Below are 57671 nucleotides of genomic sequence, written 5' to 3'. Positions count from 1 at the left end.
AGCAGAAGATCATGACCTTTATGCCGGTTATGTTTACCTTCTTCTTCTTGTTCTTCCCATCAGGTCTCGTTCTGTACTGGTTGGTGTCGAACATCGTAACGCTTATCCAGCAAACTCTGATCTACAAAGGATTAGAGAAAAAAGGCTTACACAGCAAGTAACCTTTTAGGAAATGATTGAGAAAGGCGGCCAAAAGGTCGCCTTTTTGTTTTTGGCTGATTACAATTCAGCTAATTAATTGTGATGGCTCCCTAGGTATCTTCCCTATAGCCCAGCTCAAAAGGCAAAATTATGACTACAGATACGATTGTCGCTCAAGCGACCGCGCCTGGTCGTGGCGGTGTCGGTATTATTCGAGTTTCTGGCCCTAAAGCCAACCAAGTGGCGTTAGAAGTCACTGGCAAAACACTAAAGCCCCGCTACGCAGAGTACCTGCCGTTTAAGTCAGAAGATGGCACTGTGCTTGATCAGGGCATCGCACTGTACTTCCCTAACCCACACTCATTTACAGGTGAAGACGTACTTGAGCTGCAAGGCCATGGCGGCCCTGTCGTGATGGATATGCTGATAAAACGCATTCTAGGTATAGATGGTATTCGAGCTGCTCGCCCTGGTGAGTTCTCTGAACGCGCATTTCTGAACGATAAACTCGACCTCGCTCAAGCCGAGGCGATCGCAGACCTCATTGATGCCAGTTCTGAAGAAGCAGCAAAATCGGCACTGCAATCCTTACAGGGCGCATTTTCAGGCCGCATTAATACCTTAGTTGAGTCGCTGATTCATTTGCGTATCTATGTTGAAGCAGCCATCGACTTCCCTGAAGAAGAGATCGACTTTTTGGCCGACGGTAAAGTGGCTGGTGACCTACAAGCCATCATCGACAACCTAGATGCGGTGCGCAAAGAAGCTAACCAAGGCGCTATTATGCGTGAAGGGATGAAAGTCGTGATTGCGGGTCGTCCAAATGCGGGCAAATCAAGCCTACTGAACGCGCTATCGGGTAAAGAATCTGCAATCGTAACCGACATCGCAGGAACCACGCGTGATGTACTGCGTGAGCATATCCATATTGATGGCATGCCACTACACATCATTGATACAGCAGGTTTGCGTGATGCTTCCGATGAAGTAGAGAAAATCGGTATCGAACGCGCGTGGGATGAAATAGCCCAAGCAGACCGCGTGTTGTTCATGGTGGATGGCACGACAACCGATGCCACCGATCCGAAAGATATCTGGCCAGATTTTGTGGATCGCCTACCAGACAACATTGGCATAACTGTGATCCGTAATAAAGCGGATCAAACGGGTGAAGATATGGGGATCTGCCACGTCAATAACCCTACTCTTATCCGTTTGTCAGCGAAGACTGGTGCAGGGGTTGAAGCTCTGCGCGATCATCTCAAGGAGTGTATGGGCTTCTCTGGCAACAGTGAAGGTGGGTTTATGGCTCGTCGTCGTCATCTCGATGCATTAGAACGTGCCGCACAGCACCTTCAAATAGGCCAGGAGCAGCTTGAAGGCTATATGGCAGGTGAAATATTGGCTGAAGAGCTACGCATCACCCAACAACACCTCAATGAGATTACCGGTGAGTTCAGTTCTGACGACTTACTGGGACGAATCTTCTCTTCATTCTGTATCGGGAAGTAAATAATCGAACGCGCGGTGCTGAGCTTAACTCACACCGCGTTTCTTTTTGTACGGCAAGCCATCCATGAGCTTTAGCCGTCGCATTCAATAAGGAAGAAGTATGATCCACATTATTACAGGCAGCACGTTAGGTGGCGCAGAATACGTAGGGGATCACCTGAGTGATCTACTCAACGAGAATGGATTTGAAACAACGATCCACAACCAGCCTTCCCTCAGTGATATCGAAAATCAAGGTACGTGGTTGGTGATCACCTCTACACATGGAGCTGGTGAGTATCCTGATAATATCCAACCTTTTATCGCAGCATTACAAAATACACCGCCAAAAATGACTGATGTAAAATTTGCGGTGATTGCGATTGGTGACTCTAGCTACGATACGTTCTGTGCCGCTGGTCAACACGCTTATGATTTATTAGAGGATATTGGTGCAACCCCTCTCGCAGATTGCTTTAAAATCGATGTACTGAGCCATGATGTGCCAGAAGACGCCGCAGAGATGTGGTTAAAAGAGAATATCGAACGTTTTTAAACTCACGACTTTCCCTTCAACAGAGTCGAAATTCGGCTCTGTTTTCTCCCATGTGAATAACTCCCACCAAATTATTTTGTTTAACCGCTCAAAAACCAACCAAACAGACTGTGGATAACTACAATAAGATCCAGTGATTTTCCTTTAGTTATCCCAATAACAACTTTGATCAATTTTACCCCCTGTGTATAACCACCACTTTTGATCCCAGGTAATCCTCGATCTGATCCAATCATGATCACAAGATATGATCCAAAGAAGATCCATGATCTTGTTGATCATTTTTAGGTTATCCACAGAAACGGTCGATCCTAATAGTAGATCTAATAAAAGATCATATATATAGATCTTATATATATTTATCTTGAAGCTTAAAACGGATAAAACGAGAAAACGTTTTTCTCTCTGGCATAAAGCAGGTAAAATACGGCTCCTTTATCTGTCCATTAAATCCCTTTGAATACCTGAGGTCAGTTCATGCTTTATCACGAAAACTTTGACGTCATTGTTGTCGGTGGCGGACACGCAGGAACGGAAGCCGCGCTCGCATCTGCACGCACAGGACAAAAAACGCTTCTCCTTACCCATAACATCGATACATTAGGCCAGATGTCTTGTAATCCGGCGATCGGTGGTATTGGTAAAGGTCACTTAGTAAAAGAAGTAGATGCTATGGGCGGTTTGATGGCTGAAGCCATCGACCATGCAGGTATTCAGTTTCGTACACTAAATGCCTCCAAAGGTCCTGCAGTACGAGCAACTCGAGCTCAAGCCGATCGCGCTCTGTACAAAGCGTACGTTCGTAATGCATTAGAAAATGCGCCTAACTTAACGTTGTTCCAGCAATCAGTTGATGATCTGATTGTTGAACAAGATCGCGCAGTTGGTGTGGTAACTCAAATGGGACTTCGCTTCCATGCGAAAGCCGTTGTGCTAACCGTGGGTACCTTCCTTGGTGGTAAGATCCACATAGGTATGGAAAGCTCGTCTGGTGGTCGTGCCGGGGATCCACCATCGATCGCATTAGCGGATCGACTGCGTGAACTGCCGTTCCGTGTGGATCGTTTAAAAACAGGTACTCCACCGCGCATTGATGCTCGTACTGTTGATTTTTCAGTGCTAGAAGCTCAGCACGGTGATAACCCAACGCCTGTATTCTCGTTCATGGGCAAACGTGAACAGCATCCGCGTCAGATTCCATGTTTCATCACCCACACCAATGAACAAACTCACGATGTGATCCGTAGTAACTTGGATCGCAGTCCAATGTACGCAGGTGTGATTGAAGGTATTGGTCCGCGTTACTGTCCGTCTATTGAAGACAAAGTGATGCGTTTCGCTGACAAAAACAGCCACCAAATCTTCATTGAGCCAGAAGGCCTAACCACGCACGAGTTATACCCTAATGGTATCTCGACCAGCTTGCCATTTGATGTGCAAGTACAAATCGTGCGCTCAATGAAAGGGTTTGAAAATGCACACATCGTTCGCCCAGGTTATGCGATTGAATACGATTTCTTCGATCCACGTGATTTGAAGCAAACGTACGAGACGAAGTTCATCCATGGTTTGTTCTTTGCTGGCCAGATTAATGGTACGACTGGCTACGAAGAAGCCGCAGCGCAAGGCTTGATGGCCGGTCTAAACGCAAGCTTGTTTAGCCAAGACAAAGAAGGCTGGAGCCCACGTCGTGACCAAGCTTACATGGGCGTGTTGATTGATGACTTATCGACCATGGGTACCAAAGAGCCGTACCGAATGTTCACTTCTCGTGCGGAATACCGCCTGCTACTTCGTGAAGATAACGCCGATTTACGTTTAACGGAAAAAGCGCGCGAGCTAGGCTTGATTGATGATGTTCGTTGGGCTCGCTTTAACGAGAAAATCAACAATATGGAAACGGAGCGTCAGCGTTTGAAAGCAACGTGGATGAATCCGAAGTCAGAGGGTGTTGATGAGCTGAACAAGCTGCTGAAAACCCCAATGGCCCGTGAAGCGAGTGGTGAGGATCTTCTGCGTCGTCCAGAGATCACTTATTCGCAACTGACGCAACTTGAAGCGTTTGCTCCTGCACTTGAAGATCAGCAAGCGGCTGAGCAAGTTGAAATTCAAGTGAAATACGATGGTTACATCAAGCGTCAGCAGGAAGAGATCGAAAAATCACTGCGTCACGAAAATACCAAGTTACCTGCTGATTTGGATTACCGCGATGTAAAAGGTTTATCAAACGAAGTCGTTGCTAAACTGAGCGAGGCCAAACCAGAGAGCATCGGTATTGCATCACGCATTTCTGGTATTACGCCTGCTGCAATTTCTATTCTACTTGTTCACTTGAAAAAGCATGGTTTGCTGAAGAAAGGTGAGGAAGAATAATGAGCGCATTGCGAACAAAGCTGGATTCACTGATCGCGAAAACCGATTTGGAAGTGTCAGAACAGCAACGAGAGCAGTTAGTTGGTTATGTCGAACTGCTCGACAAATGGAACAAAGCGTACAATTTAACATCGGTACGTGATCCGCTTGATATGTTAGTGAAACATATTCTTGATAGTATCGTTGTAAGCGCACACCTGCCCGGTGAGCGCTTCATTGATGTTGGTACTGGTCCGGGGTTACCGGGCATCCCTTTGGCAATCATGAACCCTGAGAAAACCTTCTTTTTGCTCGACAGTCTTGGCAAACGCATCCGTTTTATCAAGCAAGTTGTGCACACATTAGGGCTGAAAAACGTGACACCAATTCAAAGTCGTGTCGAAGAATTCCAACCTGAAGAAAAATTTGATGGCGTTTTGAGTCGAGCTTTTGCTTCAATGATAGACATGGTGGAATGGTGCCACCATTTGCCGAAACAAGAGCACGGGGTGTTTCTAGCGCTGAAAGGACAGCACCCTAAAGATGAAATGGGTCAGCTTCCTGAATGGTGCAGTGTGACAGAGATCATATCTTTGGCTGTTCCTGAGTTGGAAGGTGATCGTCATCTAGTAATCTTATCGCGCAAGGAAAATTAGCGAGGTAATCGTGGGTAAAATTGTAGCAATCGCCAACCAGAAAGGTGGGGTCGGCAAAACAACAACGTGCATTAACTTAGCGGCTTCGATGGCGGCAACAAAGCGCAAGGTTTTGGTGATCGATCTCGACCCGCAAGGCAATGCTACGATGGCCAGTGGCGTGGATAAGTATATGGTCGACGCCACCGCATACGATCTTTTGGTTGAAGATACACCGTTCGATCAAGTCGTTTGTACCCAAACAACAGGGAAGTATGATTTGATCGCGGCGAACGGAGACGTGACCGCGGCAGAAATCAAATTGATGGAAGTTTTCGCTCGTGAAGTGCGTCTAAAAAATGCATTGTCGTCAGTTCGCGATAACTATGATTTCATCTTTATTGATTGTCCTCCTTCTCTAAACCTTCTTACAATCAATGCGATGGCGGCAGCTGACTCTGTGCTGGTGCCGATGCAATGTGAATACTTTGCGTTAGAAGGTTTAACTGCTCTTATGGATACAATCAGCAAGTTAGCGGCCGTGGTCAATGAGAACCTCAAAATTGAGGGCTTACTACGTACCATGTACGACCCACGCAACCGCTTATCGAATGAAGTATCCGATCAACTTAAAAAACACTTTGGGAATAAAGTTTACCGTACTGTCATTCCACGTAATGTTCGTTTGGCTGAAGCGCCAAGTCACGGTAAGCCTGCAATGTACTACGATAAGTACTCCGCAGGTGCCAAAGCGTATCTTGCTCTAGCGGGCGAAATGCTCCGCCGCGAAGAAATCCCAGTTTAACTCTAACCTAAGGAATTCAATCCCATGTCTAAGCGTGGTCTCGGAAAAGGACTGGATGCGTTATTGTCGACCAGTTCGTTTGCTCGTGAAAAACAGCATATTGCATCGCATAGCCAAGAATTATCGGCAGACGGTGAGTTAACCGATTTAGCGATTGGTCAATTGCAGCCGGGCGTATACCAACCGCGTAAAGATATGGCGCCTGAAGCGCTAGAAGAACTAGCGGCTTCGATTCAATCACAAGGCATTATTCAACCAATCGTGGTTCGCCAGGTCGAAAATGGTCAGTTTGAGATCATCGCAGGTGAGCGCCGCTGGCGTGCTGCAAGGCAGGCGGGTTTAAAACGCGTGCCGTGTTTGGTGAAAAAAGTTGAAGATCGTGCCGCCATCGCCATGGCGTTGATTGAAAACATTCAACGTGAAGACTTGAATGTGATTGAGGAAGCCCAAGCGCTTGAGCGTCTACAAGATGAATTCACGCTGACACATCAGCAAGTGGCCGATGTGATTGGTAAATCAAGAACGACGGTGAGTAACCTATTACGTCTGAATCAGTTGGAAGTTGATGTAAAAGGTCTGGTTGCAGATAAAAAATTGGAAATGGGTCATGCTCGAGCTCTGTTAGCGTTAGAAGGCGAACAGCAAGTCGAAGTAGCTCAACAAGTGGCTAAGAAGCAAATGACTGTTCGCCAAACCGAACAGTTAGTAAAAAAGTGCTTAGCCCCACAAAATGAGCAAAAAGGGCAACAAGAGGATACCGAAGCCGAGCAAATGTCGCATAAATTGAGTCAGCTGCTTGATGCAAAAGTTTCTCTTACCCGTTCTGCAAACGGAAAAGCGAAATTGACGATAAGTCTTGATGAGCCTCACAAATTGGACCAACTAATTGCCAAGCTTGAGGCCTAGATGAGATAATTGATTTAGGTCAATTAATCTAATTAATCGAATTTTGTGCGAAAGTTGTCGTTTTGTAAACAAAACTGTAAGTTTTTGATGCAATCGAATTGCTTTACGTTGAACTGAACGTATAATTTTCGCCAATTTCCCAGCACAGAGAGTTAAGTGCGAAGTGGATATTACTAGAGGTACGAATACATGGTAGCTGCGTTAGCTAGACCAGGACGAGAGCTCGCAAGGCAATTGTTAATGATCCAGTCTGGCGCGGTTATTTTTGTGGCAGCAGGAATGGCGGTAGCCATAAATCCTGACTGGGGATTTTCAGCGCTGATTGGCGGAGGCATTTTTGTTGTTGCCAATGCAGTATTCGCGCTGTGTGCTTTCATGTTTAGTGGAGCTCGCGCTGCCAAGCGCATCGCTGCTTCCTTCTATACGGGTGAAGTACTGAAAATTCTCATCACGGTTGCACTGTTCTATGTTGCCTACATGTATATGCAGGTGGAACTTGTTCCCCTCAAACTAACCTATTTGCTGGTACTAGGTATTAATATCTGTGCACCAGTGCTATTCATTAACAACAAAAAATAGGATGAGTTATGGCTGCGCCAGGTGAAGCGCTAACATCGTCCGGTTACATTGCCCACCACCTTTCTAACCTATCGCTATACAAGTTGGGTTTAGTAGGGTCGGAGACAAGTTTCTGGAACGTACATATCGATAGCCTGTTTTTTTCTTGGTTTACTGGTTTAATCTTCCTCGGAATTTTTTACAAAGTAGCAAAGAGAACAACAGCGGGTGTACCGGGTAAGCTTCAGTGTGCTGTAGAAATGATCGTTGAATTTGTCGCCGATAACGTCAAAGACACGTTCCATGGACGCAACCCACTGATCGCGCCTTTAGCACTGACTATCTTTTGTTGGGTATTTTTGATGAACGTGATGGACTTAGTTCCTATCGACTTCTTACCATACCCAGCAGAGCATTGGCTAGGTATTCCTTACCTTAAGGTTGTACCGTCTGCTGATGTGAATATCACCATGGCTATGGCTCTAGGCGTTTTTGCATTGATGATTTACTACAGCATCAAAGTAAAAGGTCTAGGTGGATTCGCAAAAGAACTTGCACTACATCCATTCAATCACCCACTGATGATTCCGTTTAACCTACTAATTGAAGTGGTATCGCTATTAGCGAAACCTCTATCACTTGGTATGCGTCTATTCGGTAACATGTTCGCGGGTGAGGTTGTATTCATTCTTTGTGCGGCAATGCTACCATGGTACTTACAATGGATGGGTTCACTACCGTGGGCAATCTTCCATATCTTGGTTATTACGATTCAAGCCTTCGTATTCATGATGTTGACAATTGTTTACCTGTCAATGGCACACGAAGATCCTGATCATTAATTTTTTTAAAGCTTTTTATTTGGGCACTAAGCCAACAACTATAAATTGGAGATAGTAATGGAAACTTTACTGAGCTTTTCTGCAATCGCCGTAGGTATTATCGTCGGTCTTGCTTCTCTTGGTACAGCGATTGGTTTCGCACTGCTAGGTGGTAAATTCCTAGAAGGTGCTGCACGTCAACCAGAAATGGCTCCTATGCTACAAGTTAAGATGTTCATCATCGCGGGTCTACTTGATGCGGTTCCAATGATCGGTATCGTAATCGCGCTACTATTCACTTTCGCAAACCCATTCGTTGGTCAACTAGGTTAATCACCTTTAACTCGGGATGGGCGATTATCGCTTGTCACTGATTAACACTAAGTCCAAATAGAGGGGTAGCTGTTGTGAACATAAACGCAACTCTGCTAGGTCAAGCAATCTCGTTCGCACTATTTGTGTGGTTCTGCATGAAGTATGTATGGCCACCATTGATGCAAGCGATCGAAGAGCGTCAGAAGAAAATTGCTGATGGTCTTCAAGCAGCAGAACGTGCTGCGAAAGACTTGGATCTAGCACAAGCCAACGCTTCTGATCAATTGAAAGAAGCGAAGCGCACAGCAACTGAGATCATCGAACAAGCGAACAAGCGTAAGTCTCAAATTCTTGATGAAGCTCGCGAGGAAGCTCAGGCAGAACGCCAGAAAATCCTAGCGCAAGCAGAAGCAGAACTTGAAGCTGAACGCAATCGTGCACGCGATGAGCTGCGCAAACAAGTTGCTACTCTGGCTGTAGCTGGTGCTGAGAAAATCCTTGAGCGTTCTATCGATAAAGATGCGCAAAAAGATATTCTCGACAACATTACTGCAAAACTTTAAGTCTGGGGGCGCATATGTCTGATTTGACTACTATCGCACGCCCCTATGCTAAAGCAGCCTTCGACTTTGCTTTAGAGAAAGACCAGTTGGACCAATGGGGCCAAATGTTATCTTTTGCTGCTGAAGTGGCCAAAAACGAACAAATGAACGAACTACTAACGGGTTCGGTTTCTGCTGACAAAATGGCAGAAATTTTTGTTGCAGTTTGCGGCGAACAAGTTGATGCGCACGGTCAAAACCTTTTGAAGGTAATGGCTGAGAATGGTCGTTTAGCGGCCCTTCCTGATGTTTGCACGGAGTTTTTTACTCTGAAAAAAGAACATGAGAAAGAAATTGATGTTGAAGTAATTTCAGCAACAGAGCTTTCTGATGAACAACTTGCAAACATTGGCAGCAAACTTGAAAAGCGTCTTGAACGCAAAGTGAAGCTGAATTGCAGTGTAGATGAGACCCTACTTGGTGGGGTTATTATTCGAGCCGGAGACCTAGTCATCGATGACTCAGCGCGTGGTCGTTTGAACCGCCTGAGCGATGCATTGCAGTCTTAATGGGGATTGGAGCATGCAACTTAATTCCACGGAAATTAGCGATCTGATCAAACAACGTATCGAATCTTTCGAAGTTGTTAGTGAAGCTCGCAACGAGGGTACTATCGTATCGGTAAGCGATGGTATCATCCGCATCCACGGCCTAGCGGACGTGATGCAAGGTGAAATGATTGAATTACCGGGTGGCCGTTATGCACTGGCACTTAACCTTGAGCGTGACTCGGTTGGTGCGGTTGTAATGGGCCCATATGCTGACCTTAAGGAAGGCATGAAAGTTACAGGTACTGGCCGCATTCTTGAAGTGCCAGTTGGTCCAGAACTACTAGGCCGCGTAGTAAATACGCTGGGTGAGCCTATCGATGGTAAAGGTCCAATCGAAGCGAAAATGACTTCGCCTGTAGAAGTGATCGCACCAGGTGTAATCGACCGTAAATCGGTAGACCAACCTGTGCAAACTGGTTATAAGTCAGTTGACTCAATGATCCCAATCGGTCGTGGTCAGCGTGAGCTTATCATCGGTGACCGTCAGATTGGTAAAACAGCACTGGCGATCGACGCGATCATCAACCAGAAAGACTCTGGTATTTTCTCTATCTACGTAGCAATCGGTCAGAAAGCATCGACTATCGCTAACGTTGTTCGCAAACTAGAAGAGCACGGCGCACTACAAAATACTATCGTTGTAGTTGCATCAGCTTCTGAATCTGCAGCGCTTCAATACCTAGCGCCTTACGCAGGTTGTGCGATGGGTGAATACTTCCGCGATCGCGGTGAAGACGCACTGATTGTTTACGATGATCTATCTAAGCAAGCGGTAGCTTACCGTCAGATCTCTCTACTACTTAAACGTCCACCAGGCCGTGAGGCATTCCCAGGTGACGTATTCTACTTACACTCGCGTCTACTAGAGCGTGCAGCTCGTGTAAACGAAGAGTACGTAGAGCGTTTCACTAACGGTGAAGTGAAAGGTAAGACTGGTTCTTTGACTGCTCTTCCTATCATCGAAACTCAAGCAGGTGACGTTTCAGCATTCGTACCGACTAACGTAATCTCGATTACCGATGGTCAGATCTTCCTACAAACTGAGCTATTCAACGCTGGTGTTCGTCCTGCTGTTGACCCTGGTATCTCAGTATCTCGTGTAGGTGGTTCAGCTCAGACGAAAATCATCAAGAAACTATCAGGTGGTATCCGTACAGCACTAGCTGCATACCGTGAACTAGCGGCATTTGCTCAGTTCTCTTCTGACCTTGATGACGCAACGAAGAAACAGCTAGACCATGGTCAAAAAGTTACAGAACTAATGAAGCAGAAGCAGTACGCTCCAATGTCTGTATTTGACCAAGCTCTAACTATCTTCGCGGCAGAGCGCGGTTACCTTGATGATGTAGAACTTAACAAAGTTCTAGATTTCGAGGCGGCTCTACTATCGTACGCTCGCGGTCAATACGCTGAACTAGCAGCTGAGATCGACAAGTCTGGCGCTTACAACGATGAAATCGAAGCTCAGTTGAAGAAACTGACTGACGACTTCAAAGCAACCCAAACTTGGTAATTAGGTCGGTGGCAGTTTCTGCCACCAACTAACGGAGAGTAACGATGGCCGGCGCAAAAGAGATACGTAATAAAATCGGTAGTGTTAAAAGCACTCAGAAAATTACGAAAGCGATGGAAATGGTAGCAGCTTCAAAAATGCGTCGTTCTCAAGATGCAATGGAAGCTTCTCGTCCATACGCTGAAACAATGCGTAAAGTGATCGGTCATGTGGCTAACGCAAACCTAGAGTACCGTCATCCGTACCTAGAAGAGCGTGAAGCTAAACGTGTTGGTTACATCATCGTTTCGACAGACCGTGGTCTGTGTGGTGGTTTGAACATTAACGTGTTCAAAAAAGCCGTTACAGACATGCAAGCATGGAGAGAGAAAGGTGCTGAGATTGAGCTAGCCGTTGTTGGCTCAAAAGCAACAGCTTTCTTTAAACATGGTGGCGCAAAAGTTGCGGCACAGGTTTCTGGTCTTGGAGATAATCCAAGCCTACAAGACCTAATCGGCTCTGTTGGCGTAATGCTGAAGAAATACGATGAAGGTGAACTGGACCGTCTATATGTAGTATTCAACAAGTTTGTTAATACTATGGTTCAGCAACCAACGATCGATCAATTGCTACCTTTGCCTAAATCGGACAGCGAAGAGATGCAGCGTGAGCATTCATGGGACTACATCTATGAGCCTGAACCAAAACCTCTACTGGATACGCTATTAGTGCGTTACGTAGAGTCTCAGGTATACCAAGGTGTGGTTGAGAACCTTGCTTGTGAGCAAGCGGCTCGAATGATTGCGATGAAGGCTGCAACGGATAACGCAACCAGTTTGATTGACGATTTGGAACTTGTGTACAACAAAGCCCGTCAGGCTGCGATTACACAAGAACTATCAGAAATCGTTGGTGGTGCAGCTGCGGTTTAAGCTTAGGTAAAACGAAATAGTTTAGAGGATTAACGATGGCTACAGGTAAGATCGTACAGATCATCGGTGCGGTAGTCGACGTAGAGTTCCCACAGAGCAATGTACCTAGTGTATATGACGCTCTAAACGTAACGGACTCAAAAGAGCGTCTAGTTCTTGAAGTTCAACAACAGCTAGGCGGTGGCGTAGTTCGTTGTATCGTAATGGGTAGCTCTGATGGTTTACGTCGTGGAGTTGAAGTGGTTAACACTGGCGCTCCAATTTCAGTACCAGTAGGTACTAAAACTCTAGGTCGTATCATGAACGTCCTAGGTGACGCGATTGACGAGCGTGGTGAAGTGGGTGCGGAAGAGGTTTACTCTATCCACCGTAGTGCACCAAGCTACGAAGAGCAATCAAACGAAATTGCACTTCTAGAAACGGGCGTTAAAGTAATCGACCTAATTTGTCCATTCGCTAAGGGTGGTAAAATCGGTCTATTCGGTGGTGCAGGTGTAGGTAAGACCGTTAACATGATGGAACTTATCAACAACATCGCACTACAGCACTCAGGTCTATCAGTATTTGCTGGTGTTGGTGAGCGTACTCGTGAAGGTAACGATTTCTACTACGAGATGCAGGAAGCGGGCGTTGTAAACGTTGAGAAGCCTGAAGAATCAAAAGTAGCGATGGTTTACGGTCAGATGAACGAGCCACCAGGTAACCGTCTACGTGTTGCACTGACTGGTCTAACAATGGCAGAGCGTTTCCGTGACGAAGGTCGTGACGTACTACTGTTCATTGATAACATCTACCGTTACACACTTGCAGGTACAGAGGTATCAGCACTACTAGGTCGTATGCCTTCTGCGGTAGGTTACCAGCCAACTCTTGCAGAAGAGATGGGTGTACTTCAGGAGCGTATCACGTCAACGAAATCAGGTTCTATCACGTCTGTACAGGCGGTATACGTACCAGCGGATGACTTGACTGACCCGTCTCCAGCAACAACGTTCGCGCACTTGGATGCAACGGTTGTACTTAACCGTAACATCGCTGCAATGGGTCTATACCCTGCGATCGACCCGCTAGATTCAACATCTCGTATGCTTGATCCACTAGTAGTTGGTCAAGATCACTACGAAGTTGCTCGTGGTGTTCAGCAGACTCTTCAGCGCTACAAAGAGCTGAAAGATATCATTGCTATCCTAGGTATGGACGAGCTATCTGAAGAAGATAAGCAAGTTGTATCTCGTGCACGTAAGATTGAGCGTTTCCTAACTCAGCCTTACCACGTAGCAGAAGTATTTACAGGTGACCCTGGTATTTACGTACCTCTAAAAGAGACTCTACGTGGCTTTAAAGGTCTACTAGCTGGTGAATACGACGACATTCCTGAGCAGGCATTTATGTACTGCGGTAGCATCGACGATGCTATTGAGAATGCGAAGAAGCTATAAGGCTAACTAGGAGGCGATATGGCAGCAATAACCTTTCACCTAGACGTAGTAAGCGCTGAGAAGAAAATCTTCTCTGGTCGTGTTGAAACGTTTCAGGTGACCGGTAGCGAAGGTGAACTTGGTATTTTCCATGGTCACACACCGCTGCTGACCGCTATCAAGCCTGGTATGGTGCGTATTGTGAAACAGCACGGCCACGAAGAAATTATTTATGTTTCTGGTGGTATGGTAGAGATTCAGCCTGGTACAGCGACTGTACTAGCTGATACAGCTATCCGTGGTGAAGAGCTAGACGCAGCGAAGGCAGAAGAAGCCAAACGCCGCGCTGAGGAGCAAATCCAGAATCAGCATGGTGACATGGACTTCGCACAAGCGGCCAGTGAACTGGCTAAAGCCATTGCTCAGCTACGAGTTATCGAGCTGACAAAAAAACGTCGCTAAGCTCAATTAGCAACGTTGCATGAAAAAAGGCGGCCAATTGGTCGCCTTTTTGATTAATTTTAGTTGGAAATTTACCTTACTCCATTAACTATTTTAAAAGAGCTGTTTAAAATAACGGCCAATTAACATAAAACGTCAATAGGTTATCAATGAAATTCAGTGCTGTGATTCTTGCAGCGGGTAAAGGTACCCGTATGCATTCGAACATGCCTAAGGTGCTACACACTTTGGCAGGTAAGCCAATGGCAAAACATGTGATTGATACATGTACAGGTCTAGGTGCACAAAATATCCACTTGGTCTTTGGCCACGGTGGTGATCAAATGCAAACCACTCTTGCAGAAGAGCCTGTAAATTGGGTGCTTCAAGCGGAGCAGTTAGGGACAGGTCATGCGGTTGATCAAGCGTCTCCGAAGTTTGAAGACGATGAAAAAGTACTGGTGCTTTACGGTGATGTTCCACTGATTTCAGCTGAAACGATTGAAAACCTATTAGATGCACAGCCAACAGGCGGTATTGCACTACTAACAGTGATTCTAGATAACCCGACAGGCTACGGTCGTATTATCCGTAAGAATGGTCCTGTTGTGGCGATCGTTGAGCAAAAAGATGCAACAGAAGAACAAAAACAAATTAAAGAGATCAATACTGGCGTGATGGTTGCGACTGGTGGGGATCTTAAGCGTTGGTTGTCTGGCTTAAACAACAACAACGCACAAGGCGAATACTACCTAACTGACGTTATTGCAGCTGCACACGATGAAGGTCGTGCCGTTGAGGCAGTACACCCAGTCAATGCCATTGAGGTGGAAGGGGTCAATGACCGCGCACAGCTTGCTCGTCTAGAGCGTGCTTTCCAGTCAATGCAAGCTCAGAAGCTACTAGAGCAAGGTGTCATGCTACGCGATCCAGCACGCTTTGATTTGCGTGGTGAGTTACAGTGCGGTATGGACTGTGAAATCGACGTGAATGTTATCGTCGAAGGTAAAGTTTCACTGGGTGATAACGTGGTTATCGGTGCGGGTTGTGTACTGAAAGATTGTGAAATCGACGACAACACCATCGTTCGCCCTTACAGTGTGATTGAAGGTGCAACGGTTGGTGAAGAATGTACGGTTGGTCCATTTACTCGCCTTCGTCCTGGTGCTGAAATGCGTAACGATTCCCATGTGGGTAACTTCGTTGAAGTGAAAAATGCGCGCATCGGAGAAGGTTCAAAAGCGAACCACCTAACTTACTTAGGTGATGCAGAGATCGGTCAACGTACTAACATCGGCGCAGGTACTATCACTTGTAACTACGATGGTGCGAACAAGTTTAAAACCATCATCGGTAATGATGTATTTGTTGGTTCTGATAGCCAGCTGGTGGCGCCTGTCACTATCGCTGATGGCGCAACCATCGGTGCAGGCACGACACTAACAAAAGATGTTGAAGAAGGTGAGTTAGTAATTACTCGCGTCAAAGAGCGCAAAATTACTGGCTGGCAGCGTCCCGTAAAACAGAAATAAGCATTACCTGCACTCTGTCGCTATATTGTCAAAGCCGCTCAACAAGAGCGGCTTTGTTGTTTCTAGCTCAGGCTTCATCGTTAGTAGCTAGGAATAGCAATACGTTTTTCGAGCCAACGAACGGCTTGAGATACAAATAGGATGAGCAACAAGTACTCCAAAACGAGGAAGGTATAAATCTCTAAGGGTAAGTACTCATTCACCACCAGCTCATTAGCACGGCGAGTGAGATCGCTTAAACCAATCACGCTGACTAAAGAACTCATCTTGAGAATGTAGACAAATTGATTGCCCAGTGGAGGGAGGATTTGTCGAAATGCTTGGGGAAGAATTACCAAGCGCATCTTTTGCCAATAGCTTAAGCCCAAAGATTCAGCCGCTTCATGCTGGCCACGGCTGATAGCTTGTATTCCACCGCGAAATACTTCCGCCATAAACGCGCTCTCAGCGATAGTCAGTGCAATAACACCCGCCCAAAAGTGATTGAGTGAGACATCCAATAGCGTAGGCATGCCGTAATACACCCAAAGTAGTAAGACTAAAACTGGCACTGAACGGATCACCTCGACATAAATACGGTTTATCCACTTCAGAGAGGCTGAGTCCGACAGAGCGGGTAACGCAACGATCAGACCCAAGCTCATCGCAAATAACATACTGAGGAGTGATACCTGAATGGTGTCATTAAACCCAGCGATTAAAAACTTTAGATTGGTGAGCCCTTGATCCGTCGAAGGGTCAAGTACATACCAGCCCCATTGATAATCTGAACAACCAGTGAGTAATAGCAGTGAAAACAGCCATAGAGTTCGAAACGTCACATTTACTCCCTGAATTAACTAAAAAACTTCCTTTGTTGCTGCTATGTTATCAGTAGAGCTCTAATAAAGGTTAATTATTAAACCGTATAAGGTCATTATTTTTAAGGGAATAAAAATGAGAAAGATTTTACTAGTGCTAGGAATGTGTTTGCTTGCTGCGACTCAAGTCGCTCACGCTGAAAGCCGTCTTCAATCCATTTTAGACAATGGCGTACTCCGAGTTGGAACGACGGGAGATTGGAATCCGATGACGATGAAAGACCCCGCGACAAACAGTTATCGTGGCTTCGATATCGATGTAACAACAGAACTTGCTAAAGATCTCGGTGTAAAAGTGGAGTATGTGCCCACGGATTGGAAGACGCTAGTTAATGGCATTACCGCCAACAAATACGATATTACTGGCAGCGCATCTCTGAACATGTCTCGCGCGAAAGTAGCTGGATATAGCCAGCCATATTTCTACCTTTCCTTTGTACCTGTGGTACAAAAGAAAGATCTCGCCAAATTCTCTGATTGGGCGGATTTTAATAAACCAGAAGTAAAAGTCGCGGCGACGTTAGGTACGGTACAAGAAAAAATGGTGAAAGAGTTCTTCCCGTCTGCTCAGCATATTGTTATTGAAGCGCCAGCGCGCGACTTCCAAGAACTACTAGCTCGCAGGGCCGATGTATCGGTGACGTCCAATGTGGAAGCAGCGACGTTGGTGGATAAGTTTAAACAGTTGGCGATAGTGCCAGTGACCGCACCGCGTAAACCAACCCCAATTGCTATGTTGTTGCCGCAAGACGATCAAGTATGGATTAATTACATCAATCACTGGGTAGAGTTGAAAAAGACTCAAGGCTTTTTTAAGCAGACTGCCAAGAAATGGGGGTTGAAAAGCTTATAAACAGAAAGAGCCGCATTGCGCGGCTCTTTTTATTATCTGAACGATTAAAGTTCGTCTTCACTCACGACTCGGGCGTTGTCAGGAGTCGTAAAGTGCTTGGATAATTCGCGATTCGACAGAATGTATCCCATCCACAGCCCACCCATACAGATGATGATTGCGATGCCAGTAACCATCTGAGCTTGGCTTGCCATTGCGGCTACCAATGCACTTGAGAAGCTACTTACACAGATTTGCAGGCTGTTTTGCAGACCTGCTGCTGTTGCAGGGCTCTGTTGTGCGCTGGCCAGTGCACGGTTTACCACGATTGGGTACAGCGCGCCGTTAGCAACGGCAATCAAACAGAATGGCGCAAGAATAGGCCAAATCGATGACAGATCCCACTGTGAAGCAATGAAAATCATTAATGCCGCGACACTAAATAGGCCAATCAGTTGGCGCAGAACCTTTTCATCACCAAATTTTCGAACGCCTACTTTACCTAAGTAGCCACCAGCCATAAACGCGATGGTTTGTGGGATAAAGCTCAAACCAATATCTTTTGCTTCGTAGCCCAGTTGCGCCATGATTTCTGGCATCCCAGTTAGGTAAGCAAAGAATGCAGCTGAAGCCGTCGCAAACATAAACACGTTGCCAAGGTATTTTTTAGAACTCAGCAGCGCTTTGATGTCGGCAGACATACTGGTTTGTTTGATTTCTGCTTTCTCGTCTTTTTGTGCCATGGTCGCAAAGACCAAAAAGACACCAACCAGTGTTAGCGTAATAAAGATACTGTGCCAGCCGAAGTTATCTGCCAACACAACCCCTAATTGAGGTGCTAGTGCTGGTGATAGCGCGACGAGTGGCATGATTGTCGCAAAAATTTGTTGGCTACTGCTTGAGTAGCGTTTAATGACCATAGCCTGCCAGATCACGGCTGGTGCACACACACCGATAGCTTGGATAAAGCGCAGTGTGAGTAGTTGCCATACTTGATCACAGAAAGCCAAACCGAATGACGCGATAGTAAATAGCACCAACCCGGCTGCGAGTGTATTACGATGGCCAAATTTATCGGATGCCAATCCCCACATTAGTTGGCCAATCGCCATACCAACGAGGAATACCGTTAAAGAGAGAGCAATTTGCTCAGGGCCTGTTGCAAAGTCGATTTCCATCGCTTTGAATGCTGGCAGATACATATCCGTAGCAACGAAGCCAAGCATCGATAATGCTGCCAGGTAAATGAGCTGTAGTTTTGAGATTTTCATGATTCAACCAGTCAAATTATTTAATCATTTTTTTATCAACATCAGTTGGCGCCAACCCTGATTTATTTACCTTATTATTCTATTTTTCGATTTTGAGAAAATAAAACGCTAAAATTGTTGGTTATCAATCAAATTTTTTGAAAGGTTAAATCATGTTCTCTAAAGCGTCTTTGGAAATGCTGGATACGGTTGCCCGTTTAGGCAGTTTCACCGCTGCGGCTGAGGTATTGCATAAAGTCCCCTCAGCCATCAGCTATGGAGTAAGGCAGGTCGAGCAAGATTTAGATGTGGTGCTGTTTCGACGTTTACCAAGGAAAGTCGAGCTAACTCCAGCGGGTGAACTTTTTATGGCCGAGGCGCGCTCTTTGCTGCGTCAAATGGAAGAGGTGAAAGCACAAACGCGGCGAGCGGCTCAAGGATGGAAAAGCACGTTAAAGCTGACCTTAGATAACGTGGTGAAGTTAGAAAAACTCAAACCTTTGGTGGAAGATTTCTATCGCGAGTTTGAATTTGCTGAATTGCAGATCAATATGGAGGTCTTCAATGGTTCTTGGGAAGCCATAGCACAAGGTCGAGCCGACATTGTCGTTGGCGCGACATCTGCGGTTCCCGTTGGGGGAGATTTTGAAGTCAAAGATATGGGCGTATTAGATTGGGCATTTGTAATGTCACCCGCTCATCCTTGCGTTCGACAACAAGTGCTTACTGAAGCGTTTGTGAGTCAATTTCCGGCGATCTGTCTTGATGATACTTCGAATGTGCTGCCAAAACGCCATACTGGCCATTATCCGCAACAGCGCCGATTATTATTGCCCAATTGGTATAGTGCGATTGAATGTTTAAAAAATGGGGTGGGCGTGGGTTACATGCCACGTCATATTGCAACACCCTTAATCAATGATGGTGTGCTGGTGGAGAAGGTCATGCCGGATGATAAACCGCTCAGTCACTGCTGCTTAGTATGGCGCAAAGATGATAATCATAAATTGATCCAGTGGATGGTGGACTATCTTGGGTCGCCTAATCAGCTACATAAAGATTGGTTACAGTCATAAAAAACACCTCGCATTAGCGAGGTGTTTTCATTGATATGTTTAAAATGTGGCGTTTTATGACAAGAAAAACTTATACGATGGGTTGTCTGTCTCGTCTTTGCATTGATAGCCAAGTTCACGTAAATGTGCAGAAAACTGAGCTAAATCGCTTTCATCTAACTCGAAACCACATAAAACGCGTCCGTAGTCAGCGCCGTGGTTACGGTAGTTGAACAAGCTGATATTCCAATGAGTACCGAGTGTGCTTAAGAACTTAAGTAGCGCCCCAGGATACTCTGGGAATTCAAAGCTGTAGAGGCGCTCTTTAAGCGGCTTAGACGGCTTACCACCAATCATGTAGCGCACGTGCAGCTTCGCCATTTCATCATCAGACAAATCAACCACTGGGTAGCCACCATCACGTAAGTCGCGAATGATATGTTCTAGCTCTTCCTGACCGCCTTGCAAACGCACACCGACAAAGATATTTGCCAATGAGTCATCGTTGTAGCGGTAGTTAAACTCTGTCACGGCACGGCCGCCAATGAGATTACAGAACTCAAAGAAAGCACCTTGACGCTCAGGGATGGTGACGGCAAGCAGACCTTCACGTTTTTCACCAAGCTCGCAGCGTTCAGAAACATAACGCAGACCGTGGAAGTTGGTGTTTGCGCCAGACAATACCGTACCTAGGTTTTTGTCTTTCAGCTTGTTCTGTTCAGCAAACTTCTTCAAGCCCGCCAGAGCAAGCGCGCCAGAAGGCTCTGCAATCGCACGGGTGTCTTCAAAGATGTCTTTTACTGCTGCGCAGATTTCATCGCTAGAGACTGCAATATGGCCATCAATGTACTTTTGGCATAGACGAAACGTCTCTTCACCAATGCGTTTTACTGCAACGCCATCGGCAAACATGCTGACCTGGTCTAATACTACTGGTTCACCTGCATCCAATGCCGCTTTGAGGCATGAAGAATCTTCTGGCTCGACCGCAATCACTTTGATTTCTGGCATGAGCTGCTTCACGAGTACTGCAACACCCGCAGCCAAACCGCCACCACCGACAGGAACGAAGATGTAGTCAAGGTGACCATTTTGTTGCAGCATTTCCATGCCGATGGTGCCTTGACCAGCAATCACCAGTGGATGATCGAACGGTGGGACAAAGGTGTACCCGTTTAACTCGGATAGACGCTCTGCCTCGGCTTTGGCCTCATCAAAGTTACTGCCGTGCAGCACCACATTGCCACCAAAGCTGCGTACCGCATCGACTTTGATGTCTGGTGTGGTTTTTGGCATCACGATAGTGGTCTTAATGCCAAGCTTAGTACCAGAAAGCGCCATGCCTTGTGCGTGGTTACCTGCCGATGCTGCAATGACACCAGCGGCTTTTTGTGCTTCAGATAAACTCGCCACCATGTTGTATGCACCGCGCAATTTGAACGAGTGTACGGGTTGGCGATCTTCACGCTTGATTTGCACATTGTTGCCAATACGAGCAGCAAGGCGAGGCATCTCTTGCAAAGGTGTGACAGTCGCGACTTCATACACAGGAGCACGCAAGATCTGGCGCAGATAATCTGCGCCAGTTTGGTTCACTTGTTTTTCGGGTTGAGCTTCCATCATTGCTAGCCCTCTAGCTTCGACTTGTCTCGTACTGCACCCTTGTCAGCACTGGTTGCCATACTCGCGTACGCTTTGAGTGCAAATGAAACTTCACGTTGGCGGTCAACTGGTTTCCAGCCTAGTTCGTCTTGTTTTGCACGGCGCTCAGCAAGTTCTTGTTCAGACACTTGGAGTGAAATTGAACGGTTTGGAATATCAATTGCGATCATATCGCCTTCTTTTACCAGACCAATTGCACCGCCGTTTGCTGCTTCAGGAGAGGCGTGACCGATTGACAGACCTGATGTGCCGCCAGAGAAACGGCCGTCAGTCAGAAGTGCACACTCTTTGCCAAGGCCCATCGATTTTAGATAAGTGGTTGGGTAAAGCATTTCTTGCATGCCCGGACCACCTTTAGGGCCTTCGTAACGGATAATTACCACGTCGCCAGCTTTTACTTTGCCACCCAAGATGCCTTCTACGGCGTCTTCTTGGCTTTCAAATACTACGGCTGGGCCAGTGAATTTATGAATGCTCTCATCCACACCAGCAGTCTTAACGATACAACCATCTAATGCGATATTGCCTGATAGAACGGCTAGGCCACCTTCTTGGCTGAAAGCATTGTCTTTGGCACGAATACAACCTTCAGCGCGATCATCATCAAGTCGATCCCAGCGACAATCTTGTGAGAATGCTTGTGTAGTACGAATACCTGCAGGACCTGCGCGGTAGAACTTGAGTACTTCTTCGTCTTCAGTTTGGATGATGTCGTATTTCGCCAGCTGCTCTTTCATCGAAAGGCCAAGCACGGTGCGCGCATCATTGTGTAGAAGACCTGCACGGTCAAGCTCACCAAGGATAGCCATTACACCACCAGCGCGGTGCACGTCTTCCATGTGATATTTCTGGGTAGATGGTGCCACTTTACATAGGTGTGGTACTTGGCGTGATAGGCGATCGATATCTTCCATATCGAAATCCACTTCACCTTCTTGCGCCGCGGCAAGTAGGTGCAAAATGGTGTTGGTTGAGCCACCCATTGCAATATCCAGTGCCATTGCGTTTTCGAAGGCATCAAACGTAGCGATGTTGCGAGGCAGTGCTGATTCGTCATCTTGCTCGTAGTAACGACGAGTCAGTTCAACGATGCGACGACCTGCATTAAGGAACAGCTGTTCACGGTCTGCGTGCGTCGCCAGCATAGAACCGTTGCCCGGCTGAGAAAGACCCAGGGCTTCTGTTAGACAGTTCATCGAGTTTGCGGTGAACATGCCTGAACACGATCCACACGTTGGACATGCGCTACGTTCGATCTGCTCACTTTGCTCATCAGACACTTTTGGATCCGCGCCTTGGATCATCGCATCTACAAGGTCTAGTTTGATGATCTGATCAGAAAGCTTGGTTTTACCCGCTTCCATTGGACCACCAGAAACAAAGATAACCGGGATGTTGAGACGCATAGATGCCATCAACATTCCCGGAGTGATTTTGTCACAGTTAGAGATACATACCATGGCATCGGCACAGTGCGCGTTGACCATGTACTCCACAGAGTCTGCGATCAGTTCGCGTGAAGGCAGTGAGTACAGCATGCCGCCGTGACCCATTGCGATACCATCATCAACCGCGATGGTGTTGAATTCTTTCGCAATACCGCCAGCTTTTTCGATTTCGCGTGCTACAAGCTGACCCATGTCTTTCAGGTGTACGTGACCCGGAACAAATTGAGTAAACGAGTTTACAACGGCGATGATTGGTTTACCGAAGTCTTCTTCTTTCACACCCGTTGCACGCCACAGTGCTCGTGCACCCGCCATGTTACGACCATGTGTGGTGGTAGCTGATCTATATTTTGGCATTTCCTAATCCTTCTTACTTCTGTTCTGGGTACACATAGTCTAACCAGCCCCACTTATCTTCCGTGGTGCCGTCAAATAGGCCAAAGTAGGCTGCTTGTAGTTCTTTAGTGATAGGGCCGCGCTTACCAGTGCCCACTTCAATCTTGTCGATGGTTGCCACTGGTACAATCTCAGCCGCAGTACCTGTCATGAAGACTTCATCGGCAAGGTAAAGGGCTTCACGAGCAATGTTCGCTTCACGGACTTCGTGGCCTTTATCGCGTGCAATTGTCATGATCGAGTCGCGAGTGATGCCCGGTAGAATCGCGCTAGTTGCTGGTGGTGTGGTGATTACGCCATCTTTGATAACGAAGATGTTTTCACCAGCCCCTTCCGATAGGTAACCATCTACGCTTAGCGCAATACCTTCGTCGTAACCGTGACGACGCGCTTCACCACCAACCAGTAGTGAAGATAGGTAGTTACCGCCTGCTTTAGCTGCAGTTGGGATGGTGTTTGGCGCAGCGCGGTTCCAGCTTGAAATCATCGCATCGACACCTTTTTCTAGCGCTTCTTCGCCTAAGTAAGAGCCCCAAGGAAATGCTGCAATGATTAGATCCATCTCAGTGCCAACTGGTGGACATACGCCTAAGCCAACATTACCGACAAAACCCAATGGACGAATGTAAGCGCTGTCGAGTTTGTTTTGGCGCAGTGTTTCGCGGGTCGCTTCCATGATTTCTTCTACAGAAAAAGGGATCGGAAAGCGGTAAATCTTGGCAGAATCTTTTAGACGTTGTGCATGCTCACGGTGACGGAAGACAATTGGGCCTTTTGGTGTGTTGTAACAGCGCACGCCTTCAAACACGGATGTACCATAGTGCATTGCGTGAGTCAGAACGTGAACGTTCGCCTCTGCCCATGGAACCATCTCACCATTAAACCAAATGAAATCTGCAGTTTTCGTTGCCATTTGTTGCCTTCCTTATGCACTTACGTGTTGTTGTAAGTTGTGATTTGGCAGTTCATCGTTGCGGATTTTTAGCACCTCAACCTTACGAACGTCCCACAACTTCTCTATTTGATTGATCAAAAACGAGATTGGTCGATCGCTGTCGACGATGATCTCGACGCTGGCTACTTTGCTTTCGTGGTTTTGCGTAGCAGCGACTTGTTTGATCACGAAACCTCGGTGACGAATCACACGTAGAACGCGCTCCAACAGTACCGGTTTGTCATCGGCTTTGATGTCGAGTAAATATCTGTCCATGCGATTGTCTCCTATGTATTTTCCAACATATCACTGTTTGATGCGCCAGGTGGCACCAATGGCCACACGTTTTCTTCTTCATCAATCAAAACGTGAAGCATGTAAGAAGTTTCACTCGCTAGCATCTCTTTGAGAGCAGGTTCGACTTCTTCTTTCTTGGTGATGGTTTTGCCCGGGATATCGAATGCTTTTGCTAACATCACGAAATCTGGGTTGTCATCAAGAATGGTTTCACTGTGGCGACCGTCAAAGAACAATGACTGCCATTGGCGAACCATGCCAAGACGTTGGTTATTAAGAAGGACAATCTTCACTGGAATCTGACGACGCTTCAGCGTGCCCAATTCCTGAACGTTCATCATAAATGAACCGTCACCTGTAATAAGGATAGACTGATCATCAGGACGTGCGACTGCAGCGCCCATCGCTGCTGGCAAGCCAAAGCCCATGGTGCCAAGGCCAGCAGAAGTGATAAAATTTTGTGGTTCGCGTGGCTGGATATGTTGCGCTGCCCACATCTGATGCTGACCGACGTCGGTCGAGACAATTGAGCTATCTGGCATCATGTCAGACAGTTGTTTAAGCAATAGCGGTGCGTAGATTAACTCGCCTGGGTGGTCGTAACGCCACTTAAAGCCGCTGCGCAGACTTTCACTGTGATGAACCCACGGTGAGATATCTTGAGTCAGCTCTAGCTGAGGAAGAATGGTGTTGATGTCGCCACGTAATGGTGCGTTGGCGTGGCGCAGTTTATGAATCTCCGCAGCATCAATGTCGATGTGAATCACTTTCGCATTTGGTGCAAACGTATCGAGCTTACCCGTCACACGGTCATCAAAACGCGCGCCAACCACGATCAATAGATCGGCTTCTTGAACCACTAGGTTGGCGGCTTTGGTGCCATGCATACCCAACATACCAAGATAGTGAGGATCATGGCGTTCAATGGTACCGAGGCCTTTTAATGTGCTAACTGCAGGCATTGGGTTTAAGCGAAGAAATTCGCGTACTGCATCGGTTGCTTTCGCAAGTTGCACGCCACCACCAACATACAACACTGGGCGAGTAGATGCTGCCAGCACATCTTGCGCACGTTTGATATCTTCAGCGCTGACATCTTCGATTGCTGGTGCTATGTATGGAGGAAGAAGGTCTGTAGGTGCTTGAGCGAGTTGAACGTCTTTGGCGATATCGACAATGACAGGACCCGGACGACCGGTTTTTGCGACCTCAAAGGCTTCGGCAAGTGTCGGAGCTAGATCTTCAATTTCGGTCACGAGATAGCTGTGCTTAGTACAGGCTAGGGACATTCCGATCACATCCATTTCTTGGAATGCATCGGTACCGATATGAGAGCTAGCAACCTGGCCTGTGATGGCAACTAGAGGTACGGAGTCAAGGAAAGCGTCGGCAAGGCCGGTAACAAGGTTAGTGGCTCCTGGGCCAGAAGTTGCCATGCACACAGCAACGTCTTGAGTGGAGCGAGCCATCCCGATAGCTGCCATAGCGGCCCCTTGCTCGTGACGGCATAGGATGTGTTCCACCCCACCGTCATACAAAGCATCATAGATTGGCATGATGGCCCCGCCGGGGTAGCCAAAAACGGTTTCGATGCCTTGCTGTCTTAAAGCGGCTACGACAAGTTGTGCACCAGTCATCGTAAACCTCCTTTGCTACGTTGTGGCTCGTAGCGATTGCCATATTTATTGCACTTCATGTGCACTCCCATTCTTCCCGTTAAACTGTCCGAGGGTTAGACAGATGACAACTTGTAGTTGTAAAAAAACCCCCGGACTTTTCAGTGCGGGGGTTTTTTGTAATTTGTGGTTACCTTTCGCCCACAATACCCCGCGCGGTGCCAATAATGACCACGATAATCAGGGCTAGCAGTGCGTTGATATGAGCGAAAAGGTTCATCTGTCTGTCGTTCTTTTTTCGTTAAAAAATGTTGTGTAATGTTCTACGAAATTGTTTGCGTCATTAGTGGTATCACACAATTCCGCTGCATGACAAGCAAAAAGTCATTCTTTTTTCACATTAACTCTCAATTGGGACGCGGTATATAACATAACCAACTAGATAAAACATTTGTTTACAGAGTGTTCAAAAAAATTGAGGAACGTATGGGGCTGGCAATCATTCATAGTCGAGCAAGCGTCGGGGTGCAAGCGCCATCGGTTAGTGTAGAAGTTCATATCAGCAACGGCATGCCAGGGTTTACCTTAGTAGGCTTGCCAGAGACAACGGTAAAAGAGTCCAAAGATCGCGTACGCAGTGCGATCATTAATTCTAACTTTCAATTTCCTGCTAAGCGGATCACCGTGAACTTGGCTCCGGCAGATCTACCCAAGGAGGGAGGGCGTTTTGATCTTCCTATTGCATTGGGAATTTTGGCCGCTTCGGAGCAAATCGCGACAGATAAGCTCAAAAACTACGAATTTGTTGGTGAGTTAGCGTTATCTGGTGGTCTGAGACCTGTAAAAGGTGTGCTGCCTGCTGCGCTGGAAGCCAGTAAGATTCAACGTCATTTGGTCGTCCCACATGTGAATGGCGATCAGGCGGCGCTGGTGGGGAAGGAACAACATAAATCGGCCCAATCATTACTGGAAGTATGTGCCGAGCTTTGTGGTCAACATCGACTGAATCTTTTTCAAACGCCTAAGCGAAAAACGATCGAAAAACATGGTCGAGACTTACAAGATATTATTGGCCAACAACAAGGTAAGCGAGCACTGGAGATTGCTGCCGCTGGAAACCACAACTTACTACTTTTGGAACCTAAAAGACCTATTAATAAATTCTTCAATATTGAACACTAATCTTAATGAGTTCTTGTTACTACGGAGAGTTAATCATGGTAATGAAACTAGTTGATATACAAGTCAAAGATCTACGCCAACCCATCACTCTAGACTATCTAACAAAGCGATATCCTGACTGCTTTGATGAAGAGCAGAGATGGAAGTTGAACTATGACGAGCCTCTGGCACTCCACGCAGATGTAGAATTTGACGCTGAATACAACAGGAAAAGTTCAATGCCAGCAAACGGTGACTGGAGAGGTGCGGACGTACCTAATGTTATGCGTTGGTTTTTAAATCAACTGGAGAAAACAGGATACCCAGTAGATAACCTTGTGGTCATTAGTTATACACGATACATACGGCTAAACTCAAAGTACAAGCTGAGCATCGATATGAAGACTTTTCACACGAGAGAACCATAAGTCCAAAAGAACACATAGGCTCAAAAACATTCGTTTTTAGACCATCTAAGATGAACTAAACTTGATCTGTTTTAAAAGTAGGGTGTTGATTGATTTAAGCCTAGCCTATAAAATAACCCTACTTTTAAGTCTTAAGGAGTAAGGTAAGGTGAGTTGCAGAACGTACTTCTACTGCCGTGTATCCAAAACTGAACAGACCACAGAAAACCAAGTGCAAGCTTTTAAAGACAGAGGCTATGAAGTCGATGAAGCATTTGTAGTGGAAGAGACTGTTTCAGGAGCCGTATGCGCAATGGAGCGTAAAGGCTTTAAGACGATGGTAGAGCATAAGCTAATGAAAGGAGACACATTAGTTGTCTTAAAGCTTGACCGTTTAGGGCGTGACAACATTGATGTGCAGCAGACAATAAAACTTCTGTGTGAGAAAGGTGTTAATGTTCATAGCCTAGACTTACCAACAAAAGACCTAACGACTTCTGAAGGTAAGCTTATGTTGAGAATGTTCACGGCTTTTGCTGAGTTTGAGCGAGACCGAATCAGAGAAAGAACAATTGAAGGGCAGGCTAGAGCTAGATCCCAAGGAAAAACGATAGGACGTCCCGTTAAGGCTACACCTCAAAGAGTAGCTGAAATGCGCTCTCAAGGACTTTCTATTTCGAAAACAGCAGAAAAGCTTAATGTTTCTATTTCGACAGTTAAGAGGCTAACAGCAGAAGCTAAGAAGCTTTAGACCTCTCTGAGATTGCTTTGCTATTAAAAAATGAAACAACAAGCACACATAAAAAATTCAATTAATTTTTTTTACCGTTATTTGGTTATTTTCCACTCACAATTTCAGCCAAAAATAAAACACACTTTGTGTGTACGTAATTAGGCGGTGCAATCGCAGGAAAAACCATATCGTCCAACCCCTCCCCGCCTACCCATGATTATCAGAAGGTAGAGTGTTTGTGAGGTTCAATCATACTAACCAACCACAGATAGAGTTATACCAGTAGTAAACGATGATGAAACAGTGCACTTTAGAGCAAATTGACCCTAGACAGCTTGTTCTCGATGAAAGGTTTCAAAGCAGACAAACACAGTTGATAGCTAAAAGAGCAGACAGAGCAGCCTCAGAAAACAGTAGACAAAGGCAACTCAGAAACATTCTTACCAGTTTAGAGAATGGTAATGGCATTAGGGAACCAATAGAAGCCTATGATATTTACGGTGAGTTGTATGTAGTGAGTGGTTTCCACCGCACGGAGGCATGCCACAAGTTCCTTAAAGACAACCCAAGCCAAAACCTTTTAGTCCCCGTAAAAATTTATCGAGGCTATACAGAAGCAGAGGCTTATTTGGATTCTCTTACTAAGAACGTAGAACACGGTACAGCCTTAGATCAGTCTGAGATATGGCAAAATAAGTTTAAGCAGTCTTTGATGCAGGGGGAAAACCTAGAGCCACTTTCAAAGCGCAAAACCGCCAAGTTATTTGATTGCAGTGAATCCCAAGGGTTACATATTTTGAACGCTCAGAAAGCCTGTATCGAGGTTGGTTTACCTAATGTGAAAGAGTGGTCGAGTGATTATCAAAAGGCGGCAGAAAAGCTTAGAAAAAAGCTATTAAAGAGGTTTGAGGTAACACCTGACGATTTCGATAAGGACGGGTTCCCAATTATCAGTAGGTTATCAAAAGCCTATAAAGGTGAAAGGTTTGATGCTGATTTATCTGAAGAAGAGTTAGAGCTACAAGAAATCATTTATCAAGAAAGTGCCCTCAAAGAGTTAATCCAAAGAAACCCTATGGCCTTTAGAAAGGCATTAAATACTTTAGATAAAAGAGCATTAGGGATTGTCGTAAAGCGTAGTTGGGACGAAAACGAAGTCATTCTAAAGTATGGTGAGGGTGACGTTAATGAATACGAGAAATTCGAAAAAGCCACGGTGAAAACCTAGCATTTACAGCAGAAAACCCACAGAGAGGTCTTAGCGGTAGCCGCAAGCTAGTGTAAATCTTTGGGAAGACGCTAGGGTGGTCACTTGTGACCGCTAAGATCTCTAGGTGGTCACCAAAGGGTTAGATATATATGTTATTTAAACAAAAAATATTAAAAATCATATAGTTAGTAATATTTTGTTTTTTGGTCAATCGATGAGTCTAGATTAGAGTTTGTGTCAACAGTACTCAAACACCCTTTCAGATAATGCTTATTATTCTTTGCTACCTAAGAATAGATTTTAACTCAACACAAACAACTGCTAACTGGTAGAGGTTATGAGTACTTTTGTTAAATAGATTATGTCAAGTATAGATGTTTTTAATAGAAAAATTAGACATTAATCAATCAATTTTAATTATTATTGTTAGATTATTTCATTTTTACGTAAATATTTGACTTGCTAATCACAAAAAAAGAATAAAATCATTATCTTAGTTATATTTTTAGGTATCATGTAGGCGGTTTATGGGCAGATTTTGGATCGCGCTTCGCGATCAGTGAAAAAAATGTCCGATAGGATTGCCTTTTAAGGTTTCATATTTTCTGATGCCTTTTTAACGTAATGTCAAGTTTGCGTAGGAGTGCCCATAAACCACTTTTCGAGGTACTCATAATGACCCAACTACAAGCTTTAAAAAGTGCTAAAACCAAGCCAGAACTCGCTAAACTATTAAACATTAGACCTTCTATATTTACACACTGTATATATATTGTAGGCACTGACAACCAATATACTCAGTTTAAAATACCAAAGAAGAATGGCGGTGAAAGAATAATTAATTCACCTAGCGATAAGCTAAAAACAATCCAAAAATCACTTTCCAACTTGTTGTTAGATTGTTTAGACGAAATTAATAAGATAAACTTTCCTAACTCTGAATTTTCTCGCCCTAGAGCTAATAATTCAAAACATCTTAAAGTAAAATGCTCTAATTCAAAAATAAAACAACCTTCTCTTTCGCATGGGTTTGAAAGAAATCGATCTATCATAACAAACGCAATGATGCATGTGGGTAGAAAGCATGTATTCAATATTGACCTAGAGAACTTTTTTAGTAGTTTTAATTTTGGTAGAGTTAGAGGTTTTTTTATCAAGAATAAACACTTTCTTCTTGAACCTGAAATAGCAACAGCAATTGCAAAAATAGCGTGCTACAATAATGAACTACCTCAAGGTAGCCCTTGTTCTCCAGTAATCACTAACCTAATAACTCATTCACTTGATATAAGATTATCGAAACTTGCATTTGATAACTCATGTATATATTCAAGGTACGCTGATGATATAACATTCTCTACGAATGAATCTAAGATATCAAAAAATATAGCTAGAACTGTTGAAGGTGAATTAGTTGTTGGTAAAAAACTTCAATCTGAAATAAGAAGATCAGGTTTTAGCATAAATAAAGATAAAACCAGAGATCAATATAAAGATTCTAGGCAAGATGTAACAGGTTTGGTAGTAAACAAGAAACCGAACACAAAAAAAGAGTATTGGCGTACTGTTAGAGCTCAATGTAACTCACTGTTTAAAACAGGCTCTTTTGATGAGATTTCAAATGATGAAGTAATCAAAGGCAATATAAATAGATTAGAAGGCCGCTTAAACTTTATAGACCAAGTCGAACATTATAATAGATTAAGACAGCATCCTGCACTTGAAGCTAAGTATCAACCCAAAAAAGAAGCTTTGCACCAGCGTAACATGGCAAAGTTAAGACGTCATTTACATAATGGTAAAGAGAAGACGTTTAGTCGATTCATTTTTTATCGATTATTTTATGCTAATGAATTACCTACAGTGCTTACAGAGGGCAAAACAGATAATGTTTATATGAAAGCTGCTATTCATATGCTTGCAAATTCATATCCTCAGTTAGCGCAAGAGAGTATTAATAACAATCCATATAAGTTATTGATGAAGTTTGTAGAGTATAGTGAACGTACTAGGTATTTATTGGAGCTGTTTGGTGGGGCTGATTACCTTAAAACCTTTGTAATGCACTATAGGCAGCACTATAAATACTACAAAGCGCCCAAATCTGATAAACCAGTGATTATTCTTGTTGATAATGATAAAGGACCTAAAGATCTAATTAATTATGTTAATGGAATTAAAGATAAGTATGTATCTCCAACATCTTCAAAAGATATAAGAAGTGCTGATTTTGTACATATTTTTCATAATTTATATTTAGTGATGACACCAAAAGGGAGCGGTGGGCAAGATACAGATATAGAATATTTCTTTAAGGATGCTGACCGACTAAGGCAATATCAAGGAAAGTGTTTTAATACTATAAACAAACGTGATCCAGATAATGACCTAAGTAAAGATGCATTTGCAAATCATGTAGTTCATGCGCACAAAAAAAGTATTGATTTTTCTGGGTTTGATGAGATTTTAAATAGAATTGTATCGGTGATAGATCACTATAAATCAATTAAATAGTCATTTAAAAAGCTATTAACTTTACTTTTTGTAATTTTGATAGCTTTGGCTAATATGTGATCCTACTTGTTTAAAGCCTTACTTTAACACCATAAGTCACCAAGTTGTAATTGAGTTAAGTAATCAGGCTTTACCCTTTAATCAATTGAAGTTTTAAATTCAGCCTGCGCTGTTCATATTGAATAATCGGCAGGCTGTTTTATTATGGTTTTTATTCAGAACTGTGCTAAAAATTATCCCCAGCGAGTATCAAAAGTAACGCTGAAAGAGACTCCTGTATTACTCTGCCACAAGTTATCTGACGGGATAAAAGTTAAGATGATATCTTCCCCTGTCTTTAGGTTTATCTCCAACCGTTCTTTATTTTTGTAGACCACTATGTTGGCAATATGTCTCTTCAAGTATTGATGTAAACGCAGGCGTTCGAAGTTTTCATTAAGGCGTAGCGTTATCTCTTGTAAGTCAACCTCATCATTTTCTACTGCCTTAGAACTTTGAAGCATCAACAGCTCGTTCTTAACTATATCCACACGCTGCTCAGTTTTACGTATCGCTGAGCTAATGTACTTACTAGCCCCATTTTCTTCTAAATCATTGATAAGGTTGTTTAGCTTCCTATCTAGCTCGACAAGCTCACCTTCTAGCAGCATTTCTTTTTCGTGGTTATCTGCTTTGTTTGCAAATGTATGGAGAAGCTTTTGAAGAGCGATGAGAACAACCCACTGAATAGAGTAATAACGGTGACCTATGTATTGACATCCAGCACCATGTCTCGCTGTGCTACAAACAAGGTAATAACCTCCTTTGTCTGAAGAGCCTTTGTTGACAAACTGCATCGAAGAACCACATTCGCAAGAAACCATCCCTGATAGAATATTGCGTGTGTGACCTCTACGAATTGCTCCAGTCCCTCTAATTTTTCTACTTTGAGCCGCTGCCTTCGCTCTTAGCCATAAGTCTTTTTCTATAATAGGAGGATAGTAGTTTTCTATGACTTCCCCTGTAGGAACTCTTTGACCAAGCTTGTCTGTAACATGTGGGATATATTCACCTAGAACCGCAGTATTATTAAGTAGCTTAGTCACATAAGATACGTGCCAGCGTTTAGCTCTTGAGCCTATAGGAGCAATCCCCTGCGAATTTAGCTTTCTTATTAAAGCAGACCGTCCATACCCATTTGCTGAAAGCTCAAAGATATAACGAACAATCACTGCTTTCTCATAGTTAATCTGTATTTTAGTTTTGTCTTCGTTGTATTCGAGCCATGCAGGTAGATGAGTTCCCAATGGTTTTAGATGAGCAACGGCTTGTTTTGCATGCCATACATCAGCTAGGCGTTTACTTTTCGCAGCCGATTCCTCATGTGCTCTGCTCATGATTACAAGCGAGATAATCAACTTTGTCATATCAAGCTGACCTCTTCTATATACCTGTTTATCCATGAGAGTTACGACGGTGATACCAAGCTCGACAAGCTCCATGAGAAGACGCATGGACTTTTCGACTGGTTGACGGCTCATACGGTCAAAGCTTTCTAGGAGTAACCAACTTCCTTCAGGAATAGTCCCTTCTTTAACCGCTTCTATAAACTGGGAAAGAGCCCCTTGTTCACTATTACGTCCTTTAAACCCACTAACACCTAAGTCTTGAAAAGAAAGGCTCTGTAATTCTAGCCCGTTTTCCTCTGCGTACTCCCGAGCAGTTTCTAACTGTCTCTGCAAGCTACGACCTTCTATTTGCCCTTTAGTACTGAAACGAATGTAACTGTATGCTTTTGTCATTACTAAAAAACTAACTTATGTACTCCTAAAAATAACGTGGGTCTATTATATCTAAGATTCCTTTTCCTTGGCCCGCCAGGTACTGGAAAAACGATGTTGGCTTCGCGTTTGTGTGACTTATTACCGGAAATGAGTGACGAAGAAGCAATGGAAACCGCTTCGGTGGCATCGTTGACTCAGAGTGAAATTAATGAGCATAACTGGAAGTCGCGTCCGTTTCGTTCTCCGCATCATTCAAGTTCAATGGCGGCATTAGTCGGCGGTGGTTCGGTACCCAGACCAGGGGAGATCTCTTTAGCCCACAACGGGTTATTGTTTCTCGATGAAATGCCCGAATTTGATCGTAAAGTTCTGGACTCGTTACGCGAACCGCTCGAATCTGGAGAGATCATTATCTCTCGAGCGCAAGGTAAAACACGCTTTCCGGCTCGTTTCCAATTAGTCGGAGCCTTGAACCCAAGCCCGACAGGATATTACGAAGGCAATCAAGCGCGCACCAATCCACAAGCTATTTTGCGCTACCTTGGTCGATTATCTGGACCACTGTTAGATCGCTTTGATATGTCTTTAGAAATCCCAGCTTTGCCCAAAGGGACATTAGCAGAAGGTGGTGATCGCGGTGAGCCGACTGCTATCGTAAAAGCGCGTGTGAGCCATGCGCGTAACAATATGCTAAACCGCAGTGGTAAGGTCAATGCACTGCTAGGTAGTCGAGAAATTGAGGCGTTTTGTCCCTTGCATAAGAGTGATGCTGAGTTTCTTGAAACCGCTTTGCATCGTTTAGGGCTCTCGATTCGTGCATATCATCGTATTATCAAAGTGGCGCGAACAATCGCCGATCTGGATGGGGCGGAGCAAATTGAACGAACGCACTTGGCCGAGGCGCTTGGGTATCGAGCGATGGACCGTTTGCTGAAACAGCTTACGGCGCAAGCGGTATAGACAGCAAAGTGTCATCGCAACAAGTGTTGTAAGCACCTTGTTGCGATGAAGGACGTTAGAAGGTGTAGTTGAGACCAAGCGACAATAGGTACTCTTTCTCCTCATAAAACGTGATATTCGAGTCAGTTTGGCTATAGCCGGCTAAAGAAATGAACGACCAGTCTTGCCAGTCAAATACGTTTTGATATTCGTAGGCCGCAAATAGGCTGATGGTGTCGTCATTTCGTGTTTTAGCAAAAGTTTGGCTAGCTGCTTGATAGTCTTTCCATGCATAACCCGCGGTGAGGGCCAATCGATGACGGTTGATAAATTTAAACCAGCTAATGTCAAATCCGTACGAATCAAATGACTCCGCCTTACCGTCGGCATCTTGATTGATGTAGGTGAAAGCGGGTTGCAACATAGATGTTTGGTTGAGTGGAATGCGATAGTCGCCTTTGACATAGTAAAGGTTAGCATCGCGAGCAAGTGAGCGGTCTGTCACTTCCTCCTGCTCGATGTCTTTATCAGCATAAGCAAGATCAAGGTTGAAGTTCTTATCAATCAACCCTTTGATCTGAAAGCGATACGCATTGCCGTCAACATCCGTCTCTTTACGTGCGGTTCCTACTTGATAAGGGTTGCGCCAAGTTTCGCCTTTGAGTACCGTCGGCAGATAGGAAACATCGAGCACGGTGCCAGATTGTAGCTCGTGTTGATAGCCCAACTGAAAAGCGAGTGTACCTACCGCGACATCTGAGCGTGTGGTACCGGCGTAAACTTGGTGGTTGAGTCGGCTACCAAAGGTGTATGTCACACTCCCTAGCGGTGCAGCGATAACGGAACTGTCACTATCGGCACGCTTATCGAGAGAATCGATGGTGTTACTATTTTCTGTATTGAAATTGGATTCTGATGATATGAATCCGGCATTCAGCGAAATTTCACCGCCAAAACCTGCGGTTTCAGCGAGTTGAGCCTGAGCAGAACTGACGACAAAGGCCAAAGGCAAGAGAAGTAGCCTTGGTTTCATTCGTTATCTCCTTGTTGTCGAATGAGTGGTGCACATATTGGTTGCGGTAACAAATCTGACCATTCCCACGCATGTTCCAATGTGGCAAAGGCGCAGTATAATTACACGCTGTTTTATTCTTCACACATTATCACTGTTGTTTGACTATCATGTTGGCATATTTGTTATTTTTTTTTAACGCTTCTTTTGTGATTCTCAATTCTGCGGTTTGTTCACTCGCAATTTGTGTTATCGCTGTATTTAAAATATTGCTTCCTGGCGTAAAGCTAAAAGCGATAGCGACCGCTTGTGCCAATAAGGTGATGTGGTTATGGGCTACCGTTAATGCGTGCATTCTGGCGGTATCTAACCGTGTTGAGTGGGATGTTCAGGGCGGTGAAGCGCTTAAAAAAGACGGGTGGTATCTGCTGATCAGTAATCATCTCAGTTGGACAGATATTGTTGTGCTTTGCTGCGTGTTTAAAGACCGTATTCCCATGCCGAAGTTTTTCCTCAAGCAACAACTGCTGTATGTGCCTTTCATCGGGATGGCGTGTTGGGCGCTCGATATGCCATTTATGCGTCGCTATTCGCGAGAGTATCTGATCCGCAATCCTCATAAGCGAGGTCAAGATTTAGAGACGACACGTCGCTCGTGCGCTAAATTCAAACACACTCCAACCACAGTGGTTAACTATGTCGAAGGAACCCGATTTACCGAAGAAAAGCAGCGTAAGAGTAAAGCAAACTATCAATATTTGCTGCAACCAAAGTCGGGCGGGATTGCGTACACGTTAGCGGCGATGGGGGAGCAGTTCGAGAGCATTATCGACGTTACGTTGGCGTACCCAGAAAATACGCATAAACCGTTCAAGGATTTATTGATGGGCCGCATGAGCAAGGTGGTTGTGCGTGTAAATGTGTTACCCGTTGATGAAAGAGTGCTTGGTGATTACTTCAACGATAAGCCCTATAAGCGACAATTTCAGCAATGGTTGGGGGATGTGTGGCAAGAAAAAGATCGGTTGCTACAAGAGATTTACAAATAAACAAAAGGGGAGCGACGTGTTCCCCTTTTGATTGATATCGATGTGCTTATTTTAGTGTCAGCAAGTAGTTCACCAGAGAGAAGTACTCATCCATCGTTTTGATGCTTTGTGCTTGAACTAGGTATTTGTTGTTAACGATAACCGCAGGAACGCCGGTTAGACCGCTGTTTTCAAATTGCTTGTCCATACGGCGAACCATTGAATCAACCGCGAAGCCTTTGAATGCAGAATCGAATTTTTTCGCGTCTACACCTTCATCAAGGAAGATTTGACGAAGTTCTTCATCATTACGTGGCGCCTTCTTTAGATTGTGGATGCGGTTAAACATCACTGGCACCATTTTGTCTTCCACTTTTAATGCAACCATCGTTGCGTAGGCTTTGCTCATTGATGGGCCCATGTTGCCACCCATGAAAGAAACGTGGTTTTTTAATAGCTTAGCACCTTCTGGCAACTGCTTTTTCAGTTGCTGGATAACCGGTTCAAAGCTATTACAGTGCGGGCAGTAGAAAGAGAAAAACTCCGTCACAAGAGGTTTTTTTGATGCCTCAAGATCCAATACTTTGTAATGTTCACCTTCTTTGAATTGCGCTGCATGTGCCGACAGGCTTAACATCAGCATAGAAAACAGTGCGAACAGTTTTTTCATCGAAATATCTCCATTTTTGAATTTTTGGCCTGACTTACCATTGAGGCATTAAAGACAGCGGTGCTTCTTCTAAAGCGGCGATCTGCTCTTTAAATGCAAGGACCTGACCTTCCCAGTATTTTGGCTCATTAAACCATGGAAAAGCGAGAGGAAATGCAGGGTCATGCCAACGTTTTGCTAGCCATGCCATATAGTGCACCATTCGCAGACCGCGAAGTGGCTCGATTAGTTTCAATTCTGCAGGATTAAAATCGCAAAACTCTTGGTAAGCCTCTAAAACAATATCCAACTGCATCAGTTTGTCTTGGCGTTCACCGTTCAGTAGCATCCATAAGTCTTGTACTGCAGGGCCGTTACGAGCGTCATCCAAATCAACAAACATAGGGCCATCTCGCCACAAAATATTGCCTGGGTGGCAATCGCCATGCAAACGAATCATATTGAAGCCTTCTTGCCAGTGGCTTTCAATTGATTTGATCAGCATATCCAAGTCATTGAAGAAGCTGTTCTCCAAGTGCATTGGAATCATATTGGCGTTTTGCAGAATCTCTCTTGGTTGATACAGGTATTCTTGTAAGCCGATCGTAGGGCGATGTTGGAAGGCTTGGCGGCTGCCGACTTTATGGATTCGGCCAAGGAAACGCCCTACACCTTCGAGCTGATCTAAATTGTCAACCTCGTATTGGCGACCACCCACGCTATCAAACAGCGCAAAAGCATAGCCTTGATAGTGATGCAGGGTTTCACCGTTGATGCGCACAGGTGGTGCGACGGGGATCTCATTGCCAATCAGCTCTAAAGTAAAGTCGTGCTCCTCTTGGATCTGTTCATTGCTCCAACGTTCAGGACGGTAAAACTTGACGACATAACGACGACGCTCTTCGTCAGTAAATTGATAAACACGGTTTTCGTAGCTATTGAGGGGAAGAAAGCCTGATTCTGCGCGAACGCCGATGCTTTCTAACGCGTACCACATAAAGTCTGGGGTAAGGGCGTCAAAGTTAAACATACTTTGGGACATATAAACAAAAAGGCTCATTACTGAGCCTTTTTCCATTAGTCATCGAAGTTATAGCTTCTTGATAAATCGGCTTTCCACTTCAATGGTGAATTCGTTGCTCTTATCGGTGAGTATAAACTGAATTGTCGTAATCGCAGAGTTTAGCTTGTCAGGATCGGCACCAAGACTCATTGGCAGGTTCAATACCTCACCTGGCTGGACCTGAATTGTCTGCTTACCATACCAGCTTACATCGGATAGCCCTTCAACATCCAACGAGTACTCTTGCACTTGCTGAGTTTTGTTGATCACCTTGAGGGTGTAGGTGTTTTCTACTTCTCCCGAGCTATTAACGCGGAACAGTTGGTTACGGTCGCGAATAACACTCATGCCGGCTGGGTCTACCGCTGCAATTTGGGCAAAGAAAAGACCGACCATGACGAGTAGTACGGCACCATAGCCTAGCAGCTTCGGACGCATGACTTTGGTACTCTTACCCGATAAGCGATGCTCGGTGGTGTAACTAATTAGGCCTTTCTCGTAGCCCATGCGATCCATGGTGTTGTCACACGCATCAATACAGGCGCCACAGTTGATACATTCATACTGCAAGCCGTCACGAATATCGATACCTGTTGGGCACACCTGCACACACAAATCACAATCAATACAATCACCCAAACCAAGCTGCTTTGGATCGGCTTTACGCGGACGTGGGCCACGTTTTTCCCCACGTTTTGCATCGTAGCCAACGATGAAGGTGTCTTTATCAAACATGGCAGACTGGAAGCGCGCGTAAGGACACATGTGAATACACATGATGGAACGCATCCAACCAGCATTACCATAAGTACAAATGGCAAAGAACATTACCCAAAAGACGGGCCAGAAGTTGGCGTTAAAGGTGAAAAAGTCGATAACCAATTGCTTCATTGGTACGAAGTAGCCAACAAAAGTAAAACCAGTGGCGAGTGCAATGGCAAACCAAGCTATATGTTTGACGGCTTTACGCATCGCTAAATTCGCCGTCAGCTTATTGGAGTCTTGTTTACGGCGTTTATTGGCACTACCTTCGAGCTTCTCTTCAAACCAGATATACATGAAGGTCCAGACGGTTTGTGGGCAGAGATAGCCACACCAAACCCGACCTAAGAAGGTGGTAATAAAGAACAACCCAAACGCCGCGATCACAAACAGCAAGGCGAGTAGGGTAAGATCTTGTGGGTACAGGGTGGTACCGAAAAAGTTGAACTGCTGGTTGCCAATATCAAGCAAGATCGCTTGACGTTCACCGTAAGGGATCCACGGTATCAAAGCGAAGAGAAGCAGTAAGAACCAACCACCGTAACGACGCAGTTTCTGGTAAGTCCCTTTGCTTTCGCGTACATAGATGCGATTACTTGGGTTGAACCGATCCCCGTTTCCTTTATGGGTTTTGGGATTATAGGTTTTAGGAGTCACATCTTTGATATCGATCTTGTCCTGACTCATGCACTCATCCTTCTTAGGCTTTTATAATGTACGGCGTCATTTCTATTGATGTCGCTCGATGACATTGCTGCTCGTTCCGTCATAAAGATGACCGAACATAATTATTTTAGTAAATACTGATGAACGGCGATTATACAATCAATAACAATTCCGTTTCTTTAACGCAGTCAATGTTTAACAACAAAAATCAGTACAGTTAACCTGATAATTGGCTGAACAGTTATAACCAATTGTGGGACTAAAAACTTTGGTTATAAAAAAGCGACTCACAGAGAGAGTCGCTTAAAGAATACTGGCTGTTGAGCTGGTTATTTGATGATGCCACGAGCGCGTAGGATCGCCGTTTTAAAATCGTCCTCTTGGTCTTTTTTGAGTCCAGGGATCATTTCATCTTTGCTGCTATTACGCATTTTAAGGTGGTAGATCAGTACATCGTCGGTCAGATCTTCTAGCTTTCCTTTATAGCCTGCTTCTTTTGCCAGCTTAACGATGAACTGCAAGAGGTTCAGCTCTTGATCTTTATGCCATTCAGGCTCTAGTAGCTCAAGCAGCTCTTCAATGCGATGACACTTCATTTCTTTCTCCACAGAATTTATAGGTGTAATTAGCAGTAAAGGTACCAAATTGCTTTGCGAAGACCAAATAGGAAAAACTATCTCTTTCTCTGTAGTTTGTTTTATGTCTTTGAAGTTTTATGAATAGCGCGCAAAGAAAAAAGCGCAGCTGGCGCCGCGCTTTTGATTAAGCTGCTTTGATAACTTTGGCCGGAACACTCGACATCATTGCTGTCTTCTCAACCAATGTCATTGCTGGCGCAACTTGCTTTGCCTTTGGTGCAGTAGTAAAGCCACTGCGGCGGCGCATTGCACTAGTATTAGTGTGTGCGAACCTGACTGTTGTTGGGCGCATTAATTTACCTAACTGTCAGGCATATCCATTGCCGATGTAATGGCCTGAATCATTATGAGCTAGGCTCCAACAAGATTGAAGAATCACTCTTCTGGCTCTCGCCAATCCAGTTAATGAGTCAGGAATACCGATATGCATGCATATCAAGTGTAAGATTAGCATCCTTGTAATAATTGGTCGATAGTTGAGCAATTGAATTGTTTAGATTTTGTCATTTTGTCGCGATGTTCGAGGCAATTTTTGTTTGATCCCACGATCAGCAGTAGTAGTATGAGATCTCGATGAAGGAGGTGCCTATGTCATTTTTGAAGAAGACACTTGCCAGTTTTGGGATTGGGAGCGCGAAGGTCGACTCAATCTTAAACCAAGACGTGCTATACCCAGGTCAAAGTGTGGATGTGTCGATCCATGTATATGGTGGTGCGACTGAACAAGCGATCGACAACATTGATTTAAAACTCTGTTGCCGCTACATCGCAGAAGCCCCTGATGACCGTGGTGCGCGAGAAGGACACAGCATGCGCCGAGTACCTCAAACTCATGTGCTTGCTAAGTGGAGTCTCCCTTACGCATTTACCATCCATTCCGGCGAAGAGCGTACCTTCGATGTTAAGCTCGATGTGCCTTGGAACACGCCTGTCACCATTGGTGATGCCAAAGTATGGTTAGAAACTGGCTTAGACGTTGCTGCTGCTTTGGATCCGACTGATAAAGACATCCTCACCGTCCGACCTGATCCACTGATGGATGCGGTACTATCTGCATTTGAAGCGCAAGGTTTACGAATTCGCCAGGTGGAATGCGAGGAAGTGAAAGGATTCGATCTACCATTTGTGCAAGAGTTTGAACTGGTGCCAACCGACGGACCTTACCACGGCGTGTGGCGCGAATTAGAATTTGTTGCCCACCGCAGTGAGCAAGAGCTCAAGTTGTGGTTTGAAGTTGACCGCACACGCAAGGGGCAAGGTGGCATGCTCGCGAGCTTACTGGGTAGTGGCAAACTCAAGCGAGAGCTGACCATTCCTGCCACGACTAAGCCAGATCAAGTTGGCGAACTGGTACTCAATTATCTCGATCAAACTACTGCCGTTCATGAGTCTTAATTTAAGCTTACACGTGTAAGCCTAATGTGCCATACTAGAGCAAATTTCAAACTCTAGTATAGGCGCATTGATGTCCGAGCTGCAGAAACCTCAATACAGTCAACGTGAAGAACTGGCCAATACCATCACCCACGGTATAGGGATGATTTTTGGTATTGTTGGCTTGATACTGCTGTTAGTTAAAGCCATAGACCATCAAGCTGACACTTTAACGCTTACCAGTATGGCGATTTATGGTGCGAGTATTATCGTGCTATTTTTGGCCTCGACGCTCTATCATGCGATCCCTCATCCCAAAGCGAAACGTTGGCTAAAAACCTTCGACCATTGTGCTATTTATCTTTTGATAGCAGGCAGCTATACCCCTTTCTTGTTAGTCAGCTTAAGAACACCTCTAGCATTTGGGTTGATGATCGTTATTTGGAGCATTGCGTTGATCGGCATCATCATGAAAGTTGCGTTCGTCTATCGATTTAAAAAGCTTTCTTTGATGACGTATTTGGTGATGGGATGGTTATCGTTGATTGTGATTTATCAATTAGCTATTAACTTGGATGTCGGCGGACTTACACTGCTTGCCGCTGGTGGAATTGTGTATTCACTGGGGGTGATTTTCTACGTTGCGAAGCGTATTCCCTTTAACCATGCGATTTGGCACGGCTTTGTTTTGGCTGGCTGCGTGTGCCATTTCTTTGCGATTTATTACTTTGTTGAGCCTATCTAGCCGATAGGCTCAACAAAGAATATTAAACACGTATTAGCGAGTTTTTACCTCTAGCACTTTGGCAGAAAACTGGTATTGCTGTGATTGCGGTACAGCCAATTTAATGCTCTTACCTTGTTCCGCTTGCTGTGGTCGCAGGTAGGTATCCGCCATGCGCTTGATGGATTGCCAAACAGTCACGTTTTCTTTTGCCAGTTGCTGACCAGACATATCAAACACTTGCACCTCAACTTCCACTTGAATGACAGATTGAGAGCTTTGGTTAGTGATTGATGTAGGCAAAATAAGCTCACCGCTTTGATAGCTTGCTGAACCAATCAATACATCCACACCTGAATCTGATAGCTGCATGGTTGGCTTTTTGGCGTTTACCACCACGGTCGTGCCAACGGTTTTCGTTACCACTGGAATTGTCGCAATCGCAGGAGCTGCGATTGTTTCAACTACGCTTGCTGTTGTTTGTGTCTCCGTCGCTTGCTGCGCCGGTTTTTTCATGACGTATTCCCAGGTAAAGTCATCGTTCAACTTCACTTCTCGACCATCGGCTAAAGTGATGACCTCGGCGGCGTATGTGGATGAGGCGGCAAGTAGGGTCGCCAGAGTAATCCATGTTTTCATTGTTATACCTTTTAATTAGAGTCTGCTTAGCGGCGCCAAAACGCAGGAAAGAACAGTACAAGAATAGTCAGAATTTCCAAGCGGCCCATTAACATCCCAAAGCTTAAGAGCCATTTGGCAGTATCGGGCAGAGGCGCGAAGTTGCCTGTCGGGCCAATCACACTGCCCATACCAGGGCCAACATTGGCAACGGCGGTGATTGAGCCAGAAATACTGGTCACAGGGTCGAGGCCTAGTGCACTTAAACAACCCGCGATAAAGATAATAGTGATAAAAAACATCAAGCCAAATGCCACCACTGAGCGAACAATATCATCATTCACCGGTCGCTGGTTATAACGCTGTACAAACACTCCTGAAGGGTGAATCAACTTCATCATTTGTTTGTTTAGCAGCGTCATTGCAATTTGGAAGCGGAAGATTTTGATCCCGCCAGACGTTGAGCCTGAGCATGCCCCCGCCATCATTAAGAATGCGAAAAGAGTGGTGGGTAATGCGCCCCATGCGGTGAAGTCTTCTAAGCCAAAGCCAGTTGTGGTGACGACAGAGACAATATTAAACATCGACACTCGCAGGGCATCCAAAATGGTGTACCCATCTCGAATCACTAACCAAGCTGAAATCACTAAGCTTGAGAATACGAATAGGTACGCAAATCCTCTAACTTGAGCGTCGTTAACCAACACATCAATACGGCGTTTACGTAACGCGGCGATAAAGAGCAAAAACGGCAAACCACCTAAGAACATAAAGGTAGTGGCCACCCAATGTGCGCCATTAGAGAAGTGGTTCATTGACCCATCAGATGTAGAGTATCCACCCGTCGATAGCGTAGTAAAGGCATGGTTGATTGCTTCGAACAGGTTCATGCCGGTGATCAAGTAGCCCAAAATACATAGGCCCGTTAGCATCAAATAAACCGCTACGATGTTTTTGGCGACCGTTTTCGCTCTTGGACTACTTTTATCCGACCAATCTGATGATTCGGTTTGGAATAGCTTCATACCACCGACATTCAGCATAGGTAACACTGCTACCGCCATCACGATAAAACCAATGCCACCAAGCCATTGTAAAATAGAGCGCCACAGCAATATGCTCGGCGCCATGTTGTCTAGGCCACTGAGCACCGTTGAGCCCGTCGTGGTGATACCCGACATCGTTTCGAAGTAGGCGTCGGTGAAGCTGATGTGGTTGATAAACACAAATGGCAAGGCGGCAAACGCACTCGCGATGGTCCAAACCAAACTGGTGATGAGGAACATATCGCGTACGCTGAGTTTGAACTTGGCGGTTCGACCTATCGTTAGGCAGATGAAGGCGGCAAGGTGCGTGATCACAACGGCTTGGGCGAAATCGAGGAATCCCCCCGTACCGGTAAAGAAAGCGACCAAAGTCGGCACGTACATAAACAGGGCCAGTTTGGATAAAACCAGCCCGATAACAAACAGTACGGGACGTAAGTTGACCATAGGAAAATCCTAGAGGAAGAATGGACTCGGCTGGAATAGCGCTTCGACGTCTGATACGTATTTTTTGTTGACCAGGAACATCACCACATGGTCATCCTGCTCGATGACCGTACGGTCGTGGGCAATAAGAACTTCTTCGCCACGAACGATAGCACCAATGGTGGTCCCAGGTGGAAGCTTTATATCTCCAATCGCACGTCCAACCACTTTAGATGTACTTTCATCACCGTGAGCGACGGCTTCAATCGCTTCCGCAGCACCGCGGCGAAGTGAGGACACGTTTACGATATCAGCGCGACGAACGTGCGTTAGCAAGGCTGAAATAGTGGCTTGCTGAGGTGAGATTGCTACATCAATTACGCCGCCTTGTACCAGGTCTACATAAGCGCCACGTTGGATCAGCACCATCACTTTTTTGGCGCCCATGCGTTTTGCCAACATTGCAGACATGATGTTGGTTTCATCTTCGTTGGTCAGCGCGATGAAGACGTCGACTTGGTCGATGTTCTCTTCCGAGAGAAGCTCTTGGTCTGCCGCATCACCGCAGAACACGATGGTGTTTTCTAGTTGCTCAGAGAGCTTTTCTGCACGCTGGTAGTTACGCTCAATCAGCTTCACGCTGTAAGTTTGCTCTAGGCGTTTAGCCAAGCTTGCGCCGATGTTACCCCCGCCAACAATCATGATGCGGCGGTACGGTTTTTCTAGACGCTGAAGCTCACTCATCACTGAGCGAATATGATTACTTGCTGCAACGAAGAACACTTCATCGTCGGCTTCAATAATCGTGGTGCCTTGTGGGCGAATCGGGCGACCCTGGCGGAAAATAGCCGCCACACGGGTATCGATGTGCGGCATGTGCTCACGCAAAGCAGACAGCGCATTACCCACCAGCGGGCCACCATAGTAGGCTTTCACCGCCACTAGGCTGACTTTCTGTTCAGCAAAGCTCACCACTTGCAGCGCGCCTGGGTATTGGATCAGACGTTCGATGTAGCTCGTGACGAGTTCTTCTGGTGCGATAAGGTGATCAACAGGAATAGCGCCAGATTTAAACAGGGCTTCTTTTTCTGCCAAGTATTCTGGAGAGCGAATACGTGCAACGCGGTTTGGGGTATTGAATAGAGTGAACGCGACCTGACAGGCAGCCATGTTGGTTTCATCAGTGTTGGTTACTGCGACGAGCATATCGGCGTCTTGCGCGCCAGCTTCATGCAGCACGTCTGGGTGGCTCGCATGGCCATTGACCACACGCAGGTCGTATTTGTCCTGCAATTCACGCAGTCGGTCGGCATTATTGTCGACGATGGTGATGTCGTTGTTTTCACCCACTAGGTTTTCTGCCAGTGTGCCGCCAACCTGACCTGCACCAAGAATAATGATCTTCATACTCTTTTCTCGTATCTGAAAAAGGCGATTGAAATCACTTCAATCGCCCTATTTAGCATGCTGTTACGCGTGTGTTTTAGTTAGCACTGCGTAGTAGAAACCATCCATATCTTCTTCGCCTGGTAGAATTTGACGACCAGGCTGGTCGGGATCAGAATCCAGCAGTTGCGCATCCGCGGTACGTGCTAAAAACGCTTTTACTTGCTCCACGTTTTCTTGCGGTGTGATTGAACAAGTCGCGTAAACCATGGTGCCGCCGGGCTTCAGTTGCGTCCACATGGCATCAAAAATTTCACTTTGCAGCTCTGCTAATGCGGCGATGTCGTCTGCACGACGTAGCCATTTGATGTCTGGGTGACGACGAATCACGCCAGTCGCAGAACATGGGGCATCCAGCAAAATGCGATCAAATTGCTCGCCTTGCCACCATTCTTGTGGATTACGCGCATCACCGCAAACCACTTTTGCCTGAAGGTTGAGACGCTTCAGGTTTTCATGCACACGTTTCAAGCGTGTGTCGTCGCAGTCAATCGCGACCACTTCACTGCCCGACGTGCGCTCTAGAATGTGCGCAGTCTTGCCACCTGGCGCAGCACAGCAATCTAAAATCAGTTCGCCGTCTTGTGGTTTTAGGTAGTTGATCGAAAGCTGCGCCGCCGCATCTTGTACCGAAACCCAACCTTTATCAAAACCAGGTAGCTTCATCACGTCACATGGTGCGGCCAATTTTATGGCGTCCATTGCTTCTGTGTGTGGTGTGCTATCAATGTTTTCATTTTTGAGCAGCGCAAGGTATTCATTTCGAGTGTGGTGTTGGTGATTTACACGGAGCCACATTGGTGCTTTTTGGTTGTTCGCTTCAACTATGCTTTCCCATTGCTGTGGGTAGGCCTCTTGCAGCAGTTTTAGTAACCAGCTTGGGTGACCGTACTTGCCAGCGTTGTTGCTGACGGCCATTTGGTCGAGTTCTTCTTGGTTGCGCTGGTAGTTACGCAATACAGCGTTAATCAAACCACGCAGACGAGGACCTTTCAGCTCTTTAGTGCCTTCAACCGTTTCACCGACAGCTGCGTGCGCAGGAATGCGCATGAAGCTCAGTTGGTAAATACCAACCAGAATTAGGTGATGGAATACACGTTGTTTGCCTTTTAGCGGCTTATCCATCAATTGGTTTGCGATCATTTCTAGGCGAGGTAGGTAACGTAGCGCACCGTAACAGATCTCTTGTAACAGAGCGTGGTCACGAGGTCGTACCGTTTGTTGAGCCGCTGGAAGAGCGCTTGAAAGTGAGTGGCCCTTGTCGACGACAAGATACAGGACGTTAGCAGCCGCAGCGCGAACATTCATGATGAGTACCTTAAAGTAAAGGAGGGCATCTCTGCCCTCTAAAAGTTCGTATAATTGGGGATAATAACCCCTAGTATGGCTTAAACCAGCAGAGTGCCAACTTCAAACCAAGCCGCACGCGAATTCAGAATATCCTGAACTGACATGGCTTTTTTGCCAGGAACTTGCAGTTGCTCTAGCACCAGTACGCCGTTGCCTGTCGCAACATAAATACCGGTTTTATCTGCTTGTACGATGGTGCCGGCTGGCTTGTCACTGGTTTGCTCTGCCACACGGCTTTGCCATACTTTGATGCTGTTTTCTGCCGCCTCAAAGTGGCTCATTGGCCATGGGTTAAATGCACGAACGCAGCGCTCAATGTGCGCCGCATCGTCGTTCCAGTTGATGCGTGCTTCTTCTTTGCTGAGCTTTTTCGCGTAGTTCGCGAGCTCATCGTCTTGCTTCACTGGCACTGCTTTACCCGCAGCAATGTCTGCTAGGCAGTCAATCAGGGCTTCTGGGCCAAGCTCAGCCAATTTTTCGTACATTGAAGCGCTGGTATCTGTCGCTTCGATTGGCAGAGTTGCAATCTTCAGCATATCACCAGTGTCGAGACCGATGTCCATCTGCATGATGGTCACGCCAGTTTCTGCATCGCCCGCCCAAATAGAGCGTTGGATTGGAGCCGCACCACGCCAACGAGGTAGGATAGAACCATGTACGTTGATACAACCCAGTTTAGGGGTATCAAGAACCGCTTGTGGCAGCAGCATACCGTACGCCACGACAACCATGAGGTCGGCGTTCAGATCGGCAAGTTCTTGTTTCGCTTCGTCGGACTTAAAGCTTTCAGGTTGGTAAACCGGGATATTGTGTTCTAGCGCCAGTTGTTTTACCGGTGGCGCAGCCATTTTTTTGCCACGACCCGCTGGACGATCTGGGTTTGTGTAAACCGCGATGACTTCATGCTCCGAAGACAACAACGCCGCCAAGTGACGGGCGGCGAAATCCGGAGTACCTGCAAAGACAATTCGTAAAGACTGACTCAAGGTAGACTTCCTTCTAATTGGTATGGTTCGAGATTAAGCGTTTTGCTGCTTCTCGTTAAAGCGTTTGATTTTTGCTAGCTTGTCCTGAATGCGTTTGCGTTTCAGTGGCGATAGGTAATCCACGAACAGCTTACCTTGTAGGTGATCAAGCTCGTGTTGAACACAAATCGCTAGCAGGTCGTCGGCTTCAAAGGTGAACTCTTTGCCATCACGATCCAGTGCTTTAACGGTAACTTCTGCAGCGCGAGGCACAAGTGCGCGTGCACCTGGTACCGACAGACAGCCTTCTTCGATGCCATCTTCGCCACGCTTTTCCAGAATCTCAGGGTTGATTAGCACCATCGGCTCATCGCGAGTTTCTGAAATATCAATCACTACGATACGTTTGTGGATATCAACCTGCGTTGCAGCAAGGCCAATACCTTCTTCGTCGTACATGGTTTCAATCATGTCATCGACGATTTTTTGAATCTCAGGTGTCACCGCTTCAACAGGCTTTGCGACTGTGCGCAGGCGATCATCCGGGAATGTTAATACTTGTAATACAGACATATTCACTCGAAATATTGAACTGTGCCGAAACAGCACAAACCTTGTTGGCTCAATTCTAGACATTTTATAGCCTAAATGACAGCATCCTTGCACCAATTTCCATTCTGGTTCCTGCTTAATAGACCAAGGACGAGGGTCATGAATCGAATTTTCCGCAACGTTGCCAGTGTTACGTTGCCGTTACTTTTCTCTTTCAACGCTGTAGCAAATGTGGATGCGAACCCACTGACAGTTAAAGATGATGCGCCACAAACGTATGTAGTCGTGAAGGGCGATACGCTATGGGATATTTCGGCCATGTACTTGGATAGCCCGTGGTTGTGGCCTCGTTTATGGCAAGTAAACCCGGAAATCGACAACCCTCATTTAATTTATCCTGGAGACAAGCTGTCTTTGGTGTGGATTAACGGTCAGCCCGTGTTGAGCCTAAAACCGGTTAAGAAGCTGAGCCCGAAAGCTCGCATCACAGAAAAGAAAGCCGTACCAACGGTCGCGGAAGGTTTGGTGATGCCTTACCTCAAATCGGATCGGTTGCTAGATAAAGATTCGTTGAACAGAGCAGCAAAAGTGATGGGTAGCAGCAAAGGCAGTAAGTATCTGACTGCAGAAGATGTGCTGTATATCAATGGCAATCAGACCGCGACAGGTTGGGCTATTTACCGACCAGTAGCTACCTTTTCGCGTGACGATGTGTCCGAAGAGATTACCGCGCTGCGTTTGATTGCCAAAGGCGAGCTCGTTGAAGCTTCGAGTGATTATTCAGGTTTGAAGCTTACATCGCAAATGCAAGAAATCCTACGTAACGATATCGCGTTGCCAAATCAATCGGTTGAGAATACTGACTTCACGACTACGTTCTATCCGCTGCCGTCGCCACAAGGCAGTTCTGCAAAGTTGCTAGGTAATATCGAAGGTATTCGCTTTAGTTCAACTAACCAAGTCGTGGTGATTGATAAAGGCACGTCAGACAATCTGAAGCAAGGCAGTGTGTTTGATTTAAAAGAAGACGCGCACCCAGTTTACAAAGACGGCGATGAGTTCAAGAAAGAGTTTGGTGTGCTTGATAAGAAAATCACTTTGCCTCAAAGCAAAGTTGGTGAGTTGCTGGTCATTCGTCCTTATGAGTACTTTAGCTTGGCACTGATCACTAACAGTACGAAACCCATTAACCAAGATATTTCGGTGGTGTCACCGTTGGCGGACGAATTAACCATCGATGAATCGACGAAATAACGATGATCTCGCTGCCTGGTTAAAACTGAGTTGTTTACCAGGCATTGGCGGCGTCAAAATGAATAAGCTACTGGCAAGAGACACGCCATGTAACATCGTAAACTTCTCTCCTGAACAGCTACAACAACTTGGGTTAACAACTAAGCAAATTCAAGCTTGGGCTTCAACAGATAAAGAAGTCGATGCTTGTTTAAGCTGGCTTGAGGCTTCTACAAACCATCATATCCTGACACTGACTGACCCGCGTTATCCACCTCAACTCAAACAAATCGTTGCACCGCCACCTCTACTTTTTGTTCAAGGAAACCCTACTTGTCTTTCTCAGCCACAAATCGCGATGGTTGGCAGTCGAAATGCGAGTATTGATGGATTACAGCATGCACGTCAGTTTGCTGCAGAGTTTGTTCAGCACGATTTTATTGTCACCAGTGGTCTCGCTTTAGGCATTGATGGTCATGCGCATGATGGTGCGTTGCAAGCGGGTGGTAAGACGATTGCGGTGCTAGGATCTGGCTTAGAAAATATTTATCCGGCACGTCATCGTGGTTTAGCGCAACGTGTTATTGAACATGGGGCTTTGGTGTCTGAGTTTCGGCCTAATGCCAAGCCGCGCCCAGAAAACTTCCCGCGTCGTAATCGTATTATTAGTGGATTATCGCTTGGTGTACTGGTCGTCGAGGCGGCGAAAAAGAGCGGCTCGTTAATTACAGCTCGTTACGCGCTTGAGCAAGGTCGAGAAGTATTTGCGCTGCCAGCGTCAATCAATGCCCCCAATGCCTGCGGTGGAAACCAGTTGATACGTCATGGCGCTTGCCTCGTAGAAAAGACGAAAGATGTCTTAGATGAAATACAGTCCTTGCTTGATTGGTCTATTAATCAGAGTACCGATTTATTTTCTACGTTAAATGATGAAGAAGAATTGCCATTTCCTCAGCTGTTAGCTAACGTAGGAAGTGAAGCTACACCGGTTGATATTCTTGCAAACAGGACCAATATACCTGTCCAAGAAGTCATGATGCAGCTCTTAGAGTTAGAACTCTCTGGGCATGTCGTTGCGGTTTCAGGTGGCTATATTCGAAAGGGGAGGGGCTAGCTATGATGATGGATATACTGATGTATCTATTCGAAACCTACATCCATAGCGATGCAGAGTTACAGGTCGAACAAGACGAGTTGGAAGAAGAATTGCTTCGTGCAGGCTTCCAACAAAAAGATATCTACAAAGCCCTTGTCTGGTTAGAAGAGCTTGCCGCATTGCAGCAAAGTGACACCTCTTCTGCAATCTCGACTTGCATGGCTTCGTCATCAACTCGTATCTACACAGCGAAAGAGATGCAGCGTTTAGATTTGGAATGCCGAGGGTTTTTATTGTTTCTCGAGCAAATCAATGTGTTAACCACAGAAACTCGCGAAATGGTGATTGACCGAGTGATGGGTCTAGAAACGAGCGAGTTTGAGCTTGAAGACCTCAAATGGATCATTTTGATGGTGCTGTTTAATGTGCCTGGTAATGAAAATGCTTATACGCTAATGGAAGAGCTGTTGTACACCAAGGAACAAGGGATTCTTCACTAACCATCTGGGCAAGTTCGAGTTTAGCTAGAATAAACGCGAGCTTGTCTTTTTGTGTGTTTTCACGAAACGGTAAGTATGAGTAGTAAAATCGACAACACCCTTTTCTCTGCCCATGAACACGCTTTGGAACACGAGCCGTGTCCAAAATGTGGTGGTGAGCTGACTCTCAAGCACGGAAAACATGGCCCATTTCTCGGCTGTAACCATTATCCAAGCTGTGATTACATTAAACCGCTACACAGCAATGATGGGCACATCGTGAAAGAGTTGGGTGTGCCTTGTCCTGAGTGTGGCAATGAGTTGGTACTCCGCCAAGGGCGCTACGGTATGTTCGTTGGTTGTAGCCATTACCCGGCTTGTCATCATATTGAGTCGATTAATCAACCAGAGCCAGAAAAACAGTCGCAAGAGCACCAAGCGTGTCCTGAATGCGGTAAAGGTCATTTAGTTGAACGTAAGACGCGTTTTGGTAAAACCTTCTACGCATGTGACAACTACCCTAAATGCAAATTTGCTGTGAACCTTGCTCCGGTCAAGGGGCGATGCGAAGAGTGTGGTTTTACTCTGTTGGTGGAGAAGAAACTTGCCAGTGGTGTGAAATTGCAATGTGCCAACCGTAAGTGCCAGCACACCCAGCAAGGGTAAATACATCAAAGGAATTAAAAAGGGTCGCATCGTGCGACCCTTTTTTGTTTTTTTGCTGCCAAACGTTAGTGTTGAGGCTGTTTAGCGAATGCTTGCACAGCAGGGAAAGCTATTGGGTCTAAGATGTCTGCCAGAGCGCACAGCCTACGGTGCAATTCTCCTGGGTAGTCGCCACACACGTTGATGTGTCCCATCTTGCGACCTGCACGTTTCTCTTTGCCATACCAATGAAGGTGGCAACCATCCATTAATAACAATGCTTCTGGTAGTGTGTCTTCACCAAGAATATTGATCATTGAGGTTTCACGAACTAATTTCGTACTGCCTAATGGTAAGCCGCACACTGCGCGCAGATGATTTTCAAACTGACACGTTTCTGCACCTTGCTGTGTCCAGTGACCAGAGTTGTGCACGCGTGGAGCAATCTCATTCACTAAAAGTGCCCCATCGACATCAAAGAACTCAAGCGCTAATACGCCAACGTAATCTAGGCTATCTGCGACTGCCGTGAACATTTGCTTTGCTTGTTCCTGTAACCCTGGCGCATCAATCGCAGTAGAAAGACTCAATACACCGTTGGTGTGGACGTTCTCTGCCAGAGGATACACTTCCACACTGCCATCTTTGCTTCGAGCACCAACCAGTGATACTTCGCGGTTAAAAGGAACAAACTCTTCAGCAACAATCGCTTGAGTTGGTGTTGCCGCGATGCACTCTGCCATCTCAGTCCAAATGTCGTCGACTTGAGAAGCTTCTTTTAAGCGCCATTGGCCTTTACCATCGTAACCACCTAATGCACTTTTCAGAACCATTGGCATACCAACGTGTTCAATTGCGCGCTCAAAGTCTTCACGAGTTTCAATGACGTAGTATTTCGCGTTGCGCACGCCGGCATCATCAAGCAGTGCTTTTTCAATACGGCGATCACCACCTGCTTTGATGGCTTGCGTACTTGGTAGGAACTTGCCGCTCGCTTCGCAAACTTTGAGCACGTCATGTGGAATATGCTCGAACTCGGCAGTAATCACATCAACTTGCGTAATCGCATTTTCCAAGCCATGGCCAAGTACCTGTTGAGTTAAAGGGTGAACGACATCACCGCTGCTGACATCGTAAGCTGAAATTTGAATATTCAGTGGCGCACCAGCCAGAGACATCATACGAGCCAACTGACCCGCACCAAGAACCAGTACATGCATCTGATTAATCCTCTGCAGGGTTTGGATTTGCGAGAACTGTTTCCGTTTGCTCATTACGGAATGCTTCTACCTTCGCCATGATGTTTTCATCATGAGTGCCTAGGATTTGCGCTGCTAGGATACCGGCGTTTGCTGCGCCCGCTTCGCCAATCGCCAATGTACCAACCGCAATTCCCTTTGGCATCTGTACAATAGAAAGCAGTGAATCCATACCTTTCAGTGCACGAGACTGAACGGGAACCCCAAGCACAGGCAAACTAGTAAACGCCGCCGCCATACCTGGTAGGTGGGCTGCACCACCTGCGCCTGCGATGATAACTTTGATGCCGCGTTCTTTTGCGCCACTGGCGTAGTCAGCCAGTAATTGAGGAGTTCGGTGTGCTGACACTACTTTTGTTTCGTAAGGCACGCCAAATTGATCTAGCATGTCCGCTGCTAGTTTCATGGTTGGCCAATCGGATTTAGAACCCATGATGATACCGACTTTCATCTCAAACTCCTTTAAGCTGCAAAAATTAGGTGAGCTATAAATTTGTGCGCATTATACGGGGATTTTTATCTCAAGCAAACGTTTGCGTCTTGTTGTTGGCGCTATTGATACATTTTATAAAAAAATTGCTTTAGTGTCTGAGAATGAATATTTGTACACTTAGTGAAAACAACACAGTCAAACAAATAGGAAGTAATCGGTGGATAACTTTGAACAAGTGCTCAACGCACTCAAGCAAGGCGAAGTGATTGCCTATCCAACAGAAGGGGTTTTTGGTGTCGGATGTGATCCAGATAACCCAGAAGCAATTCAAAAGCTATTAGAGCTCAAGCAGCGTCCGGTAGAAAAAGGGCTGATTCTAATCGCGGCAAGTTATGATCAGCTTTTGCCTTATATTGATGAATCTCAGTTGACTGAAGAACAATTACAGACTGTTCATGCCACTTGGCCAGGCCCATACACTTGGATCATGCCAGCGAGCGATAAAGTATCCAACTGGGTTTCAGGGCAGTTTGATTCAATTGCGGTTCGTGTGACTGATCATCCTTTGGTGCAAAAAATGTGTAATGCATTCGGAAAGCCGTTAACCTCTACCAGCGCGAATCTCTCCAGCTTACCACCGTGTATGACCACGGAAGAAGTCGAAGAGCAGTTGGGTGATAAGCTGGTCGCCATTCTTCGTGGCGAGACCAGCGGTCGTGATAAACCCAGCGAGATTCGTGACGCCAAAACTTCACAAATATTAAGACAGGGTTAACCCTGCTAGCCAGCCATCATTAGGTTTCACGTAATAGGTAATAACGTATGTCAGCGATCGATAAGCACGCCGTAAAGCAGTTCTTGATGTCACTTCAGGACTCCATTTGTCAGCAGTTAGAACAAGAAGATGGAAAGGCCGTCTTTGTCGAAGATGCATGGCAACGTGAAAAAGGAGAGCGTCTGGGTGGCGGTGGTCGCTCACGTGTTTTGCGTGATGGCCTTGTTTTCGAGCAGGGAGGCGTGAACTTCTCGCATGTGGAAGGGAAAGAAATGCCAGCATCTGCGACAGCGCATCGCCCAGAGCTAGCGGGTCGTCGTTTTGAAGCGATGGGTGTTTCTTTGGTTATTCACCCTAAAAACCCTTACGTACCGACTTCACACGCCAATGTCCGCTTCTTTATTGCAGAAAAAGATGGCGAAGACCCAATTTGGTGGTTTGGTGGTGGTTTTGACCTAACGCCGTTCTATCCATTTGAAGAAGATTGCCAATCATGGCACGACACTGCAAAACTGCTTTGTGCGCCATTTGGTGACGATGTTTACCAAGAGCATAAAGCATGGTGTGACAAATACTTCTTCCTACCACATCGTAATGAAACTCGCGGTGTTGGCGGTTTGTTCTTTGATGATCTAAACCAGTGGGAATTTGATAAGTGTTTTGCTTACATCAAAGCAGTGGGTGAAGGCTATTGCCAGGCTTACTTGCCGATCGTTTCTCGTCGTAAAGAGATCAAGTATGGTGAGCGTGAGCGTGAATTCCAACTATATCGTCGCGGCCGTTACGTAGAGTTCAACTTAGTGTATGACCGTGGCACCTTATTTGGTTTACAAAGTGGTGGGCGTACTGAGTCGATTCTGATGTCAATGCCGCCGCTCGCTCGCTGGGAGTACTGCTACGAGCCAGAAGCGGGATCGCCAGAAGCTGAACTTTACGAGCGATACCTAACGGCCCGAGAGTGGTAAGCACGGAATCTCCTTTTCTATATAGATAGATAGTGATAGGGTCATCTGTAATCAGGTGGCCCTGTTTTCTCTATATCTAAGTAAGGAACAAAGGTAAGGAAATGACCCAGCAAATCGATCGCTATGCCGTGTTTGGTAATCCTATCGGACACAGTAAGTCGCCATTCATTCACACCTTGTTTGCTCGTCAAACTAATCAATCTTTGGTGTATACCGCAGAAAGTGCACCTGTTGATGGTTTTATTGACGCGGCGAAGGTGTTTTTTGCTGAAGGTGGCAAGGGGTGCAACATCACTATGCCATTTAAAGAAGATGCTTATCAATTTGCTAGTCGATTGACAGAACGGGCTCAGTTAGCAGGCGCGGTAAATACCCTCAAGAAGTTAGACGATGGTGAAATCATCGGTGACAACACTGATGGTGCAGGTTTAGTGCAAGATCTGCTTCAGCATCAGGTTGTATTGGAAGGTGCGCGAATCCTAATTATTGGTGCTGGTGGTGCAGCTCGTGGTGTTATTAAGCCACTACTCGATCAAAAGCCGACCTCTTTAACCATTACCAACCGTACCTTTAGTAAAGCACAAGAGCTCGCAGAGCTGTTTGTCTCTCACGGTCCTATCCTCGCCAAAGAGATGGCAAGTATTGATGAAGAGTATGATGTCATCATTAACTCCACATCCGCTTCTCTTAGTGGTGAACTGCCGACTATTTCATCCTCCATCTTTGCCGCTAACAGTACAAGCTATGACATGATTTATGGCAAAGGGGTGACGAGCTTTAACTTATGGGCAAAAGAGAATGGTGCCGCTCATGCGTATGACGGTCTTGGAATGTTAGTTGGGCAGGCTGCGGAAAGCTTTACGCTCTGGCGTGGCTTACGTCCTGGTGCCAAACAAATTCTCAGAGAACTAAGAAAGAATCTTGAAGGTCAATAAGCGATGAATCAATCCATCTTATTCCCAGATATTCAATCATGGGATGAAGTATCACAATCGGTAAACTTTTCGGCGCAACAATCAGGCGCACTAATAGAGTGCTTTGTGACGAAACAAAAGTTAGAAAAGCTCAGTGGTTCACTGATTGAAACTGAGCAAGCGGCAATTAAAGTGTTTACTGATTACAGATTCGACCTAGAAGAAATGGCTGAAGAGCTAATAGAAGATGAAGCCTTCAACGAAGAAGGCCATATCATCATCGGTTAACAGGGTTTTAGTTCAAGTCTTTTACTTCATTTAAGTAGTCGTTTTTGTTCTGCACATAGTTATTGGCAGACTTTTGCAAGAAAGCTCGTTCTTTTTCTGATAGAGGGCGAGCTTGTTTTACTGGGCTTCCAACATATAAGTAGCCACTTTCTAATACTTTCCCAGGTGGCACTAAACTGCCTGCTCCGATCATCACCTCTGACTCAATTACAACAGCATCTAAAACAATAGCTCCCATACCAACCAAAACACGATCGTGGATCTCACAACCGTGCAGCATCACTTTGTGGCCAATCGTAACGTCATTACCAATAATCAATGGGTAGCCGTTTGGGTTTTCGGCGTTCTTATGGGTGACATGCAAAACACTGCCATCTTGAATATTCGTTCGATCACCAATGTGAATGTGGTTTACATCACCTCGCGCTGCTACCAGTGGCCAAATGCTAGAATCATCGCCAATTCGGATATCACCGACTAAAACAGAGGTTGGGTCAACGTAAACACGCTCACCAAGTTCAGGCTTTATACCTTTGTAGCTTCTCATTGAGCTCATCTTTTTTCCTTATTCAGGGCGATTACAGGGTGTATGGAGGTAGAATAGTAGTGAAAACTCGCTTTTTAGAATAAAAAACACCCA

Annotated in this window: 57 protein-coding genes and 2 pseudogenes (1 of these 59 running past the window's edge); 36 read left to right on the top strand and 23 right to left on the bottom strand. The window is 45.6% G+C overall.

Translation table 11 applies throughout. The features are described 5' to 3' along the window. From yidC to glmU, 17 genes are all read left to right on the top strand, one after another. Positions 1 to 161: the 3' portion of a membrane protein insertase YidC gene (yidC, locus tag R7R24_RS19250; protein WP_005383834.1), read on the top strand. Its footprint begins 1462 nt before the window's first position; the window shows 161 of its 1623 coding nt (coding positions 1463-1623); the start codon falls outside the window, past its left edge; the stop codon is at positions 159 to 161. A gap of 130 nt (positions 162 to 291) precedes the next feature. After that, the gene (gene mnmE, locus R7R24_RS19245) at positions 292 to 1653 is read left to right on the top strand and encodes a tRNA uridine-5-carboxymethylaminomethyl(34) synthesis GTPase MnmE (protein ID WP_005383836.1); all 1362 of its coding nucleotides are present in this window, start codon (positions 292 to 294) and stop codon (positions 1651 to 1653) included. 100 nt (positions 1654 to 1753) lie between these two features. Continuing rightward, positions 1754 to 2188 (top strand): FMN-binding protein MioC, encoded by a 435-nt coding sequence (gene mioC / locus R7R24_RS19240; protein WP_005378900.1) that lies wholly within the window; start codon positions 1754 to 1756, stop codon positions 2186 to 2188. Positions 2189 to 2665: 477 nt separating this feature from the next. After that, positions 2666 to 4561, top strand: coding sequence for a tRNA uridine-5-carboxymethylaminomethyl(34) synthesis enzyme MnmG (gene mnmG / locus R7R24_RS19235; RefSeq protein ID WP_005378901.1), 1896 nt, complete (start codon positions 2666 to 2668; stop codon positions 4559 to 4561). Then, positions 4561 to 5196 (top strand): 16S rRNA (guanine(527)-N(7))-methyltransferase RsmG, encoded by a 636-nt coding sequence (gene rsmG, locus R7R24_RS19230; RefSeq protein ID WP_054579441.1) that lies wholly within the window; start codon positions 4561 to 4563, stop codon positions 5194 to 5196. Before mnmG ends, rsmG begins: the two co-directional genes overlap by 1 nt. Positions 5197 to 5206: 10 nt before the next feature. Further along, a complete protein-coding gene (locus R7R24_RS19225; RefSeq protein ID WP_005383838.1) occupies positions 5207 to 5980 on the top strand; it encodes a ParA family protein in 774 nt (257 codons plus the stop codon). A 24-nt stretch (positions 5981 to 6004) separates the two neighbouring features. Further along, the gene (locus tag R7R24_RS19220; protein ID WP_005383840.1) at positions 6005 to 6886 is read left to right on the top strand and encodes a ParB/RepB/Spo0J family partition protein; all 882 of its coding nucleotides are present in this window, start codon (positions 6005 to 6007) and stop codon (positions 6884 to 6886) included. A 189-nt stretch (positions 6887 to 7075) separates the two neighbouring features. Then, positions 7076 to 7465, top strand: coding sequence for a F0F1 ATP synthase subunit I (locus tag R7R24_RS19215; protein WP_005378921.1), 390 nt, complete (start codon positions 7076 to 7078; stop codon positions 7463 to 7465). 8 nt (positions 7466 to 7473) lie between these two features. Further along, on the top strand, positions 7474 to 8286 hold the full coding sequence (gene atpB, locus R7R24_RS19210) for a F0F1 ATP synthase subunit A (protein ID WP_005378922.1): 813 nt from the start codon (positions 7474 to 7476) through the stop codon (positions 8284 to 8286). Positions 8287 to 8343: 57 nt separating this feature from the next. Next, the gene (atpE, locus tag R7R24_RS19205) at positions 8344 to 8598 is read left to right on the top strand and encodes a F0F1 ATP synthase subunit C (RefSeq protein ID WP_002540812.1); all 255 of its coding nucleotides are present in this window, start codon (positions 8344 to 8346) and stop codon (positions 8596 to 8598) included. 74 nt (positions 8599 to 8672) lie between these two features. Next, positions 8673 to 9143, top strand: coding sequence for a F0F1 ATP synthase subunit B (atpF, locus tag R7R24_RS19200; RefSeq protein ID WP_005378929.1), 471 nt, complete (start codon positions 8673 to 8675; stop codon positions 9141 to 9143). Positions 9144 to 9157: 14 nt separating this feature from the next. Continuing rightward, positions 9158 to 9691 (top strand): F0F1 ATP synthase subunit delta, encoded by a 534-nt coding sequence (atpH, locus tag R7R24_RS19195; RefSeq protein WP_017635596.1) that lies wholly within the window; start codon positions 9158 to 9160, stop codon positions 9689 to 9691. Between the two features lie 13 nt (positions 9692 to 9704). Next, on the top strand, positions 9705 to 11246 hold the full coding sequence (atpA, locus tag R7R24_RS19190; RefSeq protein ID WP_005378931.1) for a F0F1 ATP synthase subunit alpha: 1542 nt from the start codon (positions 9705 to 9707) through the stop codon (positions 11244 to 11246). A 44-nt stretch (positions 11247 to 11290) separates the two neighbouring features. After that, the gene (gene atpG / locus R7R24_RS19185) at positions 11291 to 12157 is read left to right on the top strand and encodes a F0F1 ATP synthase subunit gamma (protein ID WP_005378932.1); all 867 of its coding nucleotides are present in this window, start codon (positions 11291 to 11293) and stop codon (positions 12155 to 12157) included. A gap of 35 nt (positions 12158 to 12192) precedes the next feature. Further along, positions 12193 to 13596, top strand: coding sequence for a F0F1 ATP synthase subunit beta (atpD, locus tag R7R24_RS19180; RefSeq protein WP_005383849.1), 1404 nt, complete (start codon positions 12193 to 12195; stop codon positions 13594 to 13596). 18 nt (positions 13597 to 13614) lie between these two features. Next, positions 13615 to 14037, top strand: coding sequence for a F0F1 ATP synthase subunit epsilon (locus R7R24_RS19175; RefSeq protein WP_005378937.1), 423 nt, complete (start codon positions 13615 to 13617; stop codon positions 14035 to 14037). Between the two features lie 149 nt (positions 14038 to 14186). Next, positions 14187 to 15548: a bifunctional UDP-N-acetylglucosamine diphosphorylase/glucosamine-1-phosphate N-acetyltransferase GlmU gene (glmU, locus tag R7R24_RS19170; RefSeq protein WP_047102566.1), complete on the top strand. Its 1362-nt coding sequence runs from the start codon at positions 14187 to 14189 to the stop codon at positions 15546 to 15548. Positions 15549 to 15628: 80 nt separating this feature from the next. Here glmU and R7R24_RS19165 read toward each other — a convergent pair whose 3' ends face one another. Continuing rightward, positions 15629 to 16369, bottom strand: a complete 741-nt coding sequence (locus R7R24_RS19165; protein WP_005383852.1) for an amino acid ABC transporter permease — start codon at positions 16367 to 16369, stop codon at positions 15629 to 15631. A 115-nt stretch (positions 16370 to 16484) separates the two neighbouring features. On the opposite strand from R7R24_RS19165, the gene R7R24_RS19160 reads away from it, so the two are divergent. Continuing rightward, positions 16485 to 17261 (top strand): transporter substrate-binding domain-containing protein, encoded by a 777-nt coding sequence (locus R7R24_RS19160; RefSeq protein ID WP_054579442.1) that lies wholly within the window; start codon positions 16485 to 16487, stop codon positions 17259 to 17261. Positions 17262 to 17305: 44 nt separating this feature from the next. Here the strand turns inward: R7R24_RS19160 and punC are convergent, their stop codons facing one another. Beyond that, positions 17306 to 18511, bottom strand: coding sequence for a purine nucleoside transporter PunC (gene punC / locus R7R24_RS19155; protein WP_054579443.1), 1206 nt, complete (start codon positions 18509 to 18511; stop codon positions 17306 to 17308). Between the two features lie 152 nt (positions 18512 to 18663). Here punC and punR point away from each other — a divergent pair, with 152 nt between their 5' ends. Continuing rightward, positions 18664 to 19566 carry a DNA-binding transcriptional activator PunR gene (punR, locus tag R7R24_RS19150; protein WP_005378948.1) on the top strand — a complete coding sequence of 301 codons (903 nt, stop codon included), beginning with the start codon at positions 18664 to 18666 and terminating at the stop codon, positions 19564 to 19566. Between the two features lie 54 nt (positions 19567 to 19620). On the opposite strand, the gene ilvA is transcribed toward punR, so the two are convergent. The 5 genes from ilvA to ilvG are packed head-to-tail and all read right to left on the bottom strand — an operon-like array spanning position 19621 to position 25919. Further along, positions 19621 to 21168, bottom strand: a complete 1548-nt coding sequence (gene ilvA / locus R7R24_RS19145) for a threonine ammonia-lyase, biosynthetic (RefSeq protein ID WP_054579444.1) — start codon at positions 21166 to 21168, stop codon at positions 19621 to 19623. 2 nt (positions 21169 to 21170) lie between these two features. Beyond that, positions 21171 to 23012 (bottom strand): dihydroxy-acid dehydratase, encoded by a 1842-nt coding sequence (gene ilvD, locus R7R24_RS19140; protein WP_053308105.1) that lies wholly within the window; start codon positions 23010 to 23012, stop codon positions 21171 to 21173. A gap of 13 nt (positions 23013 to 23025) precedes the next feature. Further along, complete coding sequence (gene ilvE, locus R7R24_RS19135; protein WP_054579445.1) at positions 23026 to 23964, bottom strand: branched-chain-amino-acid transaminase; 939 nt, start codon at positions 23962 to 23964, stop codon at positions 23026 to 23028. A gap of 12 nt (positions 23965 to 23976) precedes the next feature. Then, positions 23977 to 24261, bottom strand: a complete 285-nt coding sequence (gene ilvM, locus R7R24_RS19130; protein ID WP_005378958.1) for an acetolactate synthase 2 small subunit — start codon at positions 24259 to 24261, stop codon at positions 23977 to 23979. Positions 24262 to 24272: 11 nt separating this feature from the next. After that, positions 24273 to 25919, bottom strand: a complete 1647-nt coding sequence (ilvG, locus tag R7R24_RS19125) for an acetolactate synthase 2 catalytic subunit (RefSeq protein ID WP_005378960.1) — start codon at positions 25917 to 25919, stop codon at positions 24273 to 24275. Positions 25920 to 26384: 465 nt separating this feature from the next. Here ilvG and R7R24_RS19120 point away from each other — a divergent pair. The 5 genes and pseudogenes from R7R24_RS19120 to R7R24_RS19100 all read left to right on the top strand — a co-directional run. Beyond that, positions 26385 to 27041, top strand: a pseudogene (locus tag R7R24_RS19120) (magnesium chelatase domain-containing protein); the annotation flags it as partial. 74 nt (positions 27042 to 27115) lie between these two features. Beyond that, positions 27116 to 27487, top strand: coding sequence for a hypothetical protein (locus R7R24_RS19115; RefSeq protein ID WP_065274978.1), 372 nt, complete (start codon positions 27116 to 27118; stop codon positions 27485 to 27487). Positions 27488 to 27635: 148 nt separating this feature from the next. Beyond that, a complete protein-coding gene (locus R7R24_RS19110; RefSeq protein ID WP_029804253.1) occupies positions 27636 to 28217 on the top strand; it encodes a recombinase family protein in 582 nt (193 codons plus the stop codon). A gap of 274 nt (positions 28218 to 28491) precedes the next feature. Further along, entirely contained in the window at positions 28492 to 29427 is a 936-nt protein-coding gene (locus R7R24_RS19105; RefSeq protein WP_065274977.1) for a hypothetical protein, read from the top strand. Positions 29428 to 30084: 657 nt separating this feature from the next. Next, on the top strand, positions 30085 to 31923 hold the full coding sequence (locus tag R7R24_RS19100) for a retron Ec67 family RNA-directed DNA polymerase/endonuclease (protein ID WP_258665937.1): 1839 nt from the start codon (positions 30085 to 30087) through the stop codon (positions 31921 to 31923). Between the two features lie 233 nt (positions 31924 to 32156). On the opposite strand, the gene R7R24_RS19095 is transcribed toward R7R24_RS19100, so the two are convergent. Next, positions 32157 to 33704, bottom strand: coding sequence for a recombinase family protein (locus R7R24_RS19095; protein ID WP_258665935.1), 1548 nt, complete (start codon positions 33702 to 33704; stop codon positions 32157 to 32159). Positions 33705 to 33764: 60 nt separating this feature from the next. On the opposite strand from R7R24_RS19095, the pseudogene R7R24_RS19090 reads away from it, so the two are divergent. Beyond that, positions 33765 to 34646, top strand: a pseudogene (locus R7R24_RS19090) (YifB family Mg chelatase-like AAA ATPase); the annotation flags it as partial. Between the two features lie 55 nt (positions 34647 to 34701). On the opposite strand, the gene R7R24_RS19085 reads toward R7R24_RS19090, so the two are convergent. Next, the gene (locus R7R24_RS19085) at positions 34702 to 35658 is read right to left on the bottom strand and encodes a DUF2860 domain-containing protein (protein WP_005379034.1); all 957 of its coding nucleotides are present in this window, start codon (positions 35656 to 35658) and stop codon (positions 34702 to 34704) included. A gap of 149 nt (positions 35659 to 35807) precedes the next feature. Between R7R24_RS19085 and R7R24_RS19080 the strand changes: the two genes are divergently transcribed. Next, on the top strand, positions 35808 to 36686 hold the full coding sequence (locus R7R24_RS19080; protein ID WP_005379035.1) for an acyltransferase: 879 nt from the start codon (positions 35808 to 35810) through the stop codon (positions 36684 to 36686). 46 nt (positions 36687 to 36732) lie between these two features. Here R7R24_RS19080 and R7R24_RS19075 read toward each other — a convergent pair whose 3' ends face one another. From R7R24_RS19075 to R7R24_RS19055, 5 genes are all read right to left on the bottom strand, one after another. Further along, positions 36733 to 37335, bottom strand: a complete 603-nt coding sequence (locus R7R24_RS19075) for a thiol:disulfide interchange protein DsbA/DsbL (protein ID WP_054579446.1) — start codon at positions 37333 to 37335, stop codon at positions 36733 to 36735. A gap of 34 nt (positions 37336 to 37369) precedes the next feature. After that, entirely contained in the window at positions 37370 to 38356 is a 987-nt protein-coding gene (locus tag R7R24_RS19070) for a serine/threonine protein kinase (protein ID WP_005379037.1), read from the bottom strand. A gap of 48 nt (positions 38357 to 38404) precedes the next feature. Beyond that, positions 38405 to 39826: a cytochrome c oxidase accessory protein CcoG gene (gene ccoG / locus R7R24_RS19065; RefSeq protein WP_005379038.1), complete on the bottom strand. Its 1422-nt coding sequence runs from the start codon at positions 39824 to 39826 to the stop codon at positions 38405 to 38407. 308 nt (positions 39827 to 40134) lie between these two features. Then, positions 40135 to 40401 carry a YihD family protein gene (locus R7R24_RS19060; RefSeq protein WP_005379040.1) on the bottom strand — a complete coding sequence of 89 codons (267 nt, stop codon included), beginning with the start codon at positions 40399 to 40401 and terminating at the stop codon, positions 40135 to 40137. A gap of 166 nt (positions 40402 to 40567) precedes the next feature. After that, the gene (locus R7R24_RS19055) at positions 40568 to 40735 is read right to left on the bottom strand and encodes a hypothetical protein (protein WP_005379043.1); all 168 of its coding nucleotides are present in this window, start codon (positions 40733 to 40735) and stop codon (positions 40568 to 40570) included. A gap of 296 nt (positions 40736 to 41031) precedes the next feature. On the opposite strand from R7R24_RS19055, the gene R7R24_RS19050 reads away from it, so the two are divergent. Both R7R24_RS19050 and trhA read left to right on the top strand, forming a co-directional pair. Further along, positions 41032 to 41838, top strand: coding sequence for a sporulation protein (locus R7R24_RS19050; protein ID WP_005379045.1), 807 nt, complete (start codon positions 41032 to 41034; stop codon positions 41836 to 41838). A 70-nt stretch (positions 41839 to 41908) separates the two neighbouring features. Then, positions 41909 to 42562, top strand: coding sequence for a PAQR family membrane homeostasis protein TrhA (gene trhA / locus R7R24_RS19045; RefSeq protein WP_005379047.1), 654 nt, complete (start codon positions 41909 to 41911; stop codon positions 42560 to 42562). Positions 42563 to 42595: 33 nt separating this feature from the next. Here trhA and R7R24_RS19040 read toward each other — a convergent pair whose 3' ends face one another. From R7R24_RS19040 to def, 6 genes are all read right to left on the bottom strand, one after another. Continuing rightward, on the bottom strand, positions 42596 to 43180 hold the full coding sequence (locus R7R24_RS19040; RefSeq protein ID WP_005379050.1) for a DUF3157 family protein: 585 nt from the start codon (positions 43178 to 43180) through the stop codon (positions 42596 to 42598). A gap of 26 nt (positions 43181 to 43206) precedes the next feature. Beyond that, positions 43207 to 44652: a TrkH family potassium uptake protein gene (locus R7R24_RS19035; protein WP_017821575.1), complete on the bottom strand. Its 1446-nt coding sequence runs from the start codon at positions 44650 to 44652 to the stop codon at positions 43207 to 43209. A gap of 9 nt (positions 44653 to 44661) precedes the next feature. Next, positions 44662 to 46038, bottom strand: coding sequence for a Trk system potassium transporter TrkA (gene trkA / locus R7R24_RS19030; RefSeq protein ID WP_005379062.1), 1377 nt, complete (start codon positions 46036 to 46038; stop codon positions 44662 to 44664). Positions 46039 to 46101: 63 nt separating this feature from the next. Then, positions 46102 to 47385, bottom strand: coding sequence for a 16S rRNA (cytosine(967)-C(5))-methyltransferase RsmB (rsmB, locus tag R7R24_RS19025; RefSeq protein WP_033906577.1), 1284 nt, complete (start codon positions 47383 to 47385; stop codon positions 46102 to 46104). A gap of 80 nt (positions 47386 to 47465) precedes the next feature. Further along, the gene (fmt, locus tag R7R24_RS19020; RefSeq protein WP_054579447.1) at positions 47466 to 48413 is read right to left on the bottom strand and encodes a methionyl-tRNA formyltransferase; all 948 of its coding nucleotides are present in this window, start codon (positions 48411 to 48413) and stop codon (positions 47466 to 47468) included. A 33-nt stretch (positions 48414 to 48446) separates the two neighbouring features. Continuing rightward, complete coding sequence (def, locus tag R7R24_RS19015; protein WP_005379068.1) at positions 48447 to 48965, bottom strand: peptide deformylase; 519 nt, start codon at positions 48963 to 48965, stop codon at positions 48447 to 48449. A 138-nt stretch (positions 48966 to 49103) separates the two neighbouring features. Between def and R7R24_RS19010 the strand changes: the two genes are divergently transcribed. From R7R24_RS19010 to R7R24_RS18995, 4 genes are all read left to right on the top strand, one after another. Beyond that, entirely contained in the window at positions 49104 to 50198 is a 1095-nt protein-coding gene (locus tag R7R24_RS19010; RefSeq protein WP_017821578.1) for a LysM peptidoglycan-binding domain-containing protein, read from the top strand. Beyond that, positions 50182 to 51291, top strand: a complete 1110-nt coding sequence (dprA, locus tag R7R24_RS19005) for a DNA-processing protein DprA (RefSeq protein WP_054579448.1) — start codon at positions 50182 to 50184, stop codon at positions 51289 to 51291. Before R7R24_RS19010 ends, dprA begins: the two co-directional genes overlap by 17 nt. Positions 51292 to 51293: 2 nt before the next feature. Continuing rightward, complete coding sequence (locus R7R24_RS19000) at positions 51294 to 51773, top strand: DUF494 family protein (protein WP_005379074.1); 480 nt, start codon at positions 51294 to 51296, stop codon at positions 51771 to 51773. 75 nt (positions 51774 to 51848) lie between these two features. After that, complete coding sequence (locus R7R24_RS18995; protein ID WP_054579449.1) at positions 51849 to 52418, top strand: type I DNA topoisomerase; 570 nt, start codon at positions 51849 to 51851, stop codon at positions 52416 to 52418. Positions 52419 to 52483: 65 nt separating this feature from the next. On the opposite strand, the gene R7R24_RS18990 is transcribed toward R7R24_RS18995, so the two are convergent. Together R7R24_RS18990 and purE are read right to left on the bottom strand one after the other, a co-directional pair. Continuing rightward, positions 52484 to 53617 (bottom strand): 5-(carboxyamino)imidazole ribonucleotide synthase, encoded by a 1134-nt coding sequence (locus R7R24_RS18990; RefSeq protein WP_054579450.1) that lies wholly within the window; start codon positions 53615 to 53617, stop codon positions 52484 to 52486. A gap of 4 nt (positions 53618 to 53621) precedes the next feature. Continuing rightward, positions 53622 to 54107, bottom strand: a complete 486-nt coding sequence (gene purE, locus R7R24_RS18985; RefSeq protein ID WP_005379082.1) for a 5-(carboxyamino)imidazole ribonucleotide mutase — start codon at positions 54105 to 54107, stop codon at positions 53622 to 53624. Between the two features lie 199 nt (positions 54108 to 54306). Here purE and R7R24_RS18980 point away from each other — a divergent pair, with 199 nt between their 5' ends. The 4 genes from R7R24_RS18980 to R7R24_RS18965 all read left to right on the top strand — a co-directional run bounded on the left by R7R24_RS18980 (position 54307) and on the right by R7R24_RS18965 (position 57031). Further along, positions 54307 to 54864 carry an L-threonylcarbamoyladenylate synthase gene (locus tag R7R24_RS18980; RefSeq protein WP_033906571.1) on the top strand — a complete coding sequence of 186 codons (558 nt, stop codon included), beginning with the start codon at positions 54307 to 54309 and terminating at the stop codon, positions 54862 to 54864. Positions 54865 to 54911: 47 nt separating this feature from the next. After that, positions 54912 to 55829: an oxygen-dependent coproporphyrinogen oxidase gene (gene hemF / locus R7R24_RS18975; RefSeq protein WP_054579451.1), complete on the top strand. Its 918-nt coding sequence runs from the start codon at positions 54912 to 54914 to the stop codon at positions 55827 to 55829. Positions 55830 to 55930: 101 nt separating this feature from the next. Then, positions 55931 to 56764 (top strand): shikimate dehydrogenase, encoded by an 834-nt coding sequence (aroE, locus tag R7R24_RS18970; protein WP_053304035.1) that lies wholly within the window; start codon positions 55931 to 55933, stop codon positions 56762 to 56764. A gap of 3 nt (positions 56765 to 56767) precedes the next feature. Further along, the gene (locus R7R24_RS18965) at positions 56768 to 57031 is read left to right on the top strand and encodes a DUF1488 domain-containing protein (protein ID WP_005379090.1); all 264 of its coding nucleotides are present in this window, start codon (positions 56768 to 56770) and stop codon (positions 57029 to 57031) included. Positions 57032 to 57038: 7 nt separating this feature from the next. Here R7R24_RS18965 and R7R24_RS18960 read toward each other — a convergent pair whose 3' ends face one another. Next, positions 57039 to 57587, bottom strand: coding sequence for a gamma carbonic anhydrase family protein (locus tag R7R24_RS18960; protein WP_005379096.1), 549 nt, complete (start codon positions 57585 to 57587; stop codon positions 57039 to 57041). Positions 57588 to 57671: the final 84 nt, after the last annotated feature.

The sequence above is a fragment of the Vibrio sp. 704 genome, assembly GCF_033339295.1.
Note: the sequence above shows the minus strand (reverse complement) of the source record. Positions and strands in the feature narration are given on the sequence as shown.

What these genes read in the sequence shown, in the direction of transcription:
- def (WP_005379068.1), bottom strand. Translation starts at nt 48,965, where the DNA reads ATGTCTGTATTACAAGTATTAACATTCCCGGATGATCGCCTGCGCACA.
- ilvM (WP_005378958.1), bottom strand. Translation starts at nt 24,261, where the DNA reads ATGGACAGATATTTACTCGACATCAAAGCCGATGACAAACCGGTACTG.
- hemF (WP_054579451.1), top strand. Translation starts at nt 54,912, where the DNA reads ATGTCAGCGATCGATAAGCACGCCGTAAAGCAGTTCTTGATGTCACTT.
- R7R24_RS19100 (WP_258665937.1), top strand. Translation starts at nt 30,085, where the DNA reads ATGACCCAACTACAAGCTTTAAAAAGTGCTAAAACCAAGCCAGAACTC.
- aroE (WP_053304035.1), top strand. Translation starts at nt 55,931, where the DNA reads ATGACCCAGCAAATCGATCGCTATGCCGTGTTTGGTAATCCTATCGGA.
- R7R24_RS19160 (WP_054579442.1), top strand. Translation starts at nt 16,485, where the DNA reads ATGAGAAAGATTTTACTAGTGCTAGGAATGTGTTTGCTTGCTGCGACT.
- R7R24_RS19105 (WP_065274977.1), top strand. Translation starts at nt 28,492, where the DNA reads ATGATGAAACAGTGCACTTTAGAGCAAATTGACCCTAGACAGCTTGTT.
- purE (WP_005379082.1), bottom strand. Translation starts at nt 54,107, where the DNA reads ATGAAAGTCGGTATCATCATGGGTTCTAAATCCGATTGGCCAACCATG.
- atpH (WP_017635596.1), top strand. Translation starts at nt 9,158, where the DNA reads ATGTCTGATTTGACTACTATCGCACGCCCCTATGCTAAAGCAGCCTTC.
- R7R24_RS19035 (WP_017821575.1), bottom strand. Translation starts at nt 44,652, where the DNA reads ATGGTCAACTTACGTCCCGTACTGTTTGTTATCGGGCTGGTTTTATCC.
- R7R24_RS18995 (WP_054579449.1), top strand. Translation starts at nt 51,849, where the DNA reads ATGAGTAGTAAAATCGACAACACCCTTTTCTCTGCCCATGAACACGCT.
- R7R24_RS19175 (WP_005378937.1), top strand. Translation starts at nt 13,615, where the DNA reads ATGGCAGCAATAACCTTTCACCTAGACGTAGTAAGCGCTGAGAAGAAA.
- R7R24_RS19115 (WP_065274978.1), top strand. Translation starts at nt 27,116, where the DNA reads ATGGTAATGAAACTAGTTGATATACAAGTCAAAGATCTACGCCAACCC.
- R7R24_RS18990 (WP_054579450.1), bottom strand. Translation starts at nt 53,617, where the DNA reads ATGCATGTACTGGTTCTTGGTGCGGGTCAGTTGGCTCGTATGATGTCT.
- R7R24_RS19010 (WP_017821578.1), top strand. Translation starts at nt 49,104, where the DNA reads ATGAATCGAATTTTCCGCAACGTTGCCAGTGTTACGTTGCCGTTACTT.
- dprA (WP_054579448.1), top strand. Translation starts at nt 50,182, where the DNA reads ATGAATCGACGAAATAACGATGATCTCGCTGCCTGGTTAAAACTGAGT.
- R7R24_RS18960 (WP_005379096.1), bottom strand. Translation starts at nt 57,587, where the DNA reads ATGAGCTCAATGAGAAGCTACAAAGGTATAAAGCCTGAACTTGGTGAG.
- ilvG (WP_005378960.1), bottom strand. Translation starts at nt 25,919, where the DNA reads ATGACTGGTGCACAACTTGTCGTAGCCGCTTTAAGACAGCAAGGCATC.
- punC (WP_054579443.1), bottom strand. Translation starts at nt 18,511, where the DNA reads ATGAAAATCTCAAAACTACAGCTCATTTACCTGGCAGCATTATCGATG.
- R7R24_RS19070 (WP_005379037.1), bottom strand. Translation starts at nt 38,356, where the DNA reads ATGTCCCAAAGTATGTTTAACTTTGACGCCCTTACCCCAGACTTTATG.
- ilvE (WP_054579445.1), bottom strand. Translation starts at nt 23,964, where the DNA reads ATGGCAACGAAAACTGCAGATTTCATTTGGTTTAATGGTGAGATGGTT.
- ccoG (WP_005379038.1), bottom strand. Translation starts at nt 39,826, where the DNA reads ATGAGTCAGGACAAGATCGATATCAAAGATGTGACTCCTAAAACCTAT.
- R7R24_RS19080 (WP_005379035.1), top strand. Translation starts at nt 35,808, where the DNA reads ATGTTGGCATATTTGTTATTTTTTTTTAACGCTTCTTTTGTGATTCTC.
- R7R24_RS19055 (WP_005379043.1), bottom strand. Translation starts at nt 40,735, where the DNA reads ATGCGCCCAACAACAGTCAGGTTCGCACACACTAATACTAGTGCAATG.
- trhA (WP_005379047.1), top strand. Translation starts at nt 41,909, where the DNA reads ATGTCCGAGCTGCAGAAACCTCAATACAGTCAACGTGAAGAACTGGCC.
- mnmG (WP_005378901.1), top strand. Translation starts at nt 2,666, where the DNA reads ATGCTTTATCACGAAAACTTTGACGTCATTGTTGTCGGTGGCGGACAC.
- R7R24_RS19075 (WP_054579446.1), bottom strand. Translation starts at nt 37,335, where the DNA reads ATGAAAAAACTGTTCGCACTGTTTTCTATGCTGATGTTAAGCCTGTCG.
- R7R24_RS18965 (WP_005379090.1), top strand. Translation starts at nt 56,768, where the DNA reads ATGAATCAATCCATCTTATTCCCAGATATTCAATCATGGGATGAAGTA.
- R7R24_RS19085 (WP_005379034.1), bottom strand. Translation starts at nt 35,658, where the DNA reads ATGAAACCAAGGCTACTTCTCTTGCCTTTGGCCTTTGTCGTCAGTTCT.
- rsmB (WP_033906577.1), bottom strand. Translation starts at nt 47,385, where the DNA reads ATGAATGTTCGCGCTGCGGCTGCTAACGTCCTGTATCTTGTCGTCGAC.
- R7R24_RS19215 (WP_005378921.1), top strand. Translation starts at nt 7,076, where the DNA reads ATGGTAGCTGCGTTAGCTAGACCAGGACGAGAGCTCGCAAGGCAATTG.
- atpG (WP_005378932.1), top strand. Translation starts at nt 11,291, where the DNA reads ATGGCCGGCGCAAAAGAGATACGTAATAAAATCGGTAGTGTTAAAAGC.
- glmU (WP_047102566.1), top strand. Translation starts at nt 14,187, where the DNA reads ATGAAATTCAGTGCTGTGATTCTTGCAGCGGGTAAAGGTACCCGTATG.
- R7R24_RS19000 (WP_005379074.1), top strand. Translation starts at nt 51,294, where the DNA reads ATGATGATGGATATACTGATGTATCTATTCGAAACCTACATCCATAGC.
- trkA (WP_005379062.1), bottom strand. Translation starts at nt 46,038, where the DNA reads ATGAAGATCATTATTCTTGGTGCAGGTCAGGTTGGCGGCACACTGGCA.
- R7R24_RS19050 (WP_005379045.1), top strand. Translation starts at nt 41,032, where the DNA reads ATGTCATTTTTGAAGAAGACACTTGCCAGTTTTGGGATTGGGAGCGCG.
- atpA (WP_005378931.1), top strand. Translation starts at nt 9,705, where the DNA reads ATGCAACTTAATTCCACGGAAATTAGCGATCTGATCAAACAACGTATC.
- ilvD (WP_053308105.1), bottom strand. Translation starts at nt 23,012, where the DNA reads ATGCCAAAATATAGATCAGCTACCACCACACATGGTCGTAACATGGCG.
- ilvA (WP_054579444.1), bottom strand. Translation starts at nt 21,168, where the DNA reads ATGATGGAAGCTCAACCCGAAAAACAAGTGAACCAAACTGGCGCAGAT.
- punR (WP_005378948.1), top strand. Translation starts at nt 18,664, where the DNA reads ATGTTCTCTAAAGCGTCTTTGGAAATGCTGGATACGGTTGCCCGTTTA.
- R7R24_RS19040 (WP_005379050.1), bottom strand. Translation starts at nt 43,180, where the DNA reads ATGAAAACATGGATTACTCTGGCGACCCTACTTGCCGCCTCATCCACA.
- atpD (WP_005383849.1), top strand. Translation starts at nt 12,193, where the DNA reads ATGGCTACAGGTAAGATCGTACAGATCATCGGTGCGGTAGTCGACGTA.
- mioC (WP_005378900.1), top strand. Translation starts at nt 1,754, where the DNA reads ATGATCCACATTATTACAGGCAGCACGTTAGGTGGCGCAGAATACGTA.
- mnmE (WP_005383836.1), top strand. Translation starts at nt 292, where the DNA reads ATGACTACAGATACGATTGTCGCTCAAGCGACCGCGCCTGGTCGTGGC.
- atpE (WP_002540812.1), top strand. Translation starts at nt 8,344, where the DNA reads ATGGAAACTTTACTGAGCTTTTCTGCAATCGCCGTAGGTATTATCGTC.
- R7R24_RS19220 (WP_005383840.1), top strand. Translation starts at nt 6,005, where the DNA reads ATGTCTAAGCGTGGTCTCGGAAAAGGACTGGATGCGTTATTGTCGACC.
- atpB (WP_005378922.1), top strand. Translation starts at nt 7,474, where the DNA reads ATGGCTGCGCCAGGTGAAGCGCTAACATCGTCCGGTTACATTGCCCAC.
- R7R24_RS19060 (WP_005379040.1), bottom strand. Translation starts at nt 40,401, where the DNA reads ATGAAGTGTCATCGCATTGAAGAGCTGCTTGAGCTACTAGAGCCTGAA.
- R7R24_RS19095 (WP_258665935.1), bottom strand. Translation starts at nt 33,704, where the DNA reads ATGACAAAAGCATACAGTTACATTCGTTTCAGTACTAAAGGGCAAATA.
- rsmG (WP_054579441.1), top strand. Translation starts at nt 4,561, where the DNA reads ATGAGCGCATTGCGAACAAAGCTGGATTCACTGATCGCGAAAACCGAT.